The sequence below is a fragment of the Haloferax massiliensis genome (assembly GCF_001368915.1).
Lineage (GTDB): Archaea > Halobacteriota > Halobacteria > Halobacteriales > Haloferacaceae > Haloferax > Haloferax massiliensis.
Genome location: NZ_CSTE01000001.1, coordinates 87,546 through 135,632 on the forward strand (window position 1 = coordinate 87,546; position 48,087 = coordinate 135,632).

The following is a 48,087-nucleotide window of genomic DNA, read 5'->3' on the forward strand; positions in this document are numbered from 1 at the left end:
CTCGCGGCGCTGTTCGGCGCGGCCGACGAGGCGGTCCGCAACAGACACCGGAGCATCACGGCCGCCGACGTCGCCGCGGGCATCGCCGCGGTCCCCCAACCCTGCGTCTCGCTCGGCCGCGTGCTCGCGCTCCCGGAGAACCGCCAGCAGGTGCTCCACGAACTCCTCGCGTTGCGCCCCGACCAACAGGAGTCGGTACAGGCGGCGAGCCAGCACATCGCCAAATCGGTCGACCTCTCGGCGACGACGGTCAAGCGAATCCTCTACGAACTCGCCGAAGACGGCATCACCCGCCGAGTCACGGCGGAGCGCGTCGACCGGAAGGGGCGGCCGCCGAGCCGACTCGAACCGCAGTTCCCGACGGTCGTGTTCGAACGGCTGTTCGCCGCTCAGTAATCCGTTTCCACTTATCGACAAAGAATTTAGTACAACTGGTTGTCACAACTCGGTATGGGACTGACTAGTAACCGACGGTCCACCGCTGGCATCCTCGCTCTCTGTTGTGGACTCCTTTCGACGATGATCGCTGTGGAGGTTATCGGCGGCTATCTCTCGTTAGAGGGACTGCCGGTCGTGTATGGCCTTCTGGGACTGTCAGCAGTCGGAGCTCTCGTGTCGAATCGGTTCAGCCGAACCGCCTCGTGGAAGTCTCTGCCTCTGTACGGCGCATTGACGTTTGGCAGTTCGATTCTCCTGTTTCTCTATCTGTTCTCTCTAACAGATGCGTGATGGTCCTTGCCCCGGCGTTGGTGCATCACTAGAGCCGTCAGTTTCAACCGATGACTGGAAATCTGTCAAAAAGAGTGTGAAACAGACAGACGGTGTAGCTCTCACGGGGGCCTCGTTATTCCATCGTACCGACGCTGAACTAACCGCTCAGTGGCGCGTGCGTAGTGAACGAAAAGCATTCGCGCGAACGAGCGGTCCGAAGGACCCGGTAGTGAGCGCGATTCAGCGGTCGAGCGAACCGAGACCGGCTTTTTGGCATGAGCGGGGTTTCGCCGAGCGGTCCCCGCAGCGAAGCGAGGAAACCCGAGGCGAAAAGCGGTTCTTCTGTACGTAGCGATTTGAGCTGTCCACATTGAGTGCTGAACCGATAACCGACTCGCGCCTGTATTCAGCACGAATCCAACAACCGCCACCAGCGAAGGCATCAACAGAGCCGGAGTCGAAAACCCGCCGCCAACTCCGCCGTCGGCGTCGTGCAACGCTTACGCGCGGGGACAGAACTATACTTCGCCCACGGGACCAGTAGGTAATGACGACCACCCCGACGCCCGTCCGTGCATCGCCCGTCGGCGCTCCGTCGAACCGCTTCGGCGCGCCCGCGCCTCCGCGGGGTGTATCGACCGCATGACAGACGCATCGAGTCGGGAGGACGACGTGGTCGACGCCGTCGTCGAGACACTCTGTGCGGCCGCGCCGTCGATTCGGGCGGGACTGCCCGGCCGGCGCGTCTACGAGGATGGGACGAACCCGAGCGGCGAGCGCCAGATGGAGGCCGACACGTACGCCGACGAACTGCTGTTGAAGCGGCTTCGCCCCCTCGAAGGCGTCGGCGAGTACGCCAGCGAGGAGCGCCCCGACGTCATCGACGTCGGCGAGGGCGTCTCGGTCGCGCTCGACCCGCTCGACGGGTCGACGAACCTGAAGCCGAACAACGTGATGGGGACGCTCTACAGCGTCTACGACGAACCGCTCCCCACGGGCGGCGAGAACCTGCTCGCCGCGGGCTACATCCTCTACGGCCCGGTGACGACGCTCGTGGCCGCCCGCGACGGCGTCGTCAGCGAGTACATCCTCGAATCGGGCGTCAAGCGCCCGCTCCGCGAGGAACTGACGCTGCCCGACGACCCGGCCATCTTCAGCTTCGGCGGCCGCGTCAACCGCTGGTTCGACGAGTTCGAGGCGTTCGCCAGCGAGACCGAGCGGACCGAGGGGATGAAGCTCCGCTACGGCGGGTCGATGATCGGCGACGTGAACCAGATTCTCCACTACGGCGGCGTCTTCGCGTACCCCGCCCAGACCGACGCACCGAGCGGGAAACTCCGCCAGCAGTTCGAGGGCTTCCCCATCGGCTACATCATTGAGTGCGCGGGCGGGCGGTCGTCCGACGGCGAGGTGTCGCTTCTCTCGGGGACGCCCGACGGTATCCACGACCGCGTCCCGGTCTACATCGGCAACGACTCGCTCGTCGAGTCGCTGGAAGCGCGACTGGACTGACGGTCCGACCCACGCGGTGACGGAGCGGCGGTCCGATACGAGCGTGCCTCACCGACACCCACCGAACCGAGCAACGCGCTCGCTACCGCGTGGGTGACACCCCCGTTCCGACCGCGGATAATTTATCATTTTCGCTAATATTCAATTTAAAATTCCGTTTAGCAGTCTCAGTCTCTAGATCACAACGCCTGCAACTTGACTCGTCAGTCAACTGTCGATGCGATTCGAGGCACACAGTATTGTTTTATTTATTAACTTATGTCGCAGCTCAGGTGACTTCCACTCGCAGGAGGAGGGACTTGGTCAAAACAGCTCCCACGCGTGCGAAACCGAGTCTTCACGAGGTTCTGTTCAACGTGATCGAATCGAGTTGACCGGGGAATTCGGGAAAGGGTCCGACACCCACGGTCAACCACGAGGGAATCGTGCGAGAGATCGTGTCTCTGGTGGGAGCGGGACAGCGTACTCAGAGCGGTCCCACGGTGTCCGACTGATTTGGGGTCAAGAACCGACCGGCACATTATTGTAGTATTAGAACACAATTGCCACATCAAATCCGAGCATAGTTGGTGAGTCGATCGCTGACCTCGCTGTCATCTCAGGTGAGTCGTCCGCGGTCATCGGACTGACCGTTTAATATACTATAGTTGTCATACTGGGTTTCTATCTATTTTGTTTACACGGTTAACCGCTTCCGTGGGGCCGAACGGAGACCACCTGGCTGGTGTCTCTAGGGAGCGGTTGGGTGCTTTGCCGGCTCGACTTACTCAGCGGCGGCCGGGTGTCGCGCAGGCAGCGCGCTTCTCGTGAGACCGGCCGGCCGCTCCCTCGCCGAGTGCTCAGCGCCGTCGTCAGTACCGTGTCACTCCTCTACCGAGCGCTTCGTACAGAGCCAAAAGCCGCCGCCAAACCCGACCACCGTGACCGCAACGAGGCCAACGTCGACGAGCGCAATCGCGTACGCGGCGGTTCCCGGTTCGAGATACAACAGCGAGAACCCGAGCAGGAGCCCCATCACGATGCCGATTGCGACGAACAGCGGGAACCGGTCGCGCTGGTCGCAGATAACGTCGACAACCGTCTCTATCTGTGCCATACGGTACCGTTTTTCGCACTGATTATCAAGTTCCCGATTCGACCGATACCGGTCAGGCTTCGGTCGAGATGGAACGGCGGGTTCGAACCGGTGACAAGCGAGTGACGCGGCGGCGACGACCAACCACTCACATCAGTCGCCCTCCTCCGTCAGCGGGTCGCTATCCCAATAGGAGTGGTTCGGGTCGTCTCTGAAGCAGGCGACGCGGTGGCCAGCGGCCTCGCCGGACTGTTGGAGTCGTGGCACCTCTCGGCACGCCTCACGGGCTTCGGGACAGCGCGTGTGGAAACGGCACCCGCTCGGTGGGTTGACCGGGTCTGGGATGTCTATCCTCCGCATCGGCGGCTCACCGGCCTCGCCCGACTGTCGGGACAGGTTCGGCGTCGCCCAGCGGAGGACGTTCGTGTACGGGTGACTGGGGTCGCCGATGAGTTGGTCTGCTGGACCGACTTCGACCAGATTTCCGAGATACATCACACCGATTCGACCGTCTCCGTGTTCCGCGAAGTACCGCGCGTTCGAGAGGTCGTGCGAGACGAACACGAACGAGGTGTCGAACTCCGACTGCAAATCGAGCATCAGGTCCATCATTTCGACCCGTAAGGAGACGTCGAGTGCGCTTATCGCCTCGTCAGCGAGGATTACGTCGGGATTCATCAAGAGGGCGCGACAGAGCGCCACGCGCTGTTTCTCCCCGCCGCTGAGCTGGTGTGGGTACCGGTCCGCGAAGTCCGATGGGGGGTTCATACCGACGCGTTCGAGAAGCGCGTGAATCCGCTCGCGGCGTTCGCTGGTCCCGGCCTCCGGGTGAGTGAGCTTGATCGGCTCCGCGAGGATGTTCAGAATCCGCCGGTTTGGGTTGAGCGAGCTCCCAGGGTCCTGATGGATGATCTGGAGCGACGACCGAATCTCGTCGAACGGAATCTCTCCGTCGCCGTCTTTGGCGGCCCAGATGTCCTGTCCTTTGTACGTCACCGTCCCGCCCGTCGGTCGCTGGAGTCCGATGGTCGTCTTCCCGAGTGTGGTCTTTCCACATCCGCTTTCCCCGACGAGTGCGAGGACGTCGTTCTCCTCGATGTCGAGCGAGACGCCGTCGACCGCTTTGACCACGTCTGGCTCCTCGAAGAGGTCGAACAGCCCTTGGTCTTTTTCGAAGTTGACTTCGACGTTTTCGAGTGAGATGAGTGGCTCGTCGCGTTGGTCGAACTCAGCCGACGGTTCGTCGGCGCGGCTCACGACCCACCACCTCCCGAGACCGGAACGAACTCCTCGGAACGGTCGAAGTGCAGCGCAATCTCGTCTCGCGCGTCTTCCGCGTGGTGACAAGCCACGGCGTGGCCGGCTTCGAGTTGCGTGGACGCCGGGTCTTCAGCTCGGCACTCATCGGTCGCAAGCGGACATCGCGGTGCGAACGAACACCCCTGCGGAACGTTGACGGGTGCTGGACTCTGGCCTTCGATCGGTCGCATCTCTTCGAGCGGTGCTTCGATGTCCGGCGTCGCATTGAGCAACGCTCGCGTGTATGGGTGCCCACTGTTCCCGATGAGTTGCTCACGGTCGCCGACCTCGATGAGTTGGAAGGCGTACATGACGGCCATCCGGTCGGCGAGCTCGGCGACCAGTGGCAGGTCGTGGGTGATGAACACCATCGTCAGATCGTACTTCTCCTGTAGGTCTTCGAGGAGCGTCAGAATCGAACGCTGCATCAGGAGGTCGAGTGCGGCGGTCGGTTCGTCCATCACCAGCACCTCGGGTTCGAGAACGAGCGACAGGGCGATGAGTGCCCGCTGCTGCATCCCGCCGGAGAGCTCGTGCGGGTACGACGTCAGCACGCGCTCCGGGTCGAGGTACAGGTCAGAGAGGAGTTCACGGGCGAACTCCATTCCCGACGTGACGTCGGCGTCGTGGGCCTTCAGCGTCTCTCTGAAGTGCCCGCCGATCTTCATCGTCGGGTTGAACGAACTCATCGCGCCCTGGAAGACCATCGACACCTCCTCCCACCGGAACTCTCGACGTTCGTCGTCGGAGAGTTCGAGCACGTCGACCGTGGTCCCATCGTCGCGGTGGTAGAGTATCTCACCGGACAGTCGTCCGGGGTCGGGAATGGCGTCCAGCATCGAGTCGGCGAACATCGACTTGCCGCTTCCGCTCTCGCCCACGATGCCGAGAATCTCGCCACGTTCGATAGACATGCTCACGTGGTCCAACACGAACGTCTCGCCGCCGTCGTACGTGACGGCCGCGTCGTTAATCTCGATGATTGGGTCGTCTGTCGTCATAGCTGTCGTAGGGGTTGTCGTTCCGCGCCGTTTGGCAGTCATCTACAGTACCTCCGTCATCCCGGTGTCTTTCTCGTCGGTCGAAGCGGTCGACGCTGACTCCCCCGTCAGACGAGTCCGAACGCGCGGGTTGAACACGCGGTCCATCCCCTGTCCGAGGAGGATGAGTCCGACCGAGAGGCCGATAATCGCGGCCATCGGAACGAGAAGCCAGTGTGCGGCGCCCCAAGAGAACAGGGCACCACCATTGTACGCGAAGTTCAGGGTGACGCCCCAGTTCTGGTCGGAGTACGGCAACACGCCGAGGAAGAACAGCCCGATCGACGCGAACACGACGTACCGCGCGGCGAACACGAAGTTGACCGTCACGTACGGCATGATGTTCGGAATCACGTCCTTCAGGATGATTCGCGGCGTGCTCACGCCCATCGTCCGCGAGGCTTCGACGTAGTTGTTCTCCCGAATCGTCAGCACCTGCGAGTGGATCGACCGGCCGAGGCCAGCCCAGTAGTTGATGTTGATGACGATGCCGAGCAGGATCGGGTTCTTTGGATTGAACGTAATCGCGAGAATCATCACCAGCGGGAGTCCGGGGATGGCCATGACGAAGTCCGACACCGACATCAACGCGCGTCCGACCGAACCGCCCTTGTACCCAGCGACGGTCCCGACGAGGACGGCGATACCGGTCGCCCAGAGTCCACCCGAGGTGACCATCAACAAGATGTCCGGGGTCGAGTGGATGATGAGTGCGGCGAGGTCAGTCCCCGACGCAGTCGTCCCGAGCGGGTACTGCATGCTCTCGAACAGCGTCAGATACCGAGGGGCCTGACTCGTCGAGGGCTCTCGCCAGAGACCGAAGACGGCCACGAGCGCCAACGCCACGTAGAAACCGATGACGAGCAGTCCGAGTCGGGTTCTGCTGTCCGACCACGCGACGAGCATCGGTTCCAAGACGGTTTCCTCGTAGAACTCTCGAAGTCGCTCCTCACGAGTCACCGTCATCGACGACGAGGCCGACCCTCGCCAGTCGACGCCGGCACCGTCCGTAACCGCTGCGCTAGACACCGATTCGCTGGATTCGGATTCGCTGGATTCCGCTCTCTCAGTACGCTTCATCAGAACCTCCGGAACTGATTCGCGGGTCGATCTTGCTGTAGGTCAGGTCGGCGATGTAGACGCCGACGACGAGCGCGACGGTGATGACGAGGAACGTCGCCATCATGAGCGGGTAGTCGTTCGCCTTCAGCGCGGCGAACATGTAGTAGCCGAGTCCGGTGTACGAGAATATCTGCTCCAGAATGACGGTCCCCGACAGGCGGAATCCGAGGAGCAGCAGGAACCCGGTGTACATCGGAAGGATGGCGTTCCTCGCGACGTACCGAGTTGCGATACGACGGTCGGCGAGTCCCCGGAGCCTCGCGACACGGACGTAGTCGTTACCGAGCACCTGGATACTGTTCCCCCGCATGGCCAACGCCTGCCCGCCGATTCCGCCCAGCGCGTACGAGAAGATGGGCAAGAGACTGTGTTCGAGTGCGCTGAGCAAGAACGGGACGCTCAGTTCCTTCTCGACGTTGGTCCCGACTGTTCCCGCCGTCGGCAACCATCCCCACTGGTACGCGAAGACGTACAGCGAGATGACGGCGACGACGTAGAAGGGGACGGACATGAGGCCGATCGAAAGGCCACTGAACCCCTTGTCGAACCGTGAACCCTCCCAGTAGGCCTGTAACGACCCGAGGAAGATACCGACGGTGAACATGAGAATCGTGGACACCAGGACGACGAACACCGTCCACGGCACCGCTTCGGCGATGACCTGTGCCACCGGTTCGCCCAGCGAAATCGACTCGCCGAAGTTCCCCTGTGCGACGGAGCCCATGTAGTCCAGGTACTGCCGCCAAAGCGGCGCGTTGGGGTTGATGTTCTGGAGATTCGAAATCCGAGCGTCGACCTCCGATGCCGGAACGCCCTGCCGAAGCAGTTGCGCGCGCAACTGCGTGAAGGGGCCGCCTGGAAGGAGCCGAATCAGTCCGAACGTGAGCGTCGCGACCGCGAAGATGGTCGCGAACACCCTGGCCGTCCGACGGACGTAGTAGTTACTCATGGTTGCGTTGCTCCACTCCGATTACCGCTCGGCCGTGAGCTGCCCCTGGCGTGGGAGCCACTCGCTTGGCCACTTGATTGCTCGGTCGTCGCTCCCCTCCGCCGGGACGTCCCACTCGTCGGTGGTGAGCCACGACTGTTCGAACTTCGCAACCAGTCCCAGTACTGGGAGGTTCTGGTTGTGGTGCCACGCGACACGTTTGATGAGTTCCTCCGTCGCGGCTCGGTCCTGCGTGGTCGAAATCTCCTGCACCACCGAGAGTGGGTCGATAGTCGTCTCGCCGCCGTCCATCCCGGGGACAGTCTGTTCGCCCTCCGGGAAGTTGTGACCGCCGTCGATGTCCGGGTTAGTGAGCTGCCAGCGGAGCGGGAAGTACGGGAACGACGACCGGGCACCACCGGGCATCCAGTAGAACGCGCCGATCTTGAAGTTGGATTCGATGTAGCCGCCGAAGAAGTCTCCCGTTGGCTTCTGGCTGATTTCGAAGTCGAAGCCGAACGCGTTCAACTGGTCGACGACAGTGTTCGTCGCCGTGGTCCAGTCCGTCCAGCCGGCGGGCGTGTAGTACGTCCCACCGAGGGTTCGACCGCTGCTGTGCGTCCACGTGCCATCTTCCTTCGAGTAGCCAGCCTCCCGAAGGAGAGACGCGGCTTTGTCTGTCTGAGACGCCGCCATGCCGTAACTCTCGAAGGTGTCGTACGCGTCACCGAGCCACGATTCCTGGTCGTCCGGGGCGATGCCAGTAACCTTCGGTGCGGGTGCTTTCGTTCGTGGCCCTGCATTCTCAACGACCTGCTGGCGATTGATGACGTGAGCGACGGCTTGCCGGACGTTTCGCTTCCCGAAGTCGGGGTCGTCGTGATTGAACAGGACGCCGTACCCCCACTTCGCAGAGATGGTGACCTCTTCGACGGAGTCGGGGAAGTTGTTGACGATTTTCGGCGGCGCGAAGAGGCTCGTGACGAAGTCGAGTTCGCGGCCCATCAGACCCTGTTGGAGTGCGGTGTTGTCCGCCCGCGAGAGAAGCGAGATGCCCGCGAAGTTGACGTTATCAGCGCCGTAGTATTCGGGGTTCCTCGTGAGTTCCCACGACTGCTTCGACTTCGACGCGACCGAGAAGGGACCGCTCGCGACCACGTCGCCTTCGTATTTGAACTGCTGGAGCGCCTCGGCGTCTTTGTCGAGGAACCGTTCGAAGGTCGGATGGTACGCGAACAGTCGGAGCGACCCGTTGGCGAGCGTGTGTTTGATGACCTCCGGGTTGGACGGTCGCTTGAGGTTGAGAACGACGGTCTTGTCGTCTTCGCCCCGTTCGACGCTCTCGGTGAAGTCCCAAAGCGACGTGTTCATCTTCTTCATCAGGCGGAACTGGGTCAGGACGTCACGCGCGGTCACGTCCTCGCCGGTATCCCACAGCAGGTCGTCCCGGAGCGTGAGCGTCACCGTCTGCCCGTCGATGGACCACGAGTCGAGCGCGGCTAACTCGAACTCACCGGTCGAAAAGTTGTAGGCGGCGAACCGTTCGAAGACGAAGTTCCCTGCTCGTGGGTCGTAGTTCTGCGTCGCTTCCGGGTTCAGGTGGAGGTTCGTCGGGACGCCGTTGTTCGTGGCACCGACCATCTTCTTGTCGAGGACAGTCGCCCCACGCGTCTCGGAATCGTCACCGCCGGTCTCGCCTCCATTGGACCCGGTCGTGTCCCCGTTCGAGCCACCGTCGTCGGTCGTTCCCCCTCCGGTGGAAGCACCACTACACCCCGCAAGGGCTGCGATTCCGGTTGCACCGGTTAGTTCGACGAAACTGCGCCGGCTAATCAAGTCGCTAAAGCGGCCAGTACTGTCTGACATGACGTACTGATAACAAACCACACCCATTGTTAATAAATATTTGGTTGGGTGTAGCAGTTGTCTGCGGTAACACTTCTCCCAAGAGGGCCACACCGAACACGTCGGAGTCGGATTCGGATTCGGAGTCGGATTCGGATTCGGAGTCGGATTCGGATTCGGAGTCGGATTCGGATTCGGAGTCGGAGAACGCGGCACGGTCACGCTCTCGTCGCGAAACACGGCCGCCTGAGCGGCGCTACTCATGCGTTGGCAAATGTATAAGTAGTAGCGGCTTTCTCTTCGCCGTATGCAGTCAGAAAGCAAGCACCCCCCTTACAGAGATGAGACTCTCCCGACCGACAAGCGCATCGAGGACCTTCTCGACCGAATGACGGTCGAAGAGAAAGTCGGGCAACTCGTCGGCACGTGGGCGGGAGAGCTCGACGAGTTCAAATCGGTCGAAACGGTCGAAGACGAAATCGTCGAATCCGGAGTCGGCGCTGTCGCGTCGTTCGGATGGGCCGGGGCGCTCGACTCTCGAATCGACGACGTGGTCGAGACGGTCAACCACCTGCAAGAAGTCGCGCTGTCGAAGACCCGACTCGGCGTCCCGCTGTTGTTCAACGTGGATGCTGTCCACGGTCACGCGTACGTCGCCGAAGGGACGGCGTTCCCGAACGGACTCGGGATGGCGGCAACGTGGGACGAAGACTGCGTCGAGAGCGCAGCAGCGGTCACTGCAACCGAAGTCCGAAAATCGGGGGCACAGCAGAACTACTCGCCCACGTGTGACGTTGCCCGAGAGCCGCGGTGGGGTCGCACCTTCGAGACGTTCGGCGAGAGTCCATTCTTGTGCGGGCGGATGGCAGGTGCGATGGTACGTGGATACCAGGGCGACGGTCTCGACGACCCCAACTCCGTGGCGGCAACCGCGAAGCACTTCCCGGCCTATAGCGAGCCCGCACGGGGGGAGGATACTGCCCCCGTCGAAGTGTCCTCGTACCTCCTTCGAAACGTCTTCTTACCGTCGTTCGTCGACGCGATCGACGAGGGCGTCGCGTCCGTTATGCCCTGCTACAGCGCGATCGACGGGAAACCCGCACACGGCTCACGCGAATATCTCACGGAGCTTCTGCGAGGGAAACTCGGATTCGATGGAACCGTCGTCTCTGATTGGAACGGGGTCCGGATGCTCCACGAAGACCACCACGTCGCGAGCGACCACCGCGAGTCGGTCCGGATGACCCGCAACGCTGGACTCGATGTCGCGTCAGTCGATGCGGTCGCGCACGCGGACCATCTCGTGTCGCTCGTCGAAGCGGGGGCGGTCGCAGAGCACGCCCTCGACGAGAGCGTCAGGCGCGTCCTCGACCTCAAATTCCGGCTCGGGCTCTTCGAAGACGCGTTCGTCGATGCGAACGAGGCGCGGGACGTCGTCGGTGCCGATGCCCATCGGGCCGACGCGTTAGCGACCGCGCGGAAGTCGATGACGCTCCTGCAGAACGACGACACGCTCCCGTTGGACCCCGGTGCCGACGTTCTCGTCGCTGGACCGAACGCAGACACCCCCGTTCACCAACTCGGTGGCTGGAGCGTCCCCGACGAAGCGGGCACCGACGTCATCACAATCAAAGACGGAATCGAATCCGTGTGCGATGGGACGGTGACCTACGAGCGGGGGACGACGATAACCGAAGCAGACGATATCGACGCCGCGGTCGAAGCCGCGAAGGATGCGGACGTCGCGGTGGTCGCCGTCGGAGAAAACTGGTATATCCACGAGTTCGGGCCGACCGCGGAGAGCGGTACCGCTCCCGACGAGTTTCCGAACCGAACCACGCTCGAACTCCCCGATGCGCAGCGCGAGCTCGTGACAGCGTTACACGAGACGGGGACGCCCGTCGTTGGCGTCCTCGTCACCGGTCGACCGCTGGCCGTGGAGTGGATGGCGGAGAATCTTCCCTCGCTGCTGCTGGCGTACTACCCGGGGACGATGGGTGGTCAAGCCGTCGCGGAGACGCTCTTCGGGGCGTGCGACCCCGGCGGGCGGTTACCGATTTCGTTCCCTCGGTCCGCGAGTCACCTTCCGACTCGGTTCAATCACTTCTCGCATCCGGCACCGATCGGTCCCGACGAGCATCTCCCGTCGTACGACCCGCTCTTCGAATTCGGTCACGGGCTGAGTTATACTGCGTTCGAGTTCGGCTCGATGACCGTGACGAACGAACGGATTTCACCCCACGGGACCACGACAGTCGAACTCCCCGTGGAGAACGTCGGGGACCGACGCGGTTCGACCGTCGTGCAGGTGTACGTCACCGACCAGGCCGGAACGCGCGTAACCCCCGTCAGGGAACTCTGTGGATTCGAGCGCGTCTCGCTCGACCCCGGCGTCACGGAGACGGTATCGGTCCCCATCGATGCGGCATCGATCGGGCGCGTCGACGAAACTGGGAGGGTGTCGGCGGTTCCGGGTGAGTACACCCTTCGTGTCGGCGAGCAAGACGTCACGATTACCGTCGAACCGAAATCCAACTGACCGACCCCGTCGCGGACTGAGGACCCCGTTTCGAGCGGGGTTTCGGCGGCGATATTCCTCCCGGCGGCGCTCCGTGGAGAGAGCCCCGCCAACACGTGTCCTCCCGCTCGACGCTACGGCGAGAACAGACACGGAGCTGTCTCCTGTTGAGCCGTCGCCCCGTGTTTCGTGAAGCTCTCACGGACGACCTTCGAGCCGTCGTTCGGTATCCTGCGGGGAGCTATTGTCTGACATTCGGCCACATGCAACACACATATCTCACCCATCAGGTCATATCAATTATAGATTGAGAAAACAAATCAGCTGAGAATAAGGTTGTCGAGAATTCTTTCCTCCCTAAAATCGACATTAGAGCGGATGGAAATCGATTTTCTGTTTCAACTAGTCCCATGAGGTAAGATGCCGAACACGAGCAGATTTTCTGTATAGGACGATGAAAAATAAGTTCGCCGACATCCTAAACCCCTTCTGGAGGGCTTCTAACGGCGTGTCTGGGAGTGACGGCAGAATCGATTCGATTCTCGGTCGGTACACGGAGTCTCGTCACCGGCTTAGCTATCATACTCTAGAGTATTTATGGGGCGGGACCGACGCATCTATTACAAAATTACTGCCGTAATGTCCGGCGGTGCCCTCCGTTCGTAGCGTTCCCTCAAGAGAGATCGGGGACAGTCACTCGGCAGTTGACTCGTGGTTCGAGACAGGCATCGTACGTTCGACTGGCCTGGGTGAGTCGTGATCTCGGGAGCGGTGTCTCTGACGGGTCCCGGATGTAGTATATCGCCCACCAACGACGTCCGAAGAAGTGACAGATGTTCAACTATTACTGAGAAATCCGAACGGTGAACTGTTCGCGGGCGACGGCAGTCGCTTTGAGGCGGTCGAAATCCCCCACACAGGCGTCTTACCACGTCCCGGTCGAACGCAAGCGACCCCCCGAGCCGGGGTCGGGCATCAGCGAAGTATTCATTGTGAACGATTGTGTGGGTGCGGGTATGGACCGCGAAACGCTGACGAAAGCCCTCGAATACGCGGACCTCACGTCGTACCAAGCTGACGCCTATCTCACACTCCTCAAGATGGGCGTCTCACCTGCTATCGAGGTGGGCCGTGAGAGCGCGGTCCCCGTCTCGCAAGTGTACGACGTTCTCCGGGGCCTCGAATCGAAGGGATACGTCGAAACGATCGAACGAGAGAAACTGTACGTCCAGCCGTGCGACCCGGAGGCGGCGATGGCGGACCTAGAGTCCAGGGGTGAACTCCTCCACGATGCCGCCGAAGCGGTCCGCGAGCGGTACCGAACTCCCGAGCGGATGGACGCCCGAGTCGGCGTCACCAAGCGTGTCGACACAGCAGTCGAGAACGCACAGGACCTCATCGACGACGCAGAAACCGTCGTGGAGGTCGCCGGGTCGTTCGAACAGCTCCAGTCGCTTTCCCCGGCGCTTCGAGAGGCCCGCGACCGAGGTGTCGTCGTCCGTGCGTCCGTCTACATCGACCGGGGTGATGAACCACCCGCAGCGTTCGACCCGAGTGGGGTGCTCTCAGAGCTTCGCGTGTGTACCATTCCGGGACCGCTCCTCGTCGTCATCGACCGAAACCGGACGTGTTTCGGACCGAACACGCGCTCCGACGAAGACTACGGCGTCCTCGTCTACGACCGTATCCTGCCGTTTGTCTTTCACTGGTTCTTCCTCACCTGCCTGTGGAACCTCTACCCGACCGTCTACCTCGACGCCGAAGATCAGTTCACCTACGTCACCATCGAAGAGTTCATTCGGGATATCGTCCCGCTTTGGGAAAGCGGGTTCGAACTCGGGGTCACTGTCGAAGGTGTCGACCTCGCGGATGGAGGAGAGACGACTGTCGAAGGGAGCGTCGCCGACATCTCGTTCTACGGAGACGAGCGACCGCCGTCGCGATTGGCACTGTCCGACCTGGGAGCGTACAAGAACCTCACGCTCGATACGGGCGATGAAACGGCCGTCGTCGGCGGGTGGGGCGCTGTCTTGGAAGACATGGAGATACGGACGATTACCTTGGAGCGTGTCGACATCGGAGAGACACCGTTCACCCACGAGAGACGGGACTGACGGTTCAGTTCTTCCCCCTTCGAGCGGCGGACGACGGCCGCGGGACGGCTCTTCGAATCACAACACCGACAGTGTTCAAACACATGATATTTTCGAAGATGGTGCGAGGATTATCCCCGGTGTAACGGTCGGGACGACGGTCAGAGCACCGAATCGCCCGACCGAACACCCTGAAATCGAGAGAGATGCCACAAAAGATTACGGGCATATCTGTGTCATGGCCGTCGGGGGTTGGCGGTTCAGTCGAAGCGCCCGGCGTTGGAACTCCGCGCCGCCATGTTCATGTTCACCTCGATGATGTTGGCCGTGCTCGTGACCATCTCGGGGATGGTGTCGCGGAACTGCTCGCCTTTGATGCGACTCGTCGGCCCCGAGACGCTCAGCGCGCCGAGGACGGTGCCGTTGCGGTCTCGAATCGGCGCGCCGACCGCGCGGAGGCCCTCGATTTCCTCCTCGTCGTTGCAGGCGTATCCCCGCTCCCGAATGGCGTCGAGTTCGTCGAACAGCGCGTCGCGGTCGGTGATGGTCGCGTCGGTCTTCGCCGGCAGGCCGTGTTGGTCGACGATTTCCCCGACCCGACTGCGCGGGAGGAACGCGAGGATGGCCTTCCCGGTCGACGACGCGTGGAGGTTGTCCGGGCGCTGAATCTTCGAGCGCTGGTACTGGCTGCCGACCGCGCGCTCGCCGCGCACCTTGAGCAGACTGATGCGCAGGCCGTGCTGTTCGGTCGAGAGGTGGGCGTACTCGCCGGTCTTCTCCGCGAGCGCCTCGACTTCCTCCTTGCCGACCTGGTAGAGTATCTGCTGGTTGCGCACGTACTCGCCCAGAAGCAGGAACTGGAGGCTAAGATGGTAGCTGTCGCCGTCCTTGGCGACGAGGTTGTTCTTCCGCAGGGTCGCGAGGTGGTTGTACACCGTGGACTTCGAGAGGTCCAGGTAGTCGACTAACTCGGCGACGCGCGCCCCGTTCAACTCTTCGAGCGCCCGGACGACGCTGACCGCCGTGTCCACCGTGCTCAGCGTGCGGGACGGCGCATCGGTGTTGGGGTTCTCGGGCATGCTACGAGAACGTCCATCTGGTGTCATAGCTGTTCCGAATATCTTGCAATCGAAATGGGATGAGGGAAATCGGTGTTGAGACCGGGGCTCGAAGCGGATATCACTCGATAATTGTCCAGCAAGCGACGGGGCCGTGAGACGACCGGGTCCCGACTTGCGTGAACGAGCGCGCGACCCGTGACGCACCCGAAGCGACGCCCGTCGCTCGAACCCCATTGATTGCCAGATACGCGGAATCAGCGTCGCCCTCGATATCCGGCCGCTCGGCGGCGCTGTTCGCGGTCGCACCGCACACGTCCCGGAGAGTCGTTGTATTTGATGACAACGCCCGGGACAGAGCGAGTAGCCGCAGGTTTCGCGGGGGGAACTCGATAACTCTCGGGGCGAGGGTTCGACCGGAGCGGCACGGAAAGCCGCGGTTCGCGTTCGAGCGCGCCCCAGACGCTGGTACACGAGCGTCCGCCCGCGACACGGGCTGACCCAGTGTCGCGTGTTACATATCGAGACAGGTGCCGCGGTCGCGACGAAACCGCGGTAGAGACGCAAATATGGCCGTGAAATGTGTGAAAACGGAGAACTAGTTCACGACGAGGCGGGCCGCCGGCCGCGGCTCACGCGCCGGCGAGGCGAGCGAGCGTCCCCGCGAGAACCGTCGCCGCGGTCGCACAGTCCTCCCAATCGGTCCATTCGCGGGGGTTGTGCGAGAGGCCGTCCGCCGACGGAGCGAACAGGAGCACGGCATCGGTGACGTCGGCAACATTTGCAGTATCGTGCATCGCCGCGGAGTGCATCCGTTTCGCGTCGATATCCTCGGCCGCGGCGGCGTCGAGGGCGGCGGCGACGCAGTCGTCGGCCATCTGGCTGGGGCGCTGGTCGCGGTAGCGGTCGAAGTTCGTCTCGACCGGGTGGGCGGCTTCGAGCTCGTCGAGGGCGGCGGCGGCCCGCTCGGCGATGGCGTCCATCGCGCGGTAGTCCACGTCGCGGATGTCCATCTGCAGGGCGACCTCCCCGGGGACGATGTTGCGGGCGTTCGGGGCCACGTCGAACTGGCCGACGGTCCCCACGGCGGTCGAACTCCGATTCTGCGCCACGTCGTCGGCCGCGGCTCGAAACGCCACGACGAACTCGCTCGCGGCGACCAGCGCGTCGCGGCGCTCGTCCATCGGCGTCGCGCCCGCGTGGTCGGCCTCGCCGACGATGTCGGCCGCGCAGGTCGTGATGCCGGTGATGGCGTCGACGACGCCGACCGACGCGCCCGCGGACTCCAGCACCGTCCCCTGTTCGATGTGGAGTTCGGCCCACGCGTCCCACGCCGCGGCGTCGACGGTGTCGGTCCCGCGGAAGTCGATAGCGTCGAGATGGGCTTCGAGGGTCGTGCCGTCGGCGTCGCGGAACGCGAGCGCGTCGGCGGCGTCGCGCGTCCCCGTCGCCACCGACGACCCGAGCAGGCCGTGGGAGAAGCGCGCGCCCTCCTCCTCGGTGAACGAGACGACGTCGATGGGGCGGTCGAGCGCGAGGTCCGCTTGCCGTTCTTGGAGCGACCGGACCGCTTCGAGCGCCGCGTAGACGCCGAGCGGGCCGTCGAAGATACCGCCCTCGGGGACCGAGTCGAGGTGACTGCCGGCGGCGACGGGGGCCGCGTCGGGGTCGGCCCCCTCGGGAACCCACCGGCCGGCGACGTTGCCCACGGCGTCGACGCGGACCGAGAGGCCGGCGTCGCGCAGTCGCTCGACGAAGTATTCGCGGGCGCGGCGGTCGGCGTCGCTCCCGGTCAGGACGGTGCGGCCGCGTCCCGCCGGCACGTCGATGTCGCCGAAGCGGGCGTTCGCTTCGATGTCCTCGCGGAGTCGTTGCTGGGAGGCCTGCATATGCGGCTCAACTCACAAACGGCGTCTATTAATTGTGCGTGTTCGTGGCAGGTTCTACGGGGTACTGGCGGCGACAGCGGGCGAGACGCGCGGCTGGTCGGGGTCGAACAGCCGGGTCGAGTCGCCGCGTTAGAGCGTTCGAATCGTCCGACACACAACGTCGACGCCGATGTCGAGGGCGTCCTCGTCGATGTCGAACCGCGAGGTGTGGTGGCCGAACTCGTTGCTCGCGCCGATGCCGACGTAGGTCGCCTTCCCGCCGTGTTCCTGCACGCGCCGGATGAGGTAGGAGGCGTCTTCGCTGCCGCCGATGTCGAGTCGCGGGACCGTCTCGGTCACGTCGTCGAGGTCGGCCGCCGACGCGAGGACGGCCTCTATCATCTCGTCGTCGGCCGTGAACGTCGCCGTCTTCCCGTACAGCCCCGTCTCGACGGACACGTCGTGCATGCCCGCGGCGTGGTCGAGCACGCGCCGGGCCTTGTCGAGCATGTACTCGTTCAACTCGGCGGTCCCGCCGCGAACCTCGACGCGGAGGCGCGCCTCCTCGGCGATGATGTTCTGGGGGTTGGGCGACTCGAACTTCCCGACGTTGATGCGGGTCGCGCCGTCGGCGTGGCGCGGAATCCCGTAGAGGTTCTGGACCGCGGCGGTCGCCGCGTGCAGCGCGTTGCGCCCCTCGTTGGGCGCGTTGCCCGCGTGGCTCGGCGCGCCCTCGAAGGTCACGTCGAGCTTCGCGTTCGAAAGCGGGTTCTCGTAGGCGGCGATGACGGTCCCCGTGGGGTTGCCGAGGCCGAGGTGGAGCGCGAGGAAGTAGTCGATGTCGGAAAGCAGGTCGGTCTCGCTCATCGGCTTGCCGCCGCGCCCGCCCTCTTCCGCGGGCTGGAAGAACAGCCGGAGCGTGCCGTCGAACCCGCCGTCGTCGTCGATGTCGCGGGCGATGCCGAGGCCGATGGCGGTGTGGCCGTCGTGGCCGCACGCGTGCATCTCGTTGGGGTGCGTGCTCGCGAAGCCGACCTTCGCGGGGCGGTGTGCCTCGTCGCTCGACTCGGTGCGTTCGAGGGCGTCCATGTCGACGCGGACGCCGACGGTCGGCCCGTCGCCGAACCGCTTCTCGGCGACGAGACCCGTGACGCCGTCCATCCGGTCGAGGTAGGCCTCGGGTGCGCCTTCTTCGCGTGCTCGTTCGACTGCGGCCGCGACCGCGTCGTCGTCGGGGACTCCGAGGCGCTCGTCTTCGGCGACGGCGTCGGAACCGAGGTGGAGCGTGAACTCGCGCTCGTCGAGCGCGGCGGCGATGAGTGCGGTCGTGCGGAACTCCTTCCACCCGGACTCCGGATGGGCGTGAAGGTCCTGTCGTAACTCTCGCAGGGAGAGCGTGCTGGCGTACGCCATGCCCCCGACATTGCAACCACCCCGTTAAACTGTTTGGGAAGCGGTAGCACAACGAACTCGACCGGACCATAGTGAGAAATAGTGCCAAGATTGTGAGAGTTTGGCAAAGATATAAATAACGGTGTTTCATGAGCTAAGGTATCACGCGTACCGCTACAAGGGTGTGTACGTAGCTCCAGAAAACAATGGCAGACGACAACATTACCGAGGTAAACATGGACAGACGGCAATTTATCGCGGCCGCGAGTGCGGTCGGCGCGACGGCGTTCGCGGGCTGCACCGGCGGTGACTCCGGTGGCTCCGGTGGCTCCGACGGGACCGAAACGAGCGGTGGAAGCACCGAGAGCAGTTCGTCGGGCGACTCGGGGGAGACCGTCCGCGTCAACGTCGCGCTCGCCGCGGAGCCGTGGAACTTCGACCCCGCGCTCTGGACGGACACCGCGACCAGCACCATCGGCGGCCTCATCTACGACGAGGTCATCGAGCTGACGCCCGACTCCGAACTCCAGCCCGGACTCGTGACCGAGGTTCCCGACCCCGTCGACGGCGGGACCGCGTTCGAGTACACGCTCCGCGAGGGTATCACGTTCCACAACGGCGACGAGGTGACCGTCGAGGACTTCAAGTACTCCGTCGACTGGATTCTCAACCCCGACAACAACTCGCCGGTCAAGAGTCGCCTCCCGTTCGTCGAGGACACCGAAATCGTCAGCGACCGGACGCTCCGGCTCAACCTCTCCCAGCCGTTCGGGACGCTCAACTGGTGGCTCACGCGCGGGCTCGAAGGCATCGTCCCCGAGGGCTCCCGCGGCGACACCGCGGAGGGCAAAGGTCCGAGCGGCCTCGCGACCGACCTCACGCAGGACCCCTCCGGCGCGGGCACCGGCGCGTTCAAATTCGTCGAGTGGAAAAGCGGCAGTCACGTCCTCCTCGAAAAGAACGAGGACTACTGGAAGGACGGCGCGCCCGCCGTCGACGAGTTCAGGTTCGACTTCATCGGCGAAGACTCCACGCGCCTCGCGAACCTCCGTTCGGGCCAACTCGACCTGACCGACAAGGTCCCCCCGAAGGACTTCGAGAGCCTCAGCGGCCAGCCGGACATCACGACCGAGTCCGTCCCCGGCAACTTCACGCAGGTGCTGTACGTGAACCTGATGGAATCCGAGGGGAACCCGATGAGCAACCGGCACAACCGCCGCGCGGTGCTGTTCGGCATCGACCGCGAGGAGATTCTCGACGAGGTGTTCTACGGGCAGGGTGCGGTCCAGAAGGGACCGTGGTACCCTGAAAGCGACTGGACCTCGCCGAAGCTCAAGGAGATGCAGATGTACGACCCCGAGAAGGCCAAGAAAGAACTCGAACTCGCGGGCAACCCCGACGGCTTCGAGATGGACATCATCGCCACCAAGGGGTCGTGGTTCAAAGACGAGGCCGTCGTCATCCAGAACCAGCTGTCGAAAATCGGCATCGAGGCCAGCGTCACCGCCGTCGACAAGTCCACGCTCCTCAATCAGGTGTACAGCACCGATTCGTGGCACGCCGCGATGGAGGACTGGGCGCAGTCGATTCCGGTCGCCACGTCGTGGCTCGACGCCGGCTACGCCGACAACAACCACAACCACAACAACTGGCACCACCCGTCCGAGGACCTCGAAGACATCTACGCGCCGAGCGGCCCCGACGCGCCCGAAGACGTCGAGGGCGACTTCTCGAACGGCCACGAGTGGTACGTCTCGAAGCTCCGCGAGGCGCAGGCGTCGACGGACGAACAGGAACAGAAGGAAATCGTCTGGGAACTGGAGGAGTACCTCGTCGAACACGGCATCCAGATCGACATCGCCTACGTGAACAAACTCGAAGCGTGGCGCAACGCCGTCAACGACTACGAGGTGGGCACGTTCCAAGACAACTACCGCTTCGTCTCGAAGGGTGAGTGAGGAGCCGATGCACACGCGTTCGCGTCGGACTCGTCGACCGCCGGCGGCGACCGAGGAGGTGACTCAGCCGTGAGCATGTCCCGGTTCGTCCTCAAGCGCCTGCTGTTGAGCATTCCCGTCCTCCTCGGGGTGAGCGTCGTCGTCTTCGCACTCGTTCACCTCGCGCCGGGCGGGCCGGTCCGGGTGATGCTCGGCCCGCTCAGCAACGAAGAGCTCGTCAGACAGATTCGCCTGGAGATGGGGCTCAACCGCCCGCTGTACGTCCAGTACGGTATGTGGGTGCTGGACGCACTGCAGGGCGACTTCGGCGTGTCGTGGACGGTCCAACAGGGGACGCCCGTGACCGACATCATCGTCGAGCGCATCCCGCTGACGGTCGAGCTGTCGATTCTCAGCATGATTACGGCCGTGCTCATCGCCATCCCGGCGGGCATCATCAGCGCCGTCCGCAAGGACAAGCCCGCTGACCACGCCGCGCGCATCGCCGCGCTGTCGGGCATCTCGATTCCCGACTTCTGGCTGGGCATCATCCTCATCATGATCTTCGCGGTGCAGTTTTCGTTCCCGTGGGCGACCGGCGGCTGGACGCCGCCGTGGGTCGACCCGGTGGCGAACCTCCAGCAGTTGTTCCTCCCGGTCATCACGCTCGGGACGGCCTACTCCGCGCTCATCGCCCGGATGATGCGCTCGGAGATGCTGGACACGCTCAGTCAGGACTACGTCAAGACCGCCCGCGCGATGGGCATCGGCGCGCGCGAAATCGTCCTCAAGGACGCCTCGAAGAACGCGCTCATCCCCGTCGTGACGGTCATCGGCGTCGGACTCGGCCAACTCATGAACGGCGCGATTCTGACCGAGACGGTGTTCAACCTCCCCGGTATCGGGAAGCTCCTGATACTGGCCATCGACCGTCGCGACTACCGCATCATCCAGGCGCTCATCCTGTTCATCGCGAGCGTGTTCGTCTTCGCGAACCTCGCGGTGGACGTGCTGTACGCCTACCTCGACCCCCGCATCAGACACGATGGAAACTAACATGGCAACGACAGACCAGACGGACGAGGCGGTGCCGGCCGCGCAAGCCCCCGGCACGCACCACAGTCAGTTCGAGATGTTCTGGAAGGAGTTCCGCCGGAACACCCTCTCGCTCGTGGGGAGCGCGATCATCCTCACGATGCTCCTGACCGCGCTGTTCGCGCCGTTTCTCGCCCCCCACGACCCGACGACGCAGTTCGAGGCACCGGACGGCGAACACAACCCGATGCCGATGGGCACCGAGATGCTCGTCGAGAACGACGCCGGCGAGGTCGTCGGCACGACGACGGCCTACCTCGGCACCGACCACCACGGCCGGGACATCCTCTCGCGCATCATCTACGGGTTGCGGACGCTGATGACCGTCTCGCTCGGCGTCGTCGGCTTCGCGATGGCGCTCGGCGTGACCGCCGGCGCAATCGCCGGCTACTACCGCAACACGTGGGTCGACGAGATCATCATGCGCTTCATGGACATCCTGTTTTCCTTCCCGAGTCTCATCCTCGCCATCGCGGTGCTCGGCGTCCTCGGGGTGGGAAGCACGGAGTACGGCTCGTTCACCCTCCCGAACATCGTGAAAGTCATCGCCGTCATCGGCGTCGTCTACATCCCGAGTTTCGCGCGCGTCATGCGCGGCTCAGTCCTCAAGGAGATGGAAGAGGACTACATCGACGCCGCGAAGTCCCTCGGCGCGAGCGACCGACACATCCTCGTGAAGGACATCGCCGTCAACACCCTGCCGACCGTCGTGGTCCAGGGGACGCTCTACATGGGGACGGCCGTCCTCGCCAGCGCCGCGCTGTCGTTCCTCGGGCTCGGCATCCAACCGCCGAACGCGAGCCTCGGGCTGATGCTGTCGAACGCCCGCGGCTACCTCTACAGCGGCGAGTGGTGGTACTCGGTGTTCCCCGGCCTCGTCATCGTCGTCACCATCCTCGGGTTCAACCTGCTCGGCGACGGCCTGCGCGACGCGCTCGACCCCCGCAACGACGGAGGCGAGCGATGAGCGCCGAACCGGACGAACAGCCCGTGCTCGAAATCCGCGACCTCGTCACGCGATTCTACACCGACGAGGGAACCGTCAAGGCCGTCGACGGCTCGTCGTTCGACCTCTACGAGGGCGAGACGCTGGGCATCGTCGGCGAGTCGGGCTCCGGCAAGTCCGTGACCGCGCTGTCGATGCTCCAACTCGTCGACTCCCCCGGTCGCATCGAGGGCGGGAGCGTCCGCTACCGCGGCGACGACCTGCTCGAAAAAAGCGAGGCCGAAATGCGGTCGATTCGGGGCAACGACATCGCGATGATGTTTCAGGACCCGATGACGAGCCTCAACCCCGTGTTCACCGTCGGCGACCAGATCAGCCGGGTCATCAAGACCCATCAGGACGTGTCGGACGCGGCGGCCCGCGAGCGGACCATCGAACTCATGGCCGACGTGGGCATCCCCGAACCGACCTCGCGCGTGGACAACTACCCCCACCAGTTCTCCGGCGGGATGCGTCAGCGCGCGCTGCTGGCGATGGCCATCTCCTGCGAACCGGACGTGCTCATCGCCGACGAGCCGACGACGGCGCTCGACGTGACCATCGAGACGCAGATATTCAACGTCCTCGACAGACTGCAGGAGAAGTACGGGATGAGCATCATCCTCATCACGCACGACCTCGGCGTCGTCGCCGGGACCTGCGACCGCGTCGCCGTCGCCTACGGCGGCCGGGTCGTCGAGCGCGCCGGCGTGGACGACCTCTTCGAGAACCCGCGGCATCCCTACACCCGCGGCCTCATGCGGTCGATTCCGCGGCTCACCGACGACACCGACCGGCTGACGCCCGTCGAGGGCGACGTGCCGAACCTCACCGACCTGCCGTCGGGCTGTTCGTTCCATCCACGGTGTCCCCACGCGACCGCCGAGTGCGAGTCGTACGACCCCGAACTGCGGGCGGTCGAACCCGGCCGGGAGGCGGCGTGTCTCCACGCCCGCGGCTACGACCTCTCGCCGTCGGCCATCGAGACGGAGCGCGCGGAGGCGGACGGCGGACGCCCCACGGCCCCCGCGACCGACGGAGGTGAGTCGCAATGAGCGACGAGCCGCTGTTGTCCGTCTCGGGGCTCCACAAGCACTTCACGCAGAACGACGGCTTCATCGACCGCCTGCTCGGAGCCGACGAGACGGTGAAGGCCGTCAACGGCGTCAGCTTCGACATCGAGCGCGGCGAGACGCTCGGACTCGTCGGCGAGTCGGGCTCCGGCAAGTCGACGACGGCGCGGTCGGTCCTCCGACTGGACGAGCCCACGGAGGGGACGGTCAGCTACGACGGCACGGACCTGACGGCGCTGTCGGACCGGGAGATGACGGAGATGCGAAAGCGCATCCAAATCGTCTTCCAGGACCCCGCGTCGAGTCTCAACCGCCGGAAGACCGTCGGCCAGATAATCAAACAGCCGATGGAGATTCACGGCCTCTACGAGGGCGAACGCGACGCCCGCGTGGACGAACTCATGGAGACGGTCGGCCTGCCGCCGCAGTACTCCAACCGCTACCCCCACGAGTTCTCCGGCGGCCAGCGCCAGCGCGTCGGCATCGCCCGCGCGCTCGCTGTCGACCCCGACTTCATCGTCGCCGACGAGCCCGTCTCCGCGCTCGACGTGTCGATTCAGGCGCAGATTCTCAACCTCCTCGACGACCTGCAGGAGGAGTTCGACCTGACGCTTCTGTTCATCGCTCACGACCTCAGCGTGATTCGCCACGTCTGCGACCGCGTCGCCGTGATGTACCTCGGCGAAATCGTCGAACTCGCGGACGCCGACGAGCTGTTCTCGAACCCCCAACACCCCTACACGCGGGCGCTGTTGGGGGCGATTCCGCAGCCGGTGCCGGAGCTCGCGCGGCAGCGACAGGTGCTCGAAGGCGAGGTCCCCTCGCCGCTCGACCCGCCGTCGGGCTGTTCGTTCAACCCGCGGTGCCCCGAGGCGACAGAAGAGTGCGCGTCGGTCGATCCGACGCTCGACGACGTGGCGGGCGCGACCGGCGGCCACAAGGCCGCCTGCATCCACGTCGACGAGTTCGAGACCGGCGCGGGCGTCCCGAGCGCCGCGCAGGACGTCGACGAGCGGTTCAGCATCGAGAACTTCGACGCCGAACCGACGCTCGTGACCGACGGCCGGGGCGACGACGACAGATGAACGTCGCCGTCAAACCGATGCTTCGCATCGTCCTGACGTTCGCCATCGTGTGGTTCTACCGCGGGCTGTTGCCGCCGCTGTCGCCCGTGGCGAGCACCGTCGCGCTGGTCGTCCTCGCGGTGCCGACGTGGGTGGTCGTGAGCCGCCTGCTTTTCAACTCCGGCGGGACGCTGGCGATGATAGACGACGAGTTCGACCGCACGTAGCGGGGGCTCTCTCGCCTCGGTAGCCGCCGGGGACCGTCGCGCGCGACCGGGTGGATAGCGTTCGCTTCGAGCTACCACAGGTAGCGTATGGCGAAGTCGATTTCCCGATAGCATCGAACGATATAGTGTGAAATAGACAAGAACACATCGTGGAAATCGGCTGGCGCATCGATTCGAATCGACTAACTAAATGGACCTAATCGCGTGCGATAGCGGATATAGTCGGTATATAAACAATATGTGTTAATATTCGGGTTAGAATCATAATAAAATTCTATTTGGGTTCGATATTAACGTTGCCCCAAATCAGATAGAGAGTCAGCACAGGAACAATATTGTATATTTAAAGCAATGCATTGTTGTCGAAATCACGTCTTCTGTGTTTTCGTCGCATGCCTACTCGGGGACGATAGCAGTTCCCGCGGACTGCGCCGCGGACGACGAGCGAGCCACTAGTCGGGATACATCGAAACGGCGACTCATCTGACGAGACGGTGCCACGGCTAGTGGCAAAAGCGCGGTTACGAGGTCGTTCGCAGGGCGGTCATCGCTCGGCGAGAAGTTCTGTCGGGTCGAATCTGGTGGCCGCGATGTGTCGTGGACCCCCGTCGACGGCGACGTCGTCGCCGCGTTTGTTGAAATAGTACGTGGCGAGGATGGTCCCGTCGTCGAGCACGGCCGCCCGCGGGTAGCCGAGGTCGTAGTTCGCGCCGTCGTCCCGGAGAATCCATTCTCGGCTCCACGTGGCACCGTCGTCGTGGCTGACGCGGGCGCGGATGCCGTACGGCGGGTGGCGGTAGCCGTAGATGCACACGAGCGACCCGTCGTACTCCAGGAGTTTGCTCGGTGCGCCGAGGTCGTTCACGCGCGAGACGAACGACCAGTTGCGCCCGTCGTCGGTCGAGCGGTAGATCTCGGTCCACTCGCAGTCGACTGAGATTTTACACCGAACGGCCGCGACGAGCGTCCCGTCGTCGAGCAGCACCGGCGAGGGACACAGCATGCGGTACTTCTCGCTCCCGTCGATCTGCGACAGGAACGACCAGTTCTGTCCCCCATCGAACGACGCGTACACGATCGGCACGTCGTGGGGGTCCGTGGCCGTTTTTCCCGTCAGCATCAACAGGAGCGTGCCGTCTTCGCGAGTGATGTACGACGGACGGCCCTGTATTCGCTCGAAGTCGAACATCGGGAGGCGCTTCGCGTCGCTCCAGGAGTCACCACCGTCGTCGGACAGTTTCACCCAGGGAACCGCGTCCGAGGCGGCCGAATGCGGCGACGACCAACAGGCCATGAGGGTATCCCGGTTCGAGAAGTCGTGGGGTTCGACGTCCGGAATCTCGTTGTAGAGCACCTGTTCGGAGGTCTCGACGTTATCCGAGATGACGCCGTCGTCCGTCCACGTGTCGCCGCCGTCGGTGGTTCGCATCGCACGGATAGCGCCGTAGGTCTCGATGCGCGCGTGGCTCAGCTGGTTCTGTTTGTTCTCGGTCGGGGAGACGACGCTCCCGTAGCGAACGACCTTGGCGTCGTGGAGGTTTTCCGGCACCGAGTAGTCGCAGTCGTGGTTGATGAACGCGACGACCACGCCGTCATCGGTCTTCCACATCCCGCCGTTGAAAGGCCACGCCGAGAACTCGTCGTCACCGTGGTAGACGACGGTGTGTTCGGCACTCTCGACTCTCTTGGGTGAAGCTAGCATGCGTCTGTTTCACAGAGTTGGGGCGGGGATATTAAAGATACCGCAGGCGGTAGCGAAACGGGTCACGCGCCGACGACTTCGACGAACGAGGCGTCGCAGTCCGCACATCGCATCGTCGTGACGGTTCGCGTCCGACAGCACGTCTCTTCGGTTCGATGCTGAAAATCGGGTTCGCCGCCGCAGGTCGGACAGCGGTCGAGGAACAGTCGAAGTTCGCCGAGGGCGATGCCGCGCGTTCTCGAAGACAGCCCGTGCCAGCCCGGGAGTTCGTCAGCCAACGCAACCGCACCGGCCGCGTCGGCGAGGAACGCTTCGCGCGAGGGCCACCGACCGGCGTGCGCCCCGTCGACGGAGACGGCGAAGTCGCCGGCCGATTCGTCAACGACGAACTCTGACGGCTCGGCATCGACGAGCGCGGACTCCGAGAGCGCGGTGTCTACGTCGGCATCGATGGCGTCGATTGCGTCCGTCCACGCACGACGAACGGCGTCCGTCAGACAGAAATCGGCCCCGCCGTCGCACGGCACAAGCACGCCGTTTTCGACGAGGACGTTGTCGCGGTCGCCGTCTGTCACGTCGACTGATTCCGGGTGCGAATCGACGGCCGTCTGTTCCGGCCCGTGTTCGAAATACGCCATCGCCCGCGAGGGGAGGTACCGCTGTGTCAGCGTCGGTGTCCCCGGTATCAGATACCCCCGGAGGCCGATGGCCGCGGCCGACGCCGCGAGTGCGACAGCACCCAAGAGCGGCGACCCCACCCACGCGACGACTCCGGCGAGGGCGACGGCGAAGACGGCGTTCACGCCGGTACAGGGGAGACACCGATTGTCACCCGTGTACGCTGGGTTCCTGACTCGGTCGAGCACGGTCGAATCGCGGTGACGCAGCCAGTTCATCGGTCACCTCGTCACACGTCCGGACCGCGAGTCACGACATCGTCGGAGCCGGAATCGAAGAGATGCGTCGCCCGAGCCTCGATGGCGAGGCGGATCACCTCGCCTTTTTCGTAGGAGTTGTCGGCCGGGAGCGTCACCCTGACTTCGCCCTGCGGGCCCTCGATGGTCGCCAGCATCTGCTTTCCGATCCGCTCGATGAGGGTGACTTCGCCTTCGAGATCACCGCCGTTCCGGTCGAGTCTGACGTCTTCGGGCCGGACGCCAATCGTGACTTCGTCGCCGACGCCGACCGCCGTGGAATCGACCACCTGAAGCTCGACCTCTCGGCCGTCGACCGACACGACGACCGTCTCGCCGCTCGCGCGGTCTACGGTGCCGTCGAAGAAGTTCATCGACGGGTTGCCGATGAAGTTCGCCACGAACCGGTTCGTCGGCCGCTGGTAGAGTTCGTCCGGCGTCCCGATCTGCTCGATGCCGCCGTCGTTGAACACCGCGATACGGTCGCTCATCGTCATCGCCTCCTCCTGGTCGTGGGTCACGTAGATCGTCGGCTTCTTCACGCGGTCGTGGACGCGCTGAATCTCCTTGCGAATCTCGACTTTGAGCTTCGCGTCGAGGTCGCTCAGCGGCTCGTCCATCAGGAACGCTTCCGGTTCGTGGACGATGGTTCGCGCTAAGGCCGCTCGCTGTTGCTGGCCACCGCTGAGTTCGCCGGGGTACTTCTCCAGCAACTCGCGAATCTGCATGATGTCCGCGGCTTCCTCGGCGTTCTCGTATCGCTCTTGCTTCGGAACGTTCCGGACTTTCAGCGGGTAGGAGATGTTCTCTTTCACCTTCATGTGCGGGTAGAGAGCGATGTTCTGGAACATCATCGCTAAGTTCCGCTTGTGAGCCGGTTTCCCCGTCATGTCCTCGCCATCGAATCGGATGCTCCCGCTCGTCGGCGTTTCGAGCCCCGCGATACAGCGGAGCGTCGTCGTCTTCCCACACCCGGAGGGACCGACGAACGTGAAGAAATCACCCTCGTCGATGCTGAAGTCGATGCCATCGACGGCCGTTATCGTGCCGGACGGCGAACTGAACTCTTTCCGCAGGGAGCTGACCTCAATAGTCATGATTGACAACCACATACAGATTGAGAGACGTTACCATTATACGTTTCGGTGGATGCAGATTCTCGGTTTCGAAACGAGAGGAGAAGAGATCGAGGTTACGTCGGAGAGGGGGGTCGGCCGAGCGTCACATCTGCCCGCCGACTTCGAACCCTTCGAGGAGGTACTTCTGGAGCGCGAAGACGAAGATGAACGCCGGAATCACCATCATGACGCTCGCGGCCATCACCTCTCCCCAGAGCGTCTGTTTCTGAATCGTGAACATGTGGATACCGACGGTCAGCGGCCAGTTCTCACTGGTCGGCATGATGATGCGGGGAATCGTGTACGCGCCCCACGCCGTCGCGTACGAGAAGATGGCGACCGCGATAACGCCGGGTTTCGCCATCGGAAGTGCGATTTCGTAGAACGCGCGGAACGGCGACGCGCCCGCCATCTGGGCGGACTCCTCCAACGAGATGGGGACGTTCTGGAAGAACTTCCACATCAGCCAGATACCGAACGGAAGCGCCGTCGCCGTGACCGCGAGGATGAGACCGAGGTGGCTGTTGATGAGACCGATGCGACTCCAGAAGATGAACATCGGAATCGCGAGGAGGATCTGCGGGAACATGTACCCAAAGAGGATGATCCTCGCGAACGTCTTCTTGTGCGGGATGTCGATGCGCGTGAGCCCGTAGCCCGCGAGCGTCGACATCGACGTCGTGACGCCGACGACGCCGACCGAGAGAATCATGCTGTTCGTGAAGTACGTCGGGAAGTTCGTCCCCTCGAACGTGTTGACGAAGTTCTCGACAGAGAAGGCCTGCGGCAACAGCGTCTGCGGAACGTTGTAGATCATGTCGGTCGGCCGCAGCGCCGTGCTGACCATCCAGAAGATCGGGAAGATGACGACGAACAGCAGCAGCACCAACAGGGCGTTCAAAAGCAGGTTCCACCCTCTCGACCGACCCTGGTGCGAGAGGTGCGTCAACGGGTTCCACGGCTTGTCGACGGTCCGCTGCTTGACGCTCGACCACTTCTGCCCGATGTCGTTTCGGATGCTCATTCTGCACGCACCTCCGCGGACGGTTCGAAGATGCGGAAGTACAACACCGCCGCGACCAACAACACGATGAACAACACGGTCGAGACGGCCGCCGCGATACCGAGCCGACTCGTCCCGAAGGCGACGTTGTACGCGTAGATGGGTGCGGTCGTCGTCGCCCCGCGGGGGCCGCCCTGCGTGAGGACCCAGATGTAGTCGAAGGTGTTGAACATCCACACCGCACGCAGCAGCAGCACGATGAAGAACACGCCCTTCAGGTTCGGTAAGGTGATGTCACGGAAGCGCTGGTACGCCGTCGCGCCGGACATCTTCGCGGCTTCGTAGAAGCTCTCCGGGATGGCCTGCAGTCGAGCGAGCACCATCACCGTGACGAAGATGGAGTCCTTCCAACTACTCGTGAGAATCGCCGCGAGCATCGCCGACTCCTGGCTTCCGAAGAACGACACGTAGCCTTGGATGAGGCCGATCTGGACGGCGAGTTGGTTGACGATTCCCCACTGCGAGTTCAGCATCCAGAGCGCCATGAAGCCGATGACCGCGTTCGGGATGAGATACGGGAGAATCGCGAACGTCCGCGCGATGTTGACGAACTTGAACGACCGGTTGAGTAGCAACGCGAGGGTGGTGCCGAAGACCACCTGAATGACGACCGAGCCGCCCGCGTAGACGACCGACCGGCTGAGCGCATCGTAAAACGAATCGCTCGACAAGAGCGTCTCGAAGTTGGCGACGCCGATCCACTGCCACTCGTTCGAGAAGGCGTTGATGCTGAAGAAACTCGCGCCGATGACGCCGACAATCGGAACGAGATTCACGAACGTGAAGAGCAACATCGGCGGGAGAATCGTCAGCGCGGCCAGTACCTTCTTTTTCGAGAGGAACTCGAACACCTCGTCTCGTAGTTCCCGAGCCCGAGAGCCATGCTTGTTGATTGTACTCATGGAACGTGCCAATTCTTCATGAACCAACGGTAAAAATCTTCCCATCACCGCAGTCGTCGGAGCGGGTGAACGGGACGAAAGCGGGCGGAGCGCGACCCTCGAAGGCGTATCCTCCCCCATAGATTATTGTAGGAGTATGCGAGAACGTACTGACGACCATGGTATTTGGAGAGCCGAGAGTCGGCTTCGGAACGTGGCAGAACACCGACCCGGACGCCTGTGCGGAGAGCGTCCGAACGGCGCTGGAGATGGGCTACCGCCACATCGACACGGCGCAACTGTACGACAACGAGGCCTACGTGGGCGACGGAATCGAACGGGCGGACGTCGACCGCGAGGAGATAACGCTGGGGACGAAGCTCTGGCCGGGCGACCTCGCGTCCGACCGCGTCCCCGAAGCGGTCTCCGAGAGCCTCGACCGCCTCGGCGTGGACTACGTCGACGTCCTCTACGTGCACTGGCCGGCGAAGGACTACGACCCCGCCGACACGCTCGGCGCGTTTTCCGAACTCCGGGACGAGGGCCTGATTCGGAACGTCGGCGTGAGTAACTTCACCACCGACCTGCTCGACGAGGCGCGGGCCGCCTGCGACGTTCCAATCGCCGTCAATCAGGTCGAACTGCATCCGCTGCTCCCGCAACCGGAGCTCATCGAGTACTGTCGCGGTCACGATATCGAGGTCGTCGCCTACTCACCGCTCGCCCGCGGCGAGGTCTTCGAGATTCCGGAGATAACCGATATCGCCCGCGAGAACGGGCTCAGCGAGGCGCAGGTCGCCATCGCGTGGCTGCTCTCGAAAGACGGGGTCCACCCCATCCCGAAGGCGTCGAGCGAAGACCACATCCGAGGAAACCTCGACGCCGCGGACATCGAACTCGCGTCGGAGGAACTCGCTCGCATCGACGATATCGACCGCGAGCTACGAATCGCCGACCGAGACTGGGTCGACTGGTAACGCCGACCCGAGAGCGGGATTTTACGAACCGTCTGGGAGAGTCACCGGCAGTGACGTGACACACGAGGTGACGAGCGCATCGGGGTCCGAACCGGACACGCGTCGGAAACGGTACGTGAGTGATACAGAAGGGAAGCCGGCAGGGGACGCTGACCGTACGCCGGGTCGTCGCAGGCAGGACGGCACCGGCGTCTGCGTCGCGGTTGGATGGCAGACTGGTCCGTGACGCGGGACCGCCCTAATCGTCGGCGGGGACCATTTCTCTGGTTCCTCGTTCGTGCATGTGTGCGACGGCCTGCTCGATCGCCGCGCGTTTCTCGTCGCTGTTCGCCACCTCGTCGAACGGGGGGAAGAGATGGCCCGCGTCGCGCCCGAGGACGTCGATGGCGGCTTTTTCGCCGGCGGGGAAGTTCGACTCGTAGTCCTCCATCGCGGCGCGGATGAGCGGCACGATAGAGAGGTGAAGCTCGCGGGCGCGGTCGTAGTCGCCGCGCTGCGTGGCTTCCCAGATTTGGACGGAGACGCGCGGGCAGACGCTGCTGATACCCACGATACCGCCGTTGACGCCCAGCGTGTACGTCGGGAACTGCGCGATGCTCATCCCGCCGAGCACGAAGCCGTCGTCGCCGATGGCTCGGAGGTAGTGCGTCAAGTTGCCGAGCGTGCTGCTGACCTTGATGCCGGCGACTTCCGGGATGTCCCGGACGAGGTCGCCGACGAGTTCCGCGTCGAGGTCGAGCAACGCCATGACGTCGTAAATGACGATCGGAAGCTCGGAGACGTCCGCAATCGCGCGATAGTAGTCGCGAATCGAGTCGTTGTCAGCCATATGCGAGCCGGCGTACCCCGTCGGTGGCATCACCATGAGGAAGTCGGCGCCAGCATCGCGGGCGAGTCCCGCTTTCGTGGTGGCCTCGTGCGTCTGCCGCGCGATGACCCCCGCGACCACGGGAACCGCGCCGTCGACTTCGTCGACCGCGACCTCGTAGAGGTGCTGGAGCTGGTCGTTGCTCATCCGCATTCCTTCGCCGGTGCTTCCGCCGACGACGACGCCGGAAACGCCGGCGTCGAGATGGTAGCGAATCTCGTCTCTGAACGCGTCGTCTTTCAGTTGGCCGTCAGCGTCGAGCGGGGTGATAAGCGGGGGGTTTACGCCGTGAAGTTCGTTGGTCATCTGTTGTTGGAATCGTGTTTGAATCGGTGTGTCGTTCGGAATGTAACCTGGTCCGCTGTCGTGGTTACGGGGCCTTCGGCACGTCGAGACGACGGACCCCGGCGTCGGCGTCTGTGATGAGATTCACGCGTCGTTACGGCCCTTTCGCCTGTTTCAGCGACTCGCGGGCGCTCTCGGCGACTTGGTCGACCGCCTCTCCTGGGTCCATGTCCTCGCTGATCACGAGCGAGATGGCGGTCGACCCCGGTCGCGTCGTGAAGATGGAATCGACGTAGGGGTTCGGTGGGCTGGTCTCGTGCGCCGGCGGAATCGCGTCGGTCACGGACTTCCACGCCGCGATATCCTCGTCGGTGTAGGAGTCCGGGAGCTTCTCCCGCATGTCGATCTCCTCTTTTTGTTTCGGGTACAGCGGCGCGTTCTGGATGTTGATGTAGCGCTCGTAGTACTCCGGCTGGAAGATGAACTGGTCGAGGAACGTCTTCGCCATGTCCGTGTTCGACCCCTGGAACGAGCAGATGGACTTGATGACGCCGAAGAACTCCCCGGGGCCGTCGGGGCCCGGAATCGGCTCGGCGCGGATGTGTTGGTGGAAGTCGCGGTCGCGTTCGATCGACTGAATCTTCGGCCGCGCACCGCCGTACGTCGTGTGCGCCGACGACTCGGTGTGAAGCGCGTTGATTCGCTCCTCGCAGCCGATGTCCGAGCCGGGTCCCGTGTACGGCTGGAGCTGTTTGCGGAATTCGAGCATCTCGATCCAGCGCTCGCGGTTCTCTCCCTGGTCGATAGAGACCACGACCTCGCCGTCGTCGTTCCGGGTCGCCATGTTCGCGCCGTTACTCCGGAGGAAGCACTGAGCGACGAGTTCGCTACAGTAGTGCGTCGACCACGGGAGCAGCGTCGCGTCGGTCACCTCGTCAGAGTTGCTGGCTTCCTCCATCCAGCCGAGCATGTTCTCCCAGGAGTCCGGCGTCGACTCGGCGACGTCCTCTCGGTACCACTGCAGGTACGGAATCGCGAAGAAGGGAATCGTGTAGTGCTCGCCGTCGCGTTCGAGGAACGACCGCTCGTGGGGCATACCCAGTCGGTCCGTGACCGTCTCGACCAAGTCGGTCATCGGCGCGAGCGTCCCCTGGTTCTGGAGTTGCGTCGACTGCGTCACCGACGTCGGGAACAGCTCCGGCGGGTTGCCGGACTGAATGAGCTGAATGATACGCTCTTGGATGCTCTGGCCCTCTGCGCCGCATTCGAGGGTGACGGACGCGCCCGTCTTGTTTTCGAACTCGGCGAACGCGTCCTCCCAGACGCGCTTGAACACGTCCGAACACTCGTCGGTGACGACGCGCATCTCGCGCCCGCTGTAGTCCGGCCAACCGTTTTCCTGTACCGAACCGGTCGTGCTTCCTTCTGTCGACGTCGACCCTGAGCCGCCACCGCCGCCGCCGCCGATACACCCCGCTAGCCCGGCGACCGCTGAGCCGCCGACGGCTCTCAGGACGTTCCTGCGTCGGGTGACACTCCTCTCGCTGTCTCGGCATTCGTTCGATGCCATGGAATCTGCTTCATGATTGTAATGTAAATACATTTCTAACTATTGTTGACATGTGGCACAGAACGGCCGAACATTCATGGGGGCGGGGCGGAACCGGACGGTATGGCCGATTTGAATGCCGTCGTCATCGCAGACGACATCACCGGAGCGAACGACACCGGAAGTCAGTTCGCCAGTCGGGGGTATCGGACGAACGTCGTGTTCGACCCGAGCACACCGGCGGACTGTGACGTTCTCGTCGTCGACACGGAGACGCGGGAAGCGCCGCCGACGGAGGCGTACGACTCGGTTCGAACCGCCGTGACAGCGCACGACGCGCCCGTCCTGTACAAGAAACTCGACTCGACGCTCCGGGGGAACGTCGCTGACGAACTGACGGCGCTCCTCGACGCCGCGACACCGGACCTGCTGTTGCTCGCGCCGGCGTTCCCCGCGAACGGACGGACGACGGAAGGCGGCGTCCAACTGGTCGACGGTAAACCGGTCCTCCGGACGCTCACCGACTCGGAGAACCTCCCCTCGACGTCATCCGTCGTAGAGTTGCTCTCGTCGGTTCCGTATCCCGTCGAAACGGTGCACACGGACATCGTAGACGCGGGACGGCAGGCCGTCCGGTCGCGACTCACCGAGATACACGGACGCCACGACGAGCCGACCGTCGTCGTCGCCGACGCGACATCTCAGACGCACCTTCGGTTGCTCGCCGAGGGGGCCGACCAACTCACCGCCGGCGTGGCCTACGCGGGGAGCGGCGGACTCGCGGGGGCGCTATCGCTCTCACCCTCGGGCGGGGGCGAGGGTGCGGTACTCGGCGTCGCTGGGAGCATCAGCGAGACGTCGTTCGAGCAACTCGCCGCAGTCCCGGACGACGCGCTCGTGGCGCTGGACCCCGAGGCGATGCTCGAACGCCCCGAAGAAGCCGCGGCCTCTGCGCTCGGGCTGCTTCTCGACGCACAGTGCGTCCACGGCTTCGCTGTCGTCGCGTCGGCCGCGTCTCCCGAGGCCGTCGATGCGGTGAATCGGACCGCGGACGCGCTCGGACTCGACGAAGCCGCCGTCAAAGACCGAATCGCGGCGGCGTTGCGCGCGACCGTCCGAACAGTCCACGAGTCGCGGCCGCTGACCGGCCTGTTCACGACCGGCGGCTCGACGACCATCGCGGTGCTCGACGAACTCGACGTGACGTCGCTCGACCTGACGGGAATCGAACTCGCGGAGGGGGTTCCGCTCACTAGAGTTCGCGGCGGACCGGCGGACGAGACGTTGCTTGTGACCAAGGCGGGGTCGTTCGGTGACCCGACGACAATAGTTAATTGCCTCGACTTCATCGGTACGCGGTGATGACGGCAAGAGAGAGACCCCTCGTCGGCGTGACGATGGGAGACCCCGGTGGTATCGGAAGCGAGATAATCGTCAAAGCAGCACCGCAGGTGACCGACGACGCGGACCTCGTCGTCATCGGTGACGCAGACGTGGTCCGGGACGCGGTAGCGCAGTGTGAGAGCGACCTAACCGTCGAGGGGGTTGACACCGTCGCTGACGTTCGAGTCGACCCGTCGACGCTGTCCGTCCTCGACCTCGACAACGTCGCGTCGCTCGCCCACGGCGAAATCGACGAAGCGTACGGACGAGCCTCGCTGGAGTACATCGAACGCGCCATCGAACTCGCCATCGAAGGCGACATCGACGCCATCGCGACGGCTCCGATTCACAAGCAGGCGACGGCACGGGCCGGAAGCGAATTCGCGGGCCACACCGGAATGCTCGCGGCGTACACCGAGACGGACAACTACTCGATGATGCTCATCGAGGGGGGACTGCGCGTCACGCACGTGAGCACGCACGTCCCGCTCCGCGAGGCCTGCGACCTCGTGACGACGGAGAACGTCCTCGACACCATCACGGTCACCGCTCAGGGGTTGCACGACCTGGGAATCGACGACCCGACGATAGCCGTCGCCGGCTTGAATCCCCACGCCGGAGAGGGCGGACTCCTCGGCACGGAGGACGACGACGCCATCGAACCGGCGGTCGAACAGGCTTGCGAGGCGGGCATCGACGCCGAAGGCCCCATTCCGCCGGACACCGTCTACGTCAAGGCGGCCGCCGGCGACTACGACTGCGTCGTCTCGATGTACCACGACCAGGGACACATCCCCATCAAGATGCTCGGCTTCGACAGTACCGACACCGTCAGCGGCGTCAACATGACGGTCGGACTGCCGATTATCAGGACGAGCGTCGACCACGGCACGGCGTTCGACATCGCGGGGCAGGGCATCGCATCCGAGTCGAGCATGGTCGACGCGATTCGGACCGCCGCCCGCGTCGCCGTCGAGCGAGCGTGACGAACGCGGAGAACCCGTCGAGTGGTTTCGGTGGCGTTTCCAACTGACGTGGAAACATCGTGTCGTCGGTTACGCGTGTTCTATCTTGAGTTCGATGATGTTGGTCCCGTTGAGGATCTTGTGTGAGAGTTCCTCTTCGACGCGGTCGTCCCGGAGCTTGTTCGACGGGACGGTCACGCTGATCGCGCCGACGGGGTTGCCCTCGATGTCCTGAATCGGCGCGCCGACACAGCTGATGCCGACGTCGCCTTCGTCTCGCTCGATAGCGTACCCGCGTTCCCGCGTGGCGTCGAGTTCCTCGAAGAGCGCCTCGCGCGTGCGGACGGTGTTTTCGGTGACCGCTCGAAGCCCCCACTTGTCGACGATGTCGTTCACCTCGTCGTCCGAGAAACACGAGAGGATGGCCCGCCCGAATGCCGGTCGATGGAGGTACGAGTGCTTCCCCACGGGCGCGAGGTCGACGGCGGCGTTGTCGCCGCGCGCCATGAATATCACGACGCCGCGACCGTTCTCCTCGATTGCGAGATTGACCAGTTCACCGGTCTCTTTCGCCAGGTCGTGGACGACCTTTCGCCCGTGTCGGTAGACCGGAAGCCGCTCTCTGATCTTGCCCCCGTAGTGGAGGAACTGAAGCGAGAGTCGGTACTTGCTGCCCTCCTTGACGACGTAATCGTTCTCTCGGAGCGTCTGTAGGTGGACGTAGACGGTGCTCGTCGGAAGTCCGGTTCGCTCCGACAGTTCCGTTACCCCCAGCGAGTCCTCCTCCACCAGCGCCTCGACGAGTTCGAGGGTCCGCTCAACCGCCTCAAGCGTTCGTGGTTCGTTGGTTGCCATACGATAACACACTATTTCCACCCTGATTAAATATTTGGGTTTGGGGCGTGGGTTAGCACGGTCGCGACTGCTGAATCGAACGCTGGTCGAGAACGTGACCCTGGGACGGGTTGTCGGCTGTCTCGCCGGCCACCGTTCGGCGGAGGGCTCTGCGTCTCCGCCTCGAAACGGAACCGTTGCACGCGGGGAACCGCTTTCTGAACGTCCGCCTCTGTGTGCGACAAGTGGACATCTCCGGCGTCCTCTGCGTTGTAATGCCACGATTACGAGCGTTTTGGGTCGATGCTTGCGTTTCCACTCCGGGTGAAAGCACTAGACGTGTCGGGTGCACTGCGCGGGGACTTGGTCCGCGATAACCGCGCGAGCGCACGTTTTGAGCGTCGTTGGAGTGGCTCGGCGGCGAGCGGGCGACCAGCGGAACCGCAACGCCGGTTGGAATGGTCGCCGCTGGTCGGGGTCGGTGTGCATCACTTTCCATGTGGGTTGGAAACCGTTTCGGACCGGGCGGTCACGTGCTTCGCTCGGATGCGCGATGGACAGCATAGATTACAGATATACGCTTGTAACACTCCGGGAGTCAGGTCACGAAACGCAGAACGCGCTCGATCGCATCGGCACGCGTGCGACGTGGTCGTCTACGGTTCCCGCGTCCGTGCCACCGACGCGGCCGATTGTCGTCCAGTCGGCGGGCTACGCCGTCGCGGTCGGGGTCACTCCCGTTGATAGAACTCCGCGATGTCCCGCCAGCGGTCGAAGTACGTCTCTTTCTGGGTATCGAAGTCCGCGCCGACCGACGGGTCCGGTTCGATAACGTCGCGCTCCCGGAGGAGGTTTTCCGCCGCCGTCTCGACGTCGCTGTAAATCGACGTGATGAGCGCGGGAGCCATGACCGCGCCGGCAGTCGTCCGCGGCTCCATCTCGACGACCGGGCGGTCCCATATCGACGCCCGGAGCGTGTTCCACCAGTCGTAGTTGCCGTCGAGCGTCGGCGTCCCGTCGTTGATGACGAGCACGCGGTCGATGTCGGTGTCGAAGTGCTCTTCGACCAGCGAGATGTACGTCCACTCGGTCAGGATGATGCCGGTGATGAGCCCGCGCGCCAGTCGGCCGTGGACCTCCTCGGTCGACAGGGAGTTGTCGTAGTTGAGGCCGAGGAGCGACCCCGCGACGTCGGCGTCGAAAAACGGGCTTCGGTTGCCCTTGAGGAACACCTCGTAGCCGTGGCCACTCGGGACTTGCCGGGCGAGTTCGAGCCCGCGCTCCGGCGTGCAGTTGAGGACGCGGTCGAAGAACCACCGAAGGAGGTTGCCGGTGTCGAACGACGCGCCGGGCAGGTAGCCGTCGATAGGGTGACGGTGGTAGTACAGCGCCGGGTGCGGCGAGACGGACTCCGAGACGTACTTGACGACGCTCGAGGCGCCGAAGGTGATGCTGAAGTCCCCGGGTTTGACGCCGCCGTTCGCCAGCACCGAGGCATTGCCGTCAGTGAGCCCCTGAAAGAGTTTGATGCCGTCGAAGCCGGTCCGCTCGGCCAACTGGCCGTCGGCGACGCCGATGAACGAGCCGGGTGGTCGAATCGCCGGAAAGAGCGACCGAGGCAGGTCGAGCGTCTCGAACAGCGACTCGAACCACGTGGGCAGGGGCGTCGTCACGTCGGCACCGAACTTCAGCGCGTTCGTCCAGTCGGTCTCGATATCGCGCCACGGCGTCGACGCGTCGAACCGGAGCCGGTACAACAGCCACGTCGTCGGGCTGAGAATCCACTCGACCGTCTGGAACTTGTCGGGATACTCCGCCCGCAGCTTCAGAATCTTCGGAAGCGGACTGGTCGGAGAAAACGCGATGTTCTGGTTAATCGAGAGGTCGGAGAGGTCGAGGTCCTGGAGCTTCGACGCCTGTTCGGGCGCGGAATCGAAGTACATCTGCGGGGGAAACACCGGCTCGCCGTACTTATCGACGAGCACGGCGGTCCCCGACGTACTCGCGACCGAGCCGATGCCGGTCTGCGGGAGCGCCGGCGCCGCTTCGTGGAGCGCTCGCTCCCACGCGAGCGTCGTCTGCTCGGCCACGGGTGCCTCGCCGCCGGCGAGTCGTTCGCCGTCGGTGCTGTACACATCGACATGCACGCTCGCGGTACCGAGATGAACGCCGACCAGTTGCGGGCTCTCCATACCACGCCGTCACACAGGATGCAATTAAATCCTTCCGAGGATGGTACCCCAACGAGCGCGCGAGGGCGCAGTCCGGCCGGTCGGCCGCAACGACGTTCGATTGGTAACGATTGTCACATGGTGGGCCTGGAATCGCGTTCGATTGACAGACGAAGCGAAGACGCCGCTATTTCACGATAATTGACGACGTTCGGTGCAGTTAGCGGACAAACGCCAATCTCCGGCGGCCACCATAGTATTCTATATCTGGGAACGGTCGTTCACTTCAGATGAACTGTGTGGACGAAGCCCCCCGCAGACGGGCAGCGGTCGCCAAGATGTAGATTACAGATATAGGTCCGTAATCTTCAGTGGTTCGCGTGAAGTTCGATGACGTTCGCGGCGCTCTGAACGATATCGGGAACCTCGTCGGTGAAGTGTTCGCTGTTCGTGCGGCTGACGGGTTGTGAGACGCTGATTGCACCCAGCACGGTCCCGTCTTTCGCGATGATGGGCGCACCGACGCACCGGAGTCCTCGGATGAGTTCCTCGTTGTCGACGGCGTAGCCGCGGTCACGGACCGTCGCCAACTGCGCGTCGAGTTCCGCTCTGTCGGTGATGGTCTGGTCGGTCTCCGCGGGAAGGCCGTGTTCCTCGACGATTTCGTCGACGCGCTCGGACGGGAGGTGCGCCAGTATCGCCTTTCCGAGGCCGATGGCGTGTAGCGGCCGTCTGAGACCGGGGTAGATGTCCAAATCGACCGCCTGCTCGCCCTGTTCGGAGGCGAGGTAGACGCCCTGTCCGTACTCCTCGACCATCAGGTTCGCCAGCTCGCCGGTCTGGGACGCCAATCGGTGGACCTCGCGCTTCGCCACCTGATACAGCGGGTGGCGGTGCTGTACGTACCCTCCGAACCCGAGCAGGCGGAGACTGAGTTCGTAATCGGTCCCGTTGCGGACGACGAACTTCTCGGCTTCGAGCGTGCTGAGGTGGTTGTGGACCGTGCTCTTGTTCATTTCGAGTTCCCGCGCGATGAACGTCACGCTGCTCGACCCGTGTTCTCGAAGCGCGTCGAGAATCTGAATCGTCTTCCGACTCGTTTCGACCCGGTGGGGCGCGTTCTCTGTCATGACTGTGTGTCGTCGAGACGGTCCTAAATAGTTTGTTCTACTCAGTAGAACGATTGTTCGGCTCGGAGCGACGGTGGGACGGACCGGCGACACCGTTCGAACGGCGGACGTAAAACTGTCAGCGCTGGAAATCGGGGGAAATAGGGTCGCTGTGGCGTATTCGGGGACAGGGCGGCAAAAACTATTTACGCTCACTCTCTGAGCTACGGAGTATGGAGATACAGACAGAGAGCTTCTCCATCGAGAGCCACAGCAGGTTCGAGATTCTGAGCGTCACTCCCGAGGTGGAAGCGACCATCGAGGACCTCGGCGTGACCGATGGACTCGTGTACGTGTCGACGCCGCACACGTCTGCGGCGCTCTCGACCAACGAGTACGAAGAGAAGCTCCTCGACGACATGATTGACAAGTTCAAGGAGATAGCCCCCCCGGACGAGGGCTACTACCACGACCTCGACCACATCACCGCGGGCGAGCAGCCGAACGCCCACGCGCACCTCATCTCCGCGATGATCAAGCGGCCGGTCCTTCTCGTCCTCCGCGACGGGGAGCTCGACCTCGGGACCTGGGAGGAGGTCATGTTCTTCGAACTGTGCGGCCCGCGCGAGCGAACGATTACCACGACGATTCTCCAATAGCCATGACGGACCAACCACTCGGACGATCGGTGACTGTCGCTATCGACCACGGCCTCCATTGGGGCTCCCTCGAAGGGTTCGAGGACCCCGCGGCGCTCCTCGATACGGTGTTGGACGCCGGCCCCGACGGCATCTTGGCGAGCGTGCCGTTCCTGAAGCGCTTCGAGGACCGAATCGACGCCGCCGACGTCCACACCATCGGCACGCTCGACCTCCTGTACGACTCGACGATGCCGGGCGACATCGAGAACGCAGAAATCCACTCCCAGGTGTTCAGCGTCGAGGACTGCGCCGACGTGGCCGACGCCGCGAAGGTCGCGCTCGTCTTCGGACGGGAGAGCCCCGACGTGCTGAAGGAGAACGCCGAGTTCGTCGCCGCCGCGGCCGAAGACTGCGACGACGCGGGGATTCCGCTCATCGTCGAGCCGACCCTCTGGGGCCAGCGCGCCGACGACGAGTTCGACACCGACTACCTCGTCAACGCCAACCGTCTGGGCTTCGAACTCGGCGCGGACATCCTGAAGACGCCGTACCCGCCGACGGGCTTCGAGCGCATCGTGCACAACGCGCCGGTGCCGACGTACATCGCCGGGGGTCCCGCCGTCGAGACGGACCGAGAGGTACTGGAGATGGTTCACGGTGCCGTCGAAGCCGGCTCGCAGGGCGTGATGTTCGGCCGCAACGTCTGGCAGCGGGACGACCCCGCGGCCATCATCGACGCGCTCTCGGCCATCGTCCACGAGGGCGCGACCATCGAGGAGGCGGAGACGCTGCTATGACTTCCCGAAGCACCACCCGAACCCGCCCATGAACCTCCCGTACCCCCACTTTCAGGTCAACTTCAAGGTGTATCCGAACACGAGCGGCGAGGACGCGCTGTCGTTCGCGCGGATGCTCGAAACGATAGAGGCGGAGACCGACGCGCGCTTCGTGTTGACGCCGCAACTGCCGGACATCCGGCTGATAACCGAGCACACCGACCTCGCCGTCACCGCGCCCGCGATGGACGCCGTCGAGCCCGGTCGCGGGATGGGGAAAATCCTCCCGGAGACCGTCGCAGACGCGGGGGCCGACGGCGTCGTCATCAACCACGCGGAGAACCGCGACACGCTGTCCGACCTCGTGTGGAAAATCGAGCGCTGTCGCGACCTCGATCTCGACTCGGTCGTCTGCGTCGACAGCATCGAGATGGGTCGCGCAGTCGCGGAGTTCGACCCCGACTCGATGATATACGAGATGCCCGAAGACATCTCGTCGGACCGAGCGATCACGCAGACCCACCCCGACCGCGTTCGCGACTTCGTGGCGATGGTCGAGACGGAGAACCCGCGCACTCGCGTCCTCGTCGGCGGCGGCATCTCCACCGCCGAAGACGTCCGCCTCGCCTTCGAACAAGGTGGCCACGCGACCGGTGCCGCGTCGGCCGTGTCGCTCGCGTCGGACCCGGAGTCACTCCTCCGCGACATCGCAGCGAGTTTCCCCTGAGACGACCGCCAACGGCGGGACGCGCCGCTCCGCTCGGCGACTGCGGCGCGGCGGACCGGCGCAATCTTTTTAGTGATCATCGATGATGTGCAATACACGTCAATGACAACCAAGAATATCCTCGTAGTGTGTGGCACATCGGTCGCGACGTCGACGGTCGTCAAGGAAGCGCTGAAAGAGAAGCTCCCGGAGCGTGGCCTCGACATCGGAACCATCGCCAAGGCGAAGGCGACGGAGGCCCCCGGCAAGGTCTCTTCGGGGAACTTCGACCTCATCGTCACCACGACGCAACTCAACGAAGACAAGTTCGACATTCCGGTCATCCACACGACGGCGTTCATGACCGGCATCGGCCAAGACGAGGTCCTCGACGACATCGCCGCGGCGCTCGAAGACTGACGGGTTGGCGAGTCGACGATGACACCGATTTTTCACGAACGATAGTAATATTTATGTGGGAACGCCCTCATCCTGAGACAGGGTTGTGAGTTAATAACATGGTAGTACCAGACGTATTCTTACAGAGTGGTGTAAGCTCCCTGTTGAATTCCATCAACAGCGTAATCCAATCGTTGGGCGTGAGCGTCCTCCTTCCGATAATCATCTTCCTCATCGCGCTCGCGTTCCGGGTGGACGTGTTGAAGGCGGCGCGTTCGTCCATCCTCATCGGTATCGGTTTCATCGGAATCAATCTCGTCATCGGGCTGTTCAGCGAGAACATCAGCCCGCTGGCCCAACAGATGGTCGAGGTGACCGGCATCACGCTTCCGGCGGTCGACGTCGGCTGGCCCGCCGCCGCCGCCATCGCCTTCGGTATCGCGGAACTCGGCGTCTGGATGATTCCGCTGTTCGTCGTGATGAACCTCGTCCTCTTCGCAATCGGGTTCACCTACACGCTCAACGTGGACATCTGGAACTACTGGCACTTCGCCTTCATCGGCGGGCTGGTCTACATGAGCACGAACAACTGGCTGTACTCGGTTGCAGTCGGGCTGACGCTGGGGCTGTTCGTCCTCGTGGCCGCGGACTGGACGCAACCGGCCGTCGAAGAGACGTTCGATACGCCCGGTATCTCCATCCCGCACGGGACCTCGGCGCCGTACGCCGTCGCCGCGATTCCGATTCACTGGGCGGTCGACAAGACGCCCCTCGGAAACATCGAAGCCGACCCCGACGCGATTCAAGACCGGTTCGGCATCCTCGGCGAGCCCATCTTCGTCGGCCTCGCTATCGGGCTCGTCATCGGTATCGCCGCCTACAGTAACGCGCTCTTCGTCGCCGAGAGCTGGTACGCCATCCTCACCGCCGGCATCTCGTTCGCCGCGGTGATGCACATCCTCCCGATGATGGTCGGTATCCTCATGGAGGGGCTGACGCCGCTTTCGGAGTCGATTCGGAACTACATGACCTCGCGGTTCGAAGACCGCGACATGGCAATCGGCCTCGACTCGGCCATCCTCATCGGCCACGAGTCGGTCATCGCGTCCAGCCTGCTCATCGTCCCCATCGCCATCGTGATGTCGATCATCCTCCCCGGCAACGACGTGCTGTGGGGCATCGACCTGGCGACGTTCCCGTTCTTCTTCGCGCTGATGGTCCCCATCATGAACGGCAACATCGTGAAGATGGTCGTCACGGGGACCATCCTGCTGATTCCGCTGCACTACATCTCCTCCGCGGTGGCTCCGCTCCTGACGCAGGCGGCTGGGAGCGCGGGCTTCGACCTCGGTGGTCGCGGGCTCATCACGTCGCCCGTCGCTGACGCGGGGTCGCCCGCGACGGGCATCCTGGCGCTCATCCCGGCGCCGGTCGCCCTCGCGGTCGGACTCGTCATCGTCCTCGGTATCTGGGTCGCACTCCGGATGTGGCCCCAGCGGATGTACATGGTCGCCGGCGCGTCCGAAGAGAAGGCGCGGGAGACCGTCGAGCGTCGTCACACCGGCAAGGGCGGCGGCCTCCTTCCCAACAAACTCGGCTCGACCGTCGACACGGCGGGCGCGGAGAATCGCTCCGACGACTGACCGGACAGTTCCCCGTTGGCGTCCGCGGCCCGACCGCGACGAGCCACCGTGCTTCGCCGAACCGTCGGCGAACCGGTACCAACACTTTTCTCGGAGACCCGCGTACGACTCATCGATGCGAACCGAAAGCCTCGAACTGACTGGCGAGACGGACGAAGCGGTCCTCACGGAACTCGGCGCGTACGCCTACGACCGAGGCTGGGCCGACGAGAGCTACGCGGACGCCCTCTTGGCACGCGAAGCCGACTACCCGACGGGGCTCGACATCCCGACGATGGGCTTCGGCATCGCCATCCCCCACGCCGACCCCGACCACGTCTCCGAACAGGCCGTGCTCCTCGGACTGCCGCCCGCGGGCGAGTCGGTCGCCTTCCGGAGCATGGACAACCCCGACGAGCGCGTCGACGCCGAAGTCGTCGTGTTGCTCCTGGTGACAGACACCGAGGGCTACTCGTCGTTCCTCTCGAACCTCGCCAAACTCTTTCAGGCCGAGGAGTTCGCCGAGCTGACGAAGCGCCGCGACGCCGACGGCCTGCTCGACCTCGTCGTCGAGCGCTGTGTCGATTTCGACGGCTGAGAAAAACACGCTGCGGGCGGCCGGTTCTCCCCGGACGAGCGCCCGGTCGTCGGTCGCTCAGTCGATGAGTGCTCGCGCGTCCTCGCGGGTCTCGACGCTGAGGGCCGCCTCGGAGAGCGCCGCCGCCGACTCGTCGTCGACGTCCCGGACGCCCGCCTTCACGTCGGGAATCGTCACGGCGCTCATGCTCAGTTCGTCGAGACCGAGTCCGACGAGCAGTTCGGTGAGGTCCGGGTCGCCGGCCATCTCGCCGCACATGCCGACCCAGGCGTCGCCCTCGTGGGCGGCCTCGACCGTCCGCGCGATGGCGCGGAGGACCGGCGGGTGAAGCGGGTCGTGTAACGAGGCGACGCGGGCGTCGTCGCGGGCCGCGGCCATCACGTACTGGGTGAGGTCGTTCGTCCCGATACTGAGGAAGTCGAGGCGGTCGGCGAACTCGCGGGCGAGGAAGACCGACGCCGGCGTCTCGACCATCGCGCCGAGTTCGGGGACCGCGTAGTCGACGCCCGCGTCGTCGAGGTCCGCGGCGATTGCGCTCACTTCGTCGAGGAGCGCGTCGAGCTCAGTCACCGTCGACACCAGCGGGAACATCACGGCGAGCTGCGCCGGGCCGGCGGCCGCGCGCAGAATCGCGCGGACGTGTTCCTCGAACAGTTCGGGCCGCTCGCCCGGTGCGAACCGGACGCCGCGAACGCCGAGAAACGGGTTGTCGCCGGGGGCAGAGTCGACGTACGGAATCGGCTTGTCGCCCCCGATATCGAGCGTTCGGACGACCACGCGCGACCCGGCGAACGCCTCGCACACCTCGTGGAGCGCCTCGTACTGCTCGTCTTCGTCCGGCGGCGTCTCCCGGTCGAGAAAGAGGAACTCCGTTCGAAAGAGCCCGACGCCGTCCGCACCGCGTTCGGCGGCCGCCACCGCTTCCCGCGGCGTTCCGACGTTCGCGGCGACTTCGACGTGCCGGCCGTCGGCCGTCGTGACGGGGTCGTGGTGAACCGTCGCACCGCCCGATTCTCGCGCCGCGGCGACGGCGTCGTCGTCCGGGTCGACGGTCACGTCGCCCGTGGTGCCGTCGACGACGAGACGCGTATCGTCGGCGAGGTCGAGCGCGTCGGGGGCGACGCCGACCACCGCCGGAATCGCCAGCGACCGAGCCATGATGGCGGCGTGCGAGGTGCGGCCCCCCTCGACCGTGACGAACCCGGCGACTGCGTCGGGGTCTAACTGTGCGGTGTCGCTCGGGGTGAGTCGCTCCGCGACGAGCACGGTTCCCTCGGGGAGCGCCGAGAGGTCGACCCGGTCGCGGTCGAGCAGAATACGGAGCACTCGGTCGCGGACGTCGCGAAGGTCGTCCGCGCGCTCGGCGAACATCCCGTCTGCCCCCTCGAACGTGGCGATTGGATCCTCGAACGCCCGCGAGACGGCTCGTTCGGCGGTGACGCCGCCTTCGCTGACCGCGGCTTCGACGCCCCCGGTGATCTGCGGGTCGCCGAGGAACTGCTGGTGCGCGTCGAATATCTCCGCCTCTTCGGTGCCGACGCGCTCGGCCGTCCGAGACCGCTCGCGGGCGAGTTCGTCCGCCGCCGTCTCCCGTGCCTCTTCGAACCGCTGAAGCTCAGTTTCGGGGTCGGCCGCCGACCGTTCGTCGTCGTCGAGGTCGACCGTCGAATCGTACTGGACGACCGTGCCGACACCGCGTAGCGGCGTCACGCCGACGCCCGAGATTATGCAGTCGCTCATCGGTCCCTCGTAGCTACCGCTGGATACGCTGCGCTTGCGAACATGGCACGCGACTAGTCCACGTCCGCCGGCAAAAACGCTCGCCAAGCGGAAAGGCCTTAGTACCGGCGTGGGAAATGGTGGCACGGATGGCAGCGAAATCAGCGACAGTAGTCGTAGAGCACGAGACCGGTCTCCACGCACGACCCGCGTCGATGTTCGTCCAGACGGCGTCGAAGTTCGAGACGGACATCTCCGTGCGGAAAGCCGGCGGGGAGACGGAAGTAGACGCGAAAAGCAGCATCGCCGTTCTCTCGCTCGGCGTCGGCCCGGACGAGGAAATCGTCATCACCGCCGACGGCAGCGACGGCGAGCAGGCCGTCGAGCGACTCGTCAAACTCGTCGAGAACGACTTCGACCTCGATCAGTAGACAACCGAACTCGCCACCGACCGCGACGCTCGCGACCGACGGCCGGAGTGACGACGACAGCTGAGCATCGCCGTCAGGACGATGCTCCGCCTCTCCTGACGGTCGACAATTGTGGTTCTACTGTGAGCTGTTGCCGCCGCTGTCGCCCGGCGTGAACACCGTCGCACGGGCCGCGTATTCAAGACAGTATTTTGAGTATTCAACAGTCGTAACAACGAACATATGTGTCGAGATGGTAGTTGAGATATTACTTCGAACAGCACGCAAACTGCTCTTTCAGCTCGTGTGTCGTCAGTTTCGAATCGCAGTTTGATTCGAGAACGCGAGCGACGCACCTGAGAAGCTATCTCGGCGAATCAATGTCTCAACTGTAGGTACTACGTCGATTAAATATTTCAACTATAGGCACTGTCTAGTTAAGCCAGTTTGAGGAACGAGCAGGTCGTTGAGTTAGTTGGTCAAGATGCTCGCAGACCTGCTCAGCGAGTGCTTTGCGACGGATTTAGAAGAAACTTGGGAGCGTGAGCGGACGGC

The 48,087-nt window shown here is 63.9% G+C and carries 39 protein-coding genes and 2 pseudogenes; 21 read left to right on the forward strand and 20 right to left on the reverse strand.

Features of this window, described 5'->3' with window-relative positions; all coding sequences use genetic code 11:
• Together BN996_RS00440 and BN996_RS00450 are read left to right on the forward strand one after the other, a co-directional pair.
• Positions 1-396: pseudogene (locus BN996_RS00440) on the forward strand (ATP-binding protein); the annotation flags it as partial.
• Positions 397-1,353: 957 nt separating this feature from the next.
• Positions 1,354-2,223 carry a class 1 fructose-bisphosphatase gene (locus tag BN996_RS00450; RefSeq protein WP_089776710.1) on the forward strand — a complete coding sequence of 290 codons (870 nt, stop codon included), beginning with the start codon at positions 1,354-1,356 and terminating at the stop codon, positions 2,221-2,223.
• A gap of 862 nt (positions 2,224-3,085) precedes the next feature.
• Here BN996_RS00450 and BN996_RS00455 read toward each other — a convergent pair.
• The 6 genes from BN996_RS00455 to BN996_RS00480 all read right to left on the reverse strand — a co-directional run bounded on the left by BN996_RS00455 (position 3,086) and on the right by BN996_RS00480 (position 9,328).
• Positions 3,086-3,319: a hypothetical protein gene (locus BN996_RS00455; RefSeq protein ID WP_089776711.1), complete on the reverse strand. Its 234-nt coding sequence runs from the start codon at positions 3,317-3,319 to the stop codon at positions 3,086-3,088.
• Positions 3,320-3,451: 132 nt separating this feature from the next.
• Positions 3,452-4,555 carry an oligopeptide/dipeptide ABC transporter ATP-binding protein gene (locus BN996_RS00460; protein WP_089776712.1) on the reverse strand — a complete coding sequence of 368 codons (1,104 nt, stop codon included), beginning with the start codon at positions 4,553-4,555 and terminating at the stop codon, positions 3,452-3,454.
• Entirely contained in the window at positions 4,552-5,598 is a 1,047-nt protein-coding gene (locus BN996_RS00465) for an ABC transporter ATP-binding protein (protein ID WP_089776713.1), read from the reverse strand. The genes BN996_RS00460 and BN996_RS00465 overlap by 4 nt, the downstream gene beginning before the upstream one ends.
• Before the next feature lie 42 nt (positions 5,599-5,640).
• A complete protein-coding gene (locus BN996_RS00470; RefSeq protein ID WP_089776714.1) occupies positions 5,641-6,603 on the reverse strand; it encodes an ABC transporter permease in 963 nt (320 codons plus the stop codon).
• Positions 6,604-6,703: 100 nt separating this feature from the next.
• Positions 6,704-7,708: an ABC transporter permease gene (locus BN996_RS00475; protein WP_089776715.1), complete on the reverse strand. Its 1,005-nt coding sequence runs from the start codon at positions 7,706-7,708 to the stop codon at positions 6,704-6,706.
• Between the two features lie 21 nt (positions 7,709-7,729).
• Positions 7,730-9,328, reverse strand: coding sequence for an ABC transporter substrate-binding protein (locus BN996_RS00480; protein WP_089776716.1), 1,599 nt, complete (start codon positions 9,326-9,328; stop codon positions 7,730-7,732).
• Between the two features lie 592 nt (positions 9,329-9,920).
• Here BN996_RS00480 and BN996_RS00490 point away from each other — a divergent pair.
• Both BN996_RS00490 and BN996_RS00495 read left to right on the forward strand, forming a co-directional pair.
• A complete protein-coding gene (locus BN996_RS00490; RefSeq protein ID WP_089777277.1) occupies positions 9,921-12,071 on the forward strand; it encodes a glycoside hydrolase family 3 N-terminal domain-containing protein in 2,151 nt (716 codons plus the stop codon).
• Between the two features lie 995 nt (positions 12,072-13,066).
• Entirely contained in the window at positions 13,067-14,164 is a 1,098-nt protein-coding gene (locus BN996_RS00495) for a TrmB family transcriptional regulator (RefSeq protein WP_089776717.1), read from the forward strand.
• A gap of 239 nt (positions 14,165-14,403) precedes the next feature.
• Here the strand turns inward: BN996_RS00495 and BN996_RS00500 are convergent, their stop codons facing one another.
• The 3 genes from BN996_RS00500 to BN996_RS00510 form a co-directional block, all read right to left on the reverse strand.
• Entirely contained in the window at positions 14,404-15,222 is an 819-nt protein-coding gene (locus BN996_RS00500) for an IclR family transcriptional regulator (RefSeq protein WP_089776718.1), read from the reverse strand.
• A gap of 611 nt (positions 15,223-15,833) precedes the next feature.
• Positions 15,834-17,090, reverse strand: a complete 1,257-nt coding sequence (locus BN996_RS00505) for a hydantoinase/carbamoylase family amidase (RefSeq protein WP_089776719.1) — start codon at positions 17,088-17,090, stop codon at positions 15,834-15,836.
• A gap of 129 nt (positions 17,091-17,219) precedes the next feature.
• Positions 17,220-18,482 (reverse strand): amidohydrolase, encoded by a 1,263-nt coding sequence (locus BN996_RS00510; RefSeq protein ID WP_089776720.1) that lies wholly within the window; start codon positions 18,480-18,482, stop codon positions 17,220-17,222.
• Positions 18,483-18,667: 185 nt separating this feature from the next.
• Between BN996_RS00510 and BN996_RS00515 the strand changes: the two genes are divergently transcribed.
• The 6 genes from BN996_RS00515 (at position 18,668) to BN996_RS00540 (ending at position 24,842) form a co-directional block, all read left to right on the forward strand.
• Positions 18,668-20,419 carry an ABC transporter substrate-binding protein gene (locus tag BN996_RS00515; RefSeq protein WP_089776721.1) on the forward strand — a complete coding sequence of 584 codons (1,752 nt, stop codon included), beginning with the start codon at positions 18,668-18,670 and terminating at the stop codon, positions 20,417-20,419.
• A 75-nt stretch (positions 20,420-20,494) separates the two neighbouring features.
• Positions 20,495-21,454, forward strand: a complete 960-nt coding sequence (locus tag BN996_RS00520) for an ABC transporter permease (protein ID WP_007275956.1) — start codon at positions 20,495-20,497, stop codon at positions 21,452-21,454.
• A 1-nt stretch (position 21,455) separates the two neighbouring features.
• On the forward strand, positions 21,456-22,460 hold the full coding sequence (locus BN996_RS00525; RefSeq protein ID WP_089776722.1) for an ABC transporter permease: 1,005 nt from the start codon (positions 21,456-21,458) through the stop codon (positions 22,458-22,460).
• Positions 22,457-23,533 carry an ABC transporter ATP-binding protein gene (locus BN996_RS00530; RefSeq protein WP_089776723.1) on the forward strand — a complete coding sequence of 359 codons (1,077 nt, stop codon included), beginning with the start codon at positions 22,457-22,459 and terminating at the stop codon, positions 23,531-23,533. Before BN996_RS00525 ends, BN996_RS00530 begins: the two co-directional genes overlap by 4 nt.
• A complete protein-coding gene (locus tag BN996_RS00535; protein WP_089776724.1) occupies positions 23,530-24,636 on the forward strand; it encodes an ABC transporter ATP-binding protein in 1,107 nt (368 codons plus the stop codon). The genes BN996_RS00530 and BN996_RS00535 overlap by 4 nt, the downstream gene beginning before the upstream one ends.
• On the forward strand, positions 24,633-24,842 hold the full coding sequence (locus BN996_RS00540) for a hypothetical protein (RefSeq protein ID WP_089776725.1): 210 nt from the start codon (positions 24,633-24,635) through the stop codon (positions 24,840-24,842). The genes BN996_RS00535 and BN996_RS00540 overlap by 4 nt, the downstream gene beginning before the upstream one ends.
• A 544-nt stretch (positions 24,843-25,386) precedes the next feature.
• Here the strand turns inward: BN996_RS00540 and BN996_RS00545 are convergent.
• The 5 genes from BN996_RS00545 to BN996_RS00565 form a co-directional block, all read right to left on the reverse strand.
• The gene (locus tag BN996_RS00545; protein WP_089776726.1) at positions 25,387-26,544 is read right to left on the reverse strand and encodes a sialidase family protein; all 1,158 of its coding nucleotides are present in this window, start codon (positions 26,542-26,544) and stop codon (positions 25,387-25,389) included.
• 62 nt (positions 26,545-26,606) lie between these two features.
• Positions 26,607-27,440 (reverse strand): DUF8054 domain-containing protein, encoded by an 834-nt coding sequence (locus BN996_RS00550; RefSeq protein WP_226908654.1) that lies wholly within the window; start codon positions 27,438-27,440, stop codon positions 26,607-26,609.
• A gap of 11 nt (positions 27,441-27,451) precedes the next feature.
• Positions 27,452-28,555, reverse strand: a complete 1,104-nt coding sequence (locus BN996_RS00555; RefSeq protein WP_042666467.1) for an ABC transporter ATP-binding protein — start codon at positions 28,553-28,555, stop codon at positions 27,452-27,454.
• A 124-nt stretch (positions 28,556-28,679) separates the two neighbouring features.
• Entirely contained in the window at positions 28,680-29,600 is a 921-nt protein-coding gene (locus BN996_RS00560) for a carbohydrate ABC transporter permease (protein ID WP_004967173.1), read from the reverse strand.
• Positions 29,597-30,541, reverse strand: coding sequence for a carbohydrate ABC transporter permease (locus tag BN996_RS00565; RefSeq protein ID WP_042666432.1), 945 nt, complete (start codon positions 30,539-30,541; stop codon positions 29,597-29,599). Before BN996_RS00565 ends, BN996_RS00560 begins: the two co-directional genes overlap by 4 nt.
• Positions 30,542-30,699: 158 nt before the next feature.
• Here BN996_RS00565 and BN996_RS00570 point away from each other — a divergent pair, with 158 nt between their 5' ends.
• The gene (locus tag BN996_RS00570) at positions 30,700-31,497 is read left to right on the forward strand and encodes an aldo/keto reductase (RefSeq protein WP_089776727.1); all 798 of its coding nucleotides are present in this window, start codon (positions 30,700-30,702) and stop codon (positions 31,495-31,497) included.
• A 238-nt stretch (positions 31,498-31,735) separates the two neighbouring features.
• Here the strand turns inward: BN996_RS00570 and BN996_RS00575 are convergent, their stop codons facing one another.
• Positions 31,736-32,671: a dihydrodipicolinate synthase family protein gene (locus BN996_RS00575; RefSeq protein WP_089776728.1), complete on the reverse strand. Its 936-nt coding sequence runs from the start codon at positions 32,669-32,671 to the stop codon at positions 31,736-31,738.
• Between the two features lie 133 nt (positions 32,672-32,804).
• Complete coding sequence (locus BN996_RS00580) at positions 32,805-34,220, reverse strand: ABC transporter substrate-binding protein (protein WP_226908655.1); 1,416 nt, start codon at positions 34,218-34,220, stop codon at positions 32,805-32,807.
• Positions 34,221-34,322: 102 nt separating this feature from the next.
• Between BN996_RS00580 and BN996_RS00585 the strand changes: the two genes are divergently transcribed.
• Together BN996_RS00585 and pdxA are read left to right on the forward strand one after the other, a co-directional pair.
• Positions 34,323-35,561, forward strand: a complete 1,239-nt coding sequence (locus tag BN996_RS00585) for a four-carbon acid sugar kinase family protein (RefSeq protein ID WP_089776730.1) — start codon at positions 34,323-34,325, stop codon at positions 35,559-35,561.
• Positions 35,561-36,568, forward strand: coding sequence for a 4-hydroxythreonine-4-phosphate dehydrogenase PdxA (gene pdxA, locus BN996_RS00590; protein ID WP_089776731.1), 1,008 nt, complete (start codon positions 35,561-35,563; stop codon positions 36,566-36,568). The genes BN996_RS00585 and pdxA overlap by 1 nt, the downstream gene beginning before the upstream one ends.
• Positions 36,569-36,637: 69 nt before the next feature.
• Here pdxA and BN996_RS00595 read toward each other — a convergent pair whose 3' ends face one another.
• The 3 genes from BN996_RS00595 to BN996_RS00605 form a co-directional block, all read right to left on the reverse strand.
• Positions 36,638-37,402: an IclR family transcriptional regulator gene (locus BN996_RS00595; RefSeq protein WP_042666443.1), complete on the reverse strand. Its 765-nt coding sequence runs from the start codon at positions 37,400-37,402 to the stop codon at positions 36,638-36,640.
• 710 nt (positions 37,403-38,112) lie between these two features.
• On the reverse strand, positions 38,113-39,573 hold the full coding sequence (locus tag BN996_RS00600; protein ID WP_089776732.1) for an FGGY family carbohydrate kinase: 1,461 nt from the start codon (positions 39,571-39,573) through the stop codon (positions 38,113-38,115).
• 347 nt (positions 39,574-39,920) lie between these two features.
• Positions 39,921-40,682 (reverse strand): IclR family transcriptional regulator, encoded by a 762-nt coding sequence (locus BN996_RS00605; protein WP_042666446.1) that lies wholly within the window; start codon positions 40,680-40,682, stop codon positions 39,921-39,923.
• A gap of 212 nt (positions 40,683-40,894) precedes the next feature.
• On the opposite strand from BN996_RS00605, the gene BN996_RS00610 reads away from it, so the two are divergent.
• From BN996_RS00610 to BN996_RS00635, 6 genes are all read left to right on the forward strand, one after another.
• Positions 40,895-41,320, forward strand: coding sequence for a secondary thiamine-phosphate synthase enzyme YjbQ (locus BN996_RS00610; protein WP_004967184.1), 426 nt, complete (start codon positions 40,895-40,897; stop codon positions 41,318-41,320).
• A 2-nt stretch (positions 41,321-41,322) separates the two neighbouring features.
• Positions 41,323-42,099: a class I fructose-bisphosphate aldolase gene (locus tag BN996_RS00615; RefSeq protein WP_042666448.1), complete on the forward strand. Its 777-nt coding sequence runs from the start codon at positions 41,323-41,325 to the stop codon at positions 42,097-42,099.
• A 28-nt stretch (positions 42,100-42,127) separates the two neighbouring features.
• On the forward strand, positions 42,128-42,805 hold the full coding sequence (locus tag BN996_RS00620) for a triose-phosphate isomerase (RefSeq protein ID WP_089776733.1): 678 nt from the start codon (positions 42,128-42,130) through the stop codon (positions 42,803-42,805).
• Positions 42,806-42,907: 102 nt separating this feature from the next.
• Positions 42,908-43,204 (forward strand): PTS sugar transporter subunit IIB, encoded by a 297-nt coding sequence (locus BN996_RS00625; protein ID WP_089776734.1) that lies wholly within the window; start codon positions 42,908-42,910, stop codon positions 43,202-43,204.
• Positions 43,205-43,383: 179 nt separating this feature from the next.
• The gene (locus tag BN996_RS00630) at positions 43,384-44,826 is read left to right on the forward strand and encodes a PTS galactitol transporter subunit IIC (RefSeq protein WP_089776735.1); all 1,443 of its coding nucleotides are present in this window, start codon (positions 43,384-43,386) and stop codon (positions 44,824-44,826) included.
• A 115-nt stretch (positions 44,827-44,941) separates the two neighbouring features.
• The gene (locus BN996_RS00635) at positions 44,942-45,403 is read left to right on the forward strand and encodes a PTS sugar transporter subunit IIA (RefSeq protein WP_042666454.1); all 462 of its coding nucleotides are present in this window, start codon (positions 44,942-44,944) and stop codon (positions 45,401-45,403) included.
• A gap of 57 nt (positions 45,404-45,460) precedes the next feature.
• On the opposite strand, the gene ptsP is transcribed toward BN996_RS00635, so the two are convergent.
• Entirely contained in the window at positions 45,461-47,143 is a 1,683-nt protein-coding gene (gene ptsP / locus BN996_RS00640; RefSeq protein ID WP_089776736.1) for a phosphoenolpyruvate--protein phosphotransferase, read from the reverse strand.
• Between the two features lie 128 nt (positions 47,144-47,271).
• On the opposite strand from ptsP, the gene BN996_RS00645 reads away from it, so the two are divergent.
• Both BN996_RS00645 and BN996_RS19630 read left to right on the forward strand, forming a co-directional pair.
• On the forward strand, positions 47,272-47,553 hold the full coding sequence (locus BN996_RS00645) for an HPr family phosphocarrier protein (RefSeq protein ID WP_089776737.1): 282 nt from the start codon (positions 47,272-47,274) through the stop codon (positions 47,551-47,553).
• Between the two features lie 463 nt (positions 47,554-48,016).
• Positions 48,017-48,087, forward strand: a pseudogene (locus BN996_RS19630) (IS6 family transposase); the annotation flags it as partial.

Coding starts and splice junctions, on each gene's coding strand:
- BN996_RS00450 (WP_089776710.1), top strand. CDS start 1,354: ATGACAGACGCATCGAGTCGGGAGGACGACGTGGTCGACGCCGTCGTC.
- BN996_RS00455 (WP_089776711.1), bottom strand. CDS start 3,319: ATGGCACAGATAGAGACGGTTGTCGACGTTATCTGCGACCAGCGCGAC.
- BN996_RS00465 (WP_089776713.1), bottom strand. CDS start 5,598: ATGACGACAGACGACCCAATCATCGAGATTAACGACGCGGCCGTCACG.
- BN996_RS00470 (WP_089776714.1), bottom strand. CDS start 6,603: ATGACGGTGACTCGTGAGGAGCGACTTCGAGAGTTCTACGAGGAAACC.
- BN996_RS00475 (WP_089776715.1), bottom strand. CDS start 7,708: ATGAGTAACTACTACGTCCGTCGGACGGCCAGGGTGTTCGCGACCATC.
- BN996_RS00480 (WP_089776716.1), bottom strand. CDS start 9,328: ATGGTCGGTGCCACGAACAACGGCGTCCCGACGAACCTCCACCTGAAC.
- BN996_RS00490 (WP_089777277.1), top strand. CDS start 9,921: ATGACGGTCGAAGAGAAAGTCGGGCAACTCGTCGGCACGTGGGCGGGA.
- BN996_RS00495 (WP_089776717.1), top strand. CDS start 13,067: ATGGACCGCGAAACGCTGACGAAAGCCCTCGAATACGCGGACCTCACG.
- BN996_RS00500 (WP_089776718.1), bottom strand. CDS start 15,222: ATGCCCGAGAACCCCAACACCGATGCGCCGTCCCGCACGCTGAGCACG.
- BN996_RS00505 (WP_089776719.1), bottom strand. CDS start 17,090: ATGCAGGCCTCCCAGCAACGACTCCGCGAGGACATCGAAGCGAACGCC.
- BN996_RS00510 (WP_089776720.1), bottom strand. CDS start 18,482: ATGGCGTACGCCAGCACGCTCTCCCTGCGAGAGTTACGACAGGACCTT.
- BN996_RS00515 (WP_089776721.1), top strand. CDS start 18,668: ATGGCAGACGACAACATTACCGAGGTAAACATGGACAGACGGCAATTT.
- BN996_RS00520 (WP_007275956.1), top strand. CDS start 20,495: ATGTCCCGGTTCGTCCTCAAGCGCCTGCTGTTGAGCATTCCCGTCCTC.
- BN996_RS00525 (WP_089776722.1), top strand. CDS start 21,456: ATGGCAACGACAGACCAGACGGACGAGGCGGTGCCGGCCGCGCAAGCC.
- BN996_RS00530 (WP_089776723.1), top strand. CDS start 22,457: ATGAGCGCCGAACCGGACGAACAGCCCGTGCTCGAAATCCGCGACCTC.
- BN996_RS00535 (WP_089776724.1), top strand. CDS start 23,530: ATGAGCGACGAGCCGCTGTTGTCCGTCTCGGGGCTCCACAAGCACTTC.
- BN996_RS00540 (WP_089776725.1), top strand. CDS start 24,633: ATGAACGTCGCCGTCAAACCGATGCTTCGCATCGTCCTGACGTTCGCC.
- BN996_RS00545 (WP_089776726.1), bottom strand. CDS start 26,544: ATGCTAGCTTCACCCAAGAGAGTCGAGAGTGCCGAACACACCGTCGTC.
- BN996_RS00550 (WP_226908654.1), bottom strand. CDS start 27,440: ATGAACTGGCTGCGTCACCGCGATTCGACCGTGCTCGACCGAGTCAGG.
- BN996_RS00555 (WP_042666467.1), bottom strand. CDS start 28,555: ATGACTATTGAGGTCAGCTCCCTGCGGAAAGAGTTCAGTTCGCCGTCC.
- BN996_RS00560 (WP_004967173.1), bottom strand. CDS start 29,600: ATGAGCATCCGAAACGACATCGGGCAGAAGTGGTCGAGCGTCAAGCAG.
- BN996_RS00565 (WP_042666432.1), bottom strand. CDS start 30,541: ATGAGTACAATCAACAAGCATGGCTCTCGGGCTCGGGAACTACGAGAC.
- BN996_RS00570 (WP_089776727.1), top strand. CDS start 30,700: ATGGTATTTGGAGAGCCGAGAGTCGGCTTCGGAACGTGGCAGAACACC.
- BN996_RS00575 (WP_089776728.1), bottom strand. CDS start 32,671: ATGACCAACGAACTTCACGGCGTAAACCCCCCGCTTATCACCCCGCTC.
- BN996_RS00580 (WP_226908655.1), bottom strand. CDS start 34,220: ATGGCATCGAACGAATGCCGAGACAGCGAGAGGAGTGTCACCCGACGC.
- BN996_RS00585 (WP_089776730.1), top strand. CDS start 34,323: ATGGCCGATTTGAATGCCGTCGTCATCGCAGACGACATCACCGGAGCG.
- pdxA (WP_089776731.1), top strand. CDS start 35,561: ATGACGGCAAGAGAGAGACCCCTCGTCGGCGTGACGATGGGAGACCCC.
- BN996_RS00595 (WP_042666443.1), bottom strand. CDS start 37,402: ATGGCAACCAACGAACCACGAACGCTTGAGGCGGTTGAGCGGACCCTC.
- BN996_RS00600 (WP_089776732.1), bottom strand. CDS start 39,573: ATGGAGAGCCCGCAACTGGTCGGCGTTCATCTCGGTACCGCGAGCGTG.
- BN996_RS00605 (WP_042666446.1), bottom strand. CDS start 40,682: ATGACAGAGAACGCGCCCCACCGGGTCGAAACGAGTCGGAAGACGATT.
- BN996_RS00610 (WP_004967184.1), top strand. CDS start 40,895: ATGGAGATACAGACAGAGAGCTTCTCCATCGAGAGCCACAGCAGGTTC.
- BN996_RS00615 (WP_042666448.1), top strand. CDS start 41,323: ATGACGGACCAACCACTCGGACGATCGGTGACTGTCGCTATCGACCAC.
- BN996_RS00620 (WP_089776733.1), top strand. CDS start 42,128: ATGAACCTCCCGTACCCCCACTTTCAGGTCAACTTCAAGGTGTATCCG.
- BN996_RS00625 (WP_089776734.1), top strand. CDS start 42,908: ATGACAACCAAGAATATCCTCGTAGTGTGTGGCACATCGGTCGCGACG.
- BN996_RS00635 (WP_042666454.1), top strand. CDS start 44,942: ATGCGAACCGAAAGCCTCGAACTGACTGGCGAGACGGACGAAGCGGTC.
- ptsP (WP_089776736.1), bottom strand. CDS start 47,143: ATGAGCGACTGCATAATCTCGGGCGTCGGCGTGACGCCGCTACGCGGT.
- BN996_RS00645 (WP_089776737.1), top strand. CDS start 47,272: ATGGCAGCGAAATCAGCGACAGTAGTCGTAGAGCACGAGACCGGTCTC.